This is a genomic window from Luteimonas sp. TWI382, from assembly GCF_039674545.1.
Classification (GTDB): domain Bacteria; phylum Pseudomonadota; class Gammaproteobacteria; order Xanthomonadales; family Xanthomonadaceae; genus Luteimonas.
Map to the genome: position 1 here is coordinate 1 of NZ_JBDJNS010000001.1, position 55,128 is coordinate 55,128.

The following is a 55,128-nucleotide window of genomic DNA, read 5'->3' on the forward strand; positions in this document are numbered from 1 at the left end:
GATGCCGACCCAAGCTCCCCCACGATCTGATCGATCAAAGGTCGGACGGTCTGGCACGGGGCGATCCGAAAAATGCCAACTCCCGGACCGCAAAAGCAACTTACAAGGTCGGCGCCGCAGGCGCCGGGTGGGGGCATCCCGCGATCCCCACCGCGTATCCTGCACCGATGACCGACATCCGGAAGTCCTTGATGCGCCCCATGCTGCTCGCCGTCCTGATCGCGACGTGCGCGGCCCCCGCCGCCCAGGCGCAGGCGCCGTACACCCGCTTCGACGAGGCGCCGCAGGTCGAGGCCCCCTCGCAGGCCGAACAGCGCGCCTGGACCGATTGGCTGCAGCGCAGCGCCGCCGCCCTCGCCGAGCGCGGCCAGCCGCGCGATCTCGCCCTGGCGGCGATGCTGCGCTCGGCGACCACGATGGCGGGCGATGCCCTGCGCGATGACGACGACGCGCCGTCGGCGGCGGCGCCCGTCGACGCGCAGGCCGACGCCTGGCGCCGCAGCGCGGCGGACACGGCCGGTGGCGACGCGCTCGCCAACGCACTGCTGATGGCCGGCGGCGACGCTCCGCTTCGACTGCGCGCGGCGCAGCGCTGGCTCGGCAGCGACCCGGAGAATCTCGCGCCGCTGCTGTATCGCGGCGGGCGTGTCGACACCCTGCTGACCGATGCACGCGGCGCCCGTCGCTTCGACCTGGGCATGCTCGAGCAGGTCCGATGGATCCAGGCCGCACTGCTGCGCCACCCGCCGACTGCGGCCGAACGCGCCGCATTGGCCGATGCCGGCGACGACATCGCCGACGAGCACGCGGCGACGATCGCGATGTCCCTGTGGGCCGCGTTCCCGCCGCCGGGCCTGGCGCCGATGCGGCAGGCCTGTACGCCGGACGCGCTGCGCGGCGACGCCGCCCGCCTGCGCGATTGCCGCCATATCGGCACGCTGATGGCCGACACCGCCGACACGCAGCTTGGTCGCATGCTCGGTCTCGACCTGCTGGCGCGCACCGCGGCCACCGCGGCCGAGCGGCGCGATGCGCAGTCGCGTCAGCGCACGCTCGACTGGCAGATGCTCGAATGGGGACGCATCGCCGGGTCGCAGCCGCGCGACGGCGCCGCGCAACTCGTGCGCCTGCTCGCCGACCCGTCGATCCGCAGCGAGGTCGCGCTGGTGGAGCGTTTGCTGCAGGAGGCAGGCGCGTCGCCGACGCCGCCCGCGGACTGGCAACCGATGCGCTGATCCATCGCGTCGCGTGCGCGTGGTCAGTCGCGTCTGATCGCACGCCCGCGCACGGTGTGCGCGTCGAACACGAACGCGTAGGTCAGACGCACGGGCACGGTGACGGCGACTGCGTCGTCGCCGCGACAGTCCGGATCGGCATCGGCGGCCGCCACGTCGGGAAACGTACAGGCCGCCGCACAAGGCCCTCCCTCGCTTGCGGGGGAGGGTTGGGTGGGGGCGATGGCGTCGAGAGGACGCTGGCCTGCCGCGAGCTGGCGGTGTCTCTCTCGTCCGGGACGAATTGTTACAACCGCTGCGCCTTGCCGGCGGCCAGCGCGTCATCGAGCAGGCGCGGCAGCGCCGCTTCGATCTGGCGGCTGGCTTCAGCCTGGCGTTCCCCGAGCGCACCCTGGCGACGACCCAGTTCGGCTTGCTGCTGCCCCAGTGCGCGCTGACGTTCGGCGAGGTCGCGCTGGCGGGCGGCGATCTCGTCCAGGTCGCGCTGATCGCTGGCGGGCACGTCACCGTCGCCGGCCAGCGCGCGTTGCGTGGCGGCGGTGGCCAGGCGGGCCTGCCGTTGGCCGAGCACACCCTGTTCGGCGCCGAGCCGGCCTTGCTCCCCACCCAGGCGGCCTTGCTGCGTGCCCAGCTCGCTCTGTTCGCGGCCGAGGCGGGTGACGGGCTCGAGCAGCGTGTCGAAGCGACGCAGGGTGGCGGGATCGCGGATCAGATAGCGGTCGTTGCCGCGTCGCAGCCACAGCGCATCGCCGCCGCCGGTCTGGCGCCTGGCCGCCTCGAAATCGTCCGTCGAGCCGCTCATGACGAAATCGGCGCCGCCGCGGGTGCGCACATAGGCCTGGGGCGTCCGGCCGGAGATCTGGACCTGACGGGTGCCGGACGTCGTCGCCGAGGCGACCGACGACGCGATCGCCGGCGCGGCGGCGGCCAGGGCCTCGGACGTCGCGGCGGCCGTGATTTCGGCGATCTCGGCCGAACTGAGTGCGGCTTCGGCCGCCTGCGCCGCCGAGGTGGCGATCTCGGCGATCTCCGCAGGGCTGAGCGCGGCGGCCGCTGCTGCGCTGATCGCCGGGCGCGCAGGCGTTGCAGGCGCTGACGGTGCCACCGGCAACACGGGGCGCGTGGGGGTTGCGGCCGCGGCCGGCACCGGGGGGACCGCGGAGGCGGCCGGCGCGGCGACCAGCCGCAATGGCAGCACGCCAGCGACGGCGACGCCGAGCAGCAGCAGTGATGCGCCCAGGCGCGAGGAGGAATGCGTGGTCTGGAGCATGGTCAATCTCCGCTTGAGGCTCAGGAAGGTGGGCGATGCGCTGGCCAGGCACGCAGGCCGGCCAGGTGTGACGCCCAGGCGCACCAGCAGGCGGCCGTAGCCGTGTCGGCAGCGATGGTCGCCGGCGACCACCGCAGCGTCGCAGGCGGCCTCGCGGGCGATGCCGTACTCGCGCACGGCCAGATGCACCAAGGGATGGAAGAACAGCAGGTGGCGCGCCAGCGTCGGGACCCAGCCCAGCCACAGGTCGCCGCGGCGCAGATGCACCAGCTCATGCGTCAGCGCCATGTCCAGTTCGTCGCTGTCGAGCGCGGTCTGGTCGGGCAGCAGCAATGTCGGGCGCAGTGCACCGACCAGTTGAGGCGAGGCAATCTGTGCGGAGATCCGCAGCACCGGCGCGCGGCGCAGGCCGTGGGCCTCGCACGCCAGCGCCAGCGCCTGGGTCAGCGAGGCATCGGTGCAGGGACGCGCGCTGCGGACCAAGGCGCGGGCCTCGCGCCAGCCGCGCAGCGTGCCGACGGCCATCACCAGGACACCGGCGGCCCACAGCGCCGCGATTGCGATCGGCCACAGCGGCGCGGCGACCTGCGGTGCCTGTACGGCGACGATTGCGACGCCGCTGGCGGGCAGGTCCAGCGCCGGCATCGCCGGCGGGGCGGCGGCCGGCAGCCACGGCAGTTCCATCCTGCCGACGGCCAGGCCCAGCACGGCCTGCAGGCCCACCAGCCACCACAGCCAGCACTGGCTGGCGGCGGACAGCCGCGGCAGCCAGCGGCACAGCCCCCAGACCACGGCGGCGAGCACCAGTGTGTGCAGGCTGGTCGCGGCCAGGCGTTCGAGCAGTGTCGCGATCATGGTGTCCATGCTCAGTCCTCTCCGCGCTCCGATTGCAGGCGTGCGACCAGTGCCTCGAGTTCGGCCAGTTCGTCATCGCTGACCTTGCCGCGCTTGGACATGAAGGCCACGAACGGGCTGACCGAGCCCTGCAGGGTCTTCTCCACGAAGGCCGCGACCGCGCCCTGGACCACGTCGTCCTCGCCGCGCGTGGCGGCATAGCGATAGACGCCGTCAACGCGGTGGCGCCGCAGATAGCCCTTGGCGCGCAGCCGCTCCATCATCGTGAGAACGGTCGAGCGCGCCAGGCCGCGCGCCTCGCCGAAGTCGGCGGCGACCTCGCCGACCGTCGCGTCGCCTTGCTGTCCGATCGACTGGAGCAAGGCGAGCTCCTGGTCTCCGATCGTGGATCTGGCCATGGTGGTGTTCCCGGTTGACTACAGATGTCGTCAGGCTAGTCGTGACGACAGCTGTCGTCAAGCATGACCGATGGCATGGGCCGACATTGCGCGCCTGCGGATTGGCCGGGGCTCCACACACGCCCGTCCGCTTGCCGGTGTACGCTGGCCTCGACCGGACCTGCGGAAGACGTCGATGAAGACCGTGCTGGTGGCCAGTTCCAAGGGCGGCGTCGGCAAGACCACGATCGCCACCCATCTCGCCGCGCATGCGGCGCTGGCGGGCGAGTCGACCGTGCTGATCGACGCCGACCCGCAGCATTCGTCCACTCGCTGGGCCGAGCGCCGCGCCGGCCTCGACAGCGCGGTGCTGCCGATCGACGGCAGCGCACGGCACCGCAAGGTCCTGGCGGCAATCCCCGAGGGCACCACGCGGCTGATCGTCGATGCCGCCGCCGGTGCGATGGCCGACGATCTCGACGCCTATCTGGAAGCCGCCGACGCGATCGTGGTGCCGGTGCTGCCGTCGGCGCTCGACATCGATGCGACAGTGGGCTTTCTCAACTCGCTCGCCCGCCACCCGCGCGTGCGCCGCGGCAACACCCGCGTGGGCCTGGTCGCCAATCGGCTGCGGCCGTGGACCAACGCGTCGCAGCAGGCACTCGACCTGCTTGCGCAATGGCCATATCCGGTGGTCGCGCAACTGCGCGACAGCCAGGCCTACGTGATGCTCGTGGGGCTGGGCCGCAGCCTGTTCGACTACCATTCGGCGCAGGTGCGCGAGCATCAGGACGATTGGACACCGCTGCTGAAGTGGCTGAAGAAGTAATCGCGCACCCGATCCCGACCCGACGACGAGACCGCCACGCCCATGCGCGAACTGATCCTGCTCCGCCACGCCCACGCCGACCCTGCGCTGCCCGGACAGGCGGACATCGACCGTCCGCTGTCGGCCGAGGGTCTGGCCGAGGCCGAGGCGGCTGGGCGCTGGCTGCGCGACAAGGCGCTGGTCCCCGATTGCGTGCTCTGCTCGCCGGCCAGGCGCACGCGCGAGACGCTCGAAGCGGTGCTGGGCGTGGTCGGCTATGTCGATCAGCGTCTGGAACCGGCGATCTACGAAGCCACACCCGGCACGCTGGCCGGCCTGGTCGACGACCATCGCGAGGTCGGGCGGCTGCTGCTGGTTGGCCACAACCCGGGCTTCGAACGGCTTGCGGCGTTGCTGCACAGCGGCCAGTCGGGCGACTACCGCGGCATGCCGCCAGGCGGCATCGCGGTGTTGAGCCTGCGCGACGACGCCGCGGTCGAGCCGGGCGTCGCCGACCTGTCGGCGTTCTGGTGGCCCTGACCGTCACGTTCGGAACGATGTCAACGACACCGGCGTGCATTGCGTGTGCAGGTCACAGGCCTTCGCCGGTTGCACCGTGGCTGCTGTCGGCCGGTCTGTGGCTGTCGGCGATCGCGGCCGTGCCGGCGTTGGCCGGCGAGACCCGCGCGCTGGTGCTCGACACCGCGCGCTCGGACATCGGCTTCCAATTGCGCACGCGCTGGGGCCAGCAGCTCGAAGGCCGGTTCGACGATTGGCACGGCGAGATCGTGTTGCTGCCTGACGGCCACCATCAGGTGCGCTTGACGCTGCCCACCGGCGGCGTGGAGATCGTCGGCAGCCGCAGCTACACCCGCATTACCCGGGGTGCCGGTTTCTTCGATGTCGAACGCCATCCCGAAGTGAGGTTCGTCTCCGATCCCTATCCGCCGACGCTCGCCCGCGAGGGGGGCGCGATGACCGGTGTGCTGAGCATCCGCGGGATCGCCCAGCGCGAGACGTTCCGGATCGCGCCGGCCGAGTGCGCGCGGCCGGCCGTGGACTGCGACGTCGTCGGCGAGGGCGATGTCCGCCGGAGTCGTTACGCGATGGACCGCTGGGGCTACGCGCTGTCCGACCAGGTCCGCTTCACACTGCGGATCCGGGCGGTGGAGCCGCACTGATGCGCTGGATCGGACGTGCCTTGCTGCTGGCGGCGACGCTGGCCACCGGCGCCTGTACGACGCTCACGTCCGCGCAGCGCGAGCGCGCGGCGCAGATCGCGCTCGAGGCGCGCGACACCACGATCGTGTGCGAGCGCGCCGACGCCTGCGCAACCCCGTCGCCGTTGCGCGAACTGGGCGTGCGCGCATTCGCGCGCAGCGCGCCGGAGGCGCCGCATCATGCCGCGCTGCTGCTCGAGTACGGGCAGGATGCATTGATCGCGCGGCTGGACCTGATCCGCGGCGCGCAGCGCACGCTCGATGTGCAGACCTACATCTTCGACGAGGACGATTCGGGTCACCTGGTGCTCGAGGAGCTGTTGGCCGCCGCCCGTCGCGGTGTGCGCGTGCGGCTGCTGGTCGATCAGCTCTCGGCGCTGCGCACCGTCGAGACCCTCACCGCCCTGGCCGGTGCGCATGTCGGTTTCGAGCTGCGCATCTACAACCCGGTACTGGGCCGCGCGCGCATCAGTTATCCGCGCTACGCACTGGCTGCGGCGTGCTGCTGGCGCCGGCTCAACCAGCGCATGCACAGCAAAGCGCTGCTGGTCGACGGTTTGGTCGGCATCACCGGTGGCCGCAATTACCAGGACGACTATTTCGATTGGAACGACAGCTTCAACTTCCGCGATCGCGATGTCCTGGTCGCCGGCCCGGTGGTGGCCGACATGGCCGAGAACTTCGAGGCGTTCTGGCAGTCGTCGCTGAGCACGCCGGTCGAGCAGCTCACCGATGTCGGTCGCCAGCTGCTGCGCGGCGGCGTGCCCGATGTGTCGTTCCTGGACTATGCGCGGCCCGAGCGCGTGGCTTCGGTCTCGGCCGACGCCAGCGACGCGGTGCTGGTGCAGCAGCGCCTGGCCGCGGCCGCGCTCGAGGTGGGCGAGGTGGAATTCATCGGCGACCTGCCGGCCAAGCACAAGCGCGACCACGAGCGCGCGCAGGACGCGACCGCCGCCACGCCGCGGCTGCGCGAGCTGATCGAGTCGGCCGACCAAGACGTGCTGCTGCAAACCCCGTACCTGGTGCTGTCCAAGCCGGCCGAGCACATGTTCGCGGACCTGCGCGAGCGGCCCGATCCGCCGCAGGTGACCGTGTCGACCAACAGCCTGGCGGCGACCGACTCGTTCATCACCTACGCGCTGTCCTACAAGTACAAACGCCGGCACCTGCGCGATTTCGGCTTCCACATCTACGAGTACAAGCCGTTTCCCGAGGACGCGCCGATCGACCTGGAAGCGACCGGCGCGGTCGGGATCTCCTGGAACGCCGATGGCAGCGTCAACATCGAGCGGAGCGGAGCGGAGGGCGTGGCGACGACACGTGAGGCTGCGCTGGCGGCCAGGCCGGACAGTGCGCCACCGCTCACGCGCGAGTACTCGGCGCTGCGCTACGCCGGCATCGGCGTGAACCGGCGCGTGCCGCTCAACCGCGCGGGGGTGCGGGTCGGGCTGCATGCCAAATCGATGGTGATCGACGATCGGGTCGGCGTCGTCGGCACGCACAACTTCGACCCGCGCGGCGACACGCTCAATACCGAAAGTGCGATCGTCATCGCCGACCCCGCATTCGCGCGCCGGCTGGCGGCGAGCATCCATCGTGACATCGCGCCGGCGAACTCGTGGACCATCGCCCGGCGCGACAAGCCGGCGTTCTTCTCCGGCATCGACTACACGATGGCGAAGATCTCCGAGCGATTGCCGGTGTTCGACCTGTGGCCCACGCGCTATGCGACCAGCTACGAGTTCCAGCCCGGACCCGATTGCCCGGCGCCACTGTCGCCCGACGATCCGGGCTTTCGCGCCTGCTATGCGCCTGTCGGCGATTTCCCCGAGGTCAACCTCGGCTGGCGCAGCCTGCTGACCCGGATCTCGACGGCCTTCGGGGCGGGTCTGGTGCCGATCCTGTAGCGAACGCAGGCCACGGCGCGCCCGCCGTGGAGACGTCTTGCGCGGGCCGCGGGCGTGACGTGCGTGCTCTGATCCCGTTGGGATGCCCCGTGCGTCCGCAACGTGCGCCGCGCCCGGCTTGGAGGGCGCCTTGCTCGTGGCGCGGACGTGCCGGATGGCCGTCTTGAATAAACGAAAGCTGAACAATCGCTGCGGTCGGGCCGAGTATGACGTCCGGCACATGGTGTTCTCGAACGGTGGTGTTGTAGTCTACCAACACACCGAATCACAACCACACCGGAGCACGACCATGCAGACCCAGACCGCCCCCGCCCGCACCGCCCCCAACGCTGCCTATGTCCGTCCGTTCGGCATCGGCTACGGCCGCAGCAGCGGTTACGGCACGCCGCGCAGCTACAGCCAGTCGTCGGTGCCCAGCCGCTTCCGCGTGGCTTGACCGGCTCTTCCGCCTTCGTCTCCTGGACCTTCGCCATGACCCGCATGCTCGCCATCGTTGACGCTGCCGCCCGCCTTGCCCCGATGTCTTCATTGCCGCGCCAGATCGGCCGCGCGCAGGCCGCCCGCCGCTGGCGCGGCACCGGGGCCCGCGGTCGCGATGCCGGGTCGCTGCCGCAGCGGTTCCGTTTCGCCTGATCCGCCGGACCGACCGCGACGTCCAGGCCGCGCGACGCCGACCCGTCGCTGCCGCCCGGCCGCACCGCAACGCAGCGGTGCATGCGCCACGTCGAGGAACGGCCTAAGCTGGCGCGTTCCCGCCCGGAGTTCCGCGCCGCATGTTCCGCAGCGACACCACGGTCGAGCAGCTCAACGCGCTGTCGGCCAATACCGCGATCGTCGCGCTCGGCATCGTCTTCACCGAGATCGGCCCCGATTACCTGCGTGCGACCATGCCGGTCGATGCGCGGACCCACCAGCCCTACGGGCTGCTGCACGGCGGCGCATCTGCGCTGCTGGCCGAGACGATCGGCAGCACCGCCGGCGGCCTGGCCGCGCCCGAGGGCTGCGGCGTCGTCGGCATCGAGATCAACGCCAACCATCTGCGCGGTGTGCGCAGCGGCACCGTCACCGGGACCGCGCGCGCGCTGCACGTGGGTCGCAGCACGCAGGTCTGGGACATCCGCATCGAGGACGCCGGCGGTCGGTTGGTCTGCGCCTCGCGGCTGACGCTGGCGGTGATCCCCAAGCCGTGAGCGCGTCCCTGCCCGGCAGTGGCGCGTCCAGGACCGGTTTGGGTATGGTGCGCGCATGACGTCCTTCCCCATTCATGCCGGCACCGGCGGCCCGTCGGTGCGCGCTTTGCGCTATGCGTATCGCGTGCCGATGCTGCTGTGGCACGTCTTCGTGCATTTGCCGCTGGTGCTGTTGTCGATGGTGCCGCCGATCGGCGCGCGCACGCTGCGCAGCGGTGAGCGGATCGATCACCGGATGATCCGCTGGTGGCAGGGCGGGCTGATGCGGGTGTTCGGTTTCCGGATGCGTCGGATCGGCACCCCGTTGCCGGGTGCGACGCTGTTCGTCGCCAACCACGTGAGCTGGGTCGACATCGTCGCGCTGCACAGCCAGCGGATGATGGGCTTCGTCGCCAAGCGCGAGATCGCCGGCTGGCCGGTGGTGGGCTGGCTGGCCGCGCGCGGGGAGACCATCTTCCACCAGCGCGGCAACCAGGAGTCGCTGGGCGGGGTGCTGCAGGAAATGCTCGCGCGGCTGCGCGCCGGACGCCCGGTCGCGGTGTTTCCCGAAGGGCGCACGCGTGGCGGCACGCATGTCGGCCCGTTCCACGCGCGCATCTTCCTGGCCGCGGTCGAGGCCAATGTCGCGGTGCAGCCAGTCGCGTTGCGCTACGGCGTCGGCGGCGCGGCGCAGACGATCGTGGCGTTCCGTGAGCGCGAGTCGTTCTTCGCCAACTTCCTGCGCTTGCTGGGCGAGGCGCCGCGGCAGGCCGACGTGATCTTCCTCGAGCCGATCCTGCCGGGCGAAGGCGAGGGCCGGCGCCGGATCGCCGATGTCTCGCGCGAGCGCATCGTCGCCGCGCTGGAGGCGGCGGGATGAGCGCGGCGCATCCGTCGGCGACGGCGGATGCGGACCGGCTGCCGGGCGCCGATGGCGGCCTGCGCGGCAGCGACTACGCGCCGCCGGCCTGGCTGCGCAGCCCGCATGTGCAGACCGTGCTGGGCAGCAGCCCCTGGCGCCGCCGACGCGGCGCCCGGCTGCTCGCGGCGACCGGCGCGGTGACCACCGAGCATCTGGTCGACGGCGGCGAGGGCGTGCGCCTGCACGGTCTGCATTCGGTGGTGCCCGGCACCGCGTCGCGCGGGCTGGCCCTGCTGCTGCACGGCTGGGAAGGCAGCACCGAATCGAGCTACATGCGCCTGACCGCGGCGCGGATGCTCGAGCGCGGTTACGAGGTGTTCCGGCTGAACTTCCGCGATCACGGCGGCAGCCATCACCTCAACGAGGCGATCTTCCATTCCAACCGGATCGACGAGGTCGTCCATGCCGCGCTCGACGTGGCGCGGCGCTTTCCTGCCCGGCCGATGGTTGCGGCCGGCTACTCGCTCGGTGGCAACTTCGTGCTGCGCCTGGCGTTGCGCGCGCCGGCGGTCGGCCTGCAGCTGGCCGGCGTGGCCTCGGTGTGTCCGGTGGTCGATCCGGCGCGCACGATGGTGTACATGGAGCGCGGTCATCGGCTGTACCTGCGGCATTTCGAACGCACCTGGCGTGCGTCGCTGCGGCGCAAGCGCGCGCTGTTCCCCGACCGCCATGCATTCGACGATGCCACCTTGCGCCTGGGCATGCGCGAGCTGACCGAGTGGCTGGTCCAGACCCACACCGATTTCGGCACGCTCGACAACTACTTCGATGGCTACTCGGTCGCCGGCGACCGCCTGGCCGGCCTGCAGGTGCCGACGGACATCCTGATGGCGGCCGACGATCCGGTGATTCCGCTCGACGCGTTCCACACTCTGGCATTGCCGGCGCATGCCCGCATCGAACTCAGCCGCTGGGGCGGGCACTGCGGCTTCCTGCTCGACGCCCACCTCGACGGGTTCGCCGAACGCTGGGTCGCCGCGCGACTCGACGCACATGCCGACGCGGCACGCGAGGCGGGCACCCGCACCCGCCTGGCGAGCGCGATCGGCAGCGACCTGGCGCCCGGCGCCGGTTGAGCGGCGCCGCGTAGATCACTTCCCCGCATCGCGGACGTCGGCGCGCGCAGCGCGACGGACGGAGGCACGCGCTCCGGCCGTCAGCAGATGGCCCGCTACAATGGCCGGCCCAGCCAGACGGACGGCGCCACGCCGGCACCAGCATGCAGCAACAGATCCTCGATGCCCTGCGCCGCGGCGCCCACGATGACGCCGCCGCGCTCGCGCGCCAGGCCCTGGCCGATGCGCCCCGCGATGTCGGCCTGTTGCGCGCCGCCGCGCTTGCGTTACGCACGGCTGGCGACCGCGATGGCGCGCTGGCGGCGATCGACGCCGCGCTCGCCGATGCGCCCGACGAGGCCGAGCTGCACTTCCAGCGTGCGGGCATGCTGCTCGACGCACGCGACATCGAGGCCGCGCAGGCGGCGTTGTCGCAGACGGTGTCGCTCGATCCCAACCAGTTCGGCGCCTATGTGATGCGCGCGCAGCTGGCGATCGGGCGCGGCGATCTCGACGAAGCCGAGCAGCAGCAGAAGCTGGCCGAGCGCGTGGCGCCCGAGCATCCGTGGACGACGATGCTCGCCGGCGCGATCGCCTCGCGCCGCGGCGACCACGACCGCGCGCTGGGCCTGCTGTCGCATGCCTCCGGTCAGGCGCCGGACGACCTGCAGGTGCTGCACGCGCTGGCCTTCGGCTATCTCGCGGCCGGGCACCTGGCGTTCGCCGAGCAGGCGTTCCGCCGCGTGATCGAGAAGACCGGCCAGGCGCCGCTGCGCGGGCTGCTGGCGCAGATCGTGCTGCAGCAGGGCCGTCCGGCCGACGCCGCCGACGTGATCGCCGAACTGCTGGCCGATCCGGCGCAGGTCACCCCGGCGTGGCAGACGCTGGGCGGCGAGCTCGAACTGGAGGCCGGGCGCCCCGAGCGCGCCGCGCCGCTGCTCCACGCCGCGTTCGCCGCGCATCCCGAGTCGCGCCGTGCAACCAATGCGCTGGTCCAGCTTTGGAGCAGGACCGACGCTGCGGACGATGCCCGCAGCACGCTCGATGCCGCGCTCGCCGCCGCGCCCGAGCACGATCACCTGTGGCTTGCGCGGCTGGCGTTCGAGCCGTTCGCCGGTGAGGCCGCGCGCAGCACCGTCGAGCGCTGGAACGCGCGACGTCCCGATCATCTGCCGGCGTTGCAGGCGCGCCTGTCGCTGGAGACCGGCGCCGGCGACATGGAGGCGGCCGAAGCGGTCGCGCGTGCGGTCACCGCACTGCAGCCCGGCCATGGCGCAGCCAATGAGTTCCTGTTCAACCAGCTGCTCGCACGCGACCCGGATGCGGCGGTGACCTTTGCCGAAGGCCTGCAGGCGACCGCGCACGACGGCGCCCGCCTGATGCTGCGCCGCTGGGTCGGCCTGGCCCAGGACGCGGCCGGCCGCTACGCCGATGCGGTCGCGACCTGGACCGCGGTCAGCGTCGAGACCAGCGCCGCGGCGAGCGCACCGCCCGAGCCGACGGCTGCGCCGGCGCAGTGGCCGGCGGTCGCCGAGACTTTGGCGGCGCAGCCTGCGGCGGTGTTCCTCTATGGCCCGCCCGGCGCCCAGGTCGACCGCGTCGCCGGCCTTCTGCGGCACGCGGTGCGCCAGTTCCGCGCCGACCGGTTCGCCGGTCCTGTCGCCGACGCATTCCAGGACACGGGCGTGCCGGCCCGGCTCGCTGCGGGCGAATTCACCGCACGACAGATCGTCGACAGCTGGCGCACCCAGTTGCCGGCACGCGACGCCGGCGAGGGCGCGATCGTCGACTGGCTGCCGTGGTGGGACAACGCCTGGCTGCTGGCGCTGCGGTCCGAGTTGCCGCAGGCGCGCTTGCTGCTGGCGCTGCGCGATCCGCGCGACATGCTGCTCGAATGGCTGGCGTTCGGTACCGCGCTGACCATGCGGGTGGACGACGCCCAGGGCGCGGCCGACTGGTTGGCCCGCCACCTGGCGCAGTTCGCCGACCTCATCGAGCAGCAACTGATGCCGGTCACGGTCGTGCGCACCGATGCGCCGACTGCCGATCCGATGGCGGTCGCGGCCGCGCTGGGCGAGGCCCTGGCGCTCGACGGCTTCCCGGTGCCGCCGCCGCAGGCGCTGGGTGCCGATCGCCTGCCCGCCGGACGCTGGCGCGCGTATACCGACGCGCTGGCCGGCCCGATCGCCGCATTGACCCCGGTCGCGGTGCGCTTGGGCTATCCACAGGCCTGACCGCCGCCCCGACTTCCGCCACGCAGGAGACGACACCATGCGCATCCACAGCGACAGTTTCGCGCCCGGCCAGCCGATCCCGGCGGCGTTCGCGGCAGGCACGCCCGACGGCTTGGGCGGCAACCGCAACCCGCACTTGGCCTGGGACGAGGTCCCGGCGGGCACGCGTTCGTTCGCGCTGCTGTGCCTGGACCCCGATGCCCCGACCGACCCGTCGCTGGCCGGTCGCGACGATATCGAGATTCCGGTCGAACATCCGCGCGGCACGTTCGTGCACTGGGCGGTGGTCGACCTGCCGGCCGAGCTGCGCGCGATCGAGGCAGGCAGCGCCAGCGACGGCGTGACGCCGGGCGGCAAGCGCCGACCGCCTGGGCCGGCGGGCGCGCGCCAGGGCCTGAACGACTACACCGGCTGGTTTGCTGGCAATGCCGACATGGCCGGCGACTGGTTCGGCTACGACGGCCCGTACCCGCCGCCCAACGACCTGCGCACGCATCGCTACTTCTTCCGCCTGTTCGCCCTCGATGTCGAACGTCTCGACGTGACCGAGCGCTTCACCGCAGGCGACGTGCAGCGTGCGATCCAGGGCCATGTGCTGGCCGAAGCGACCGTGTGGGGCAGCTATGCGCTGCATCCGCGCGCCACGCCGGCCTGAAGCCCACGCCGCGCGCGGACCGGGATCGGGGTCTGCCGGTCGGGGCGCGCGTCGCGGCGCACGCCCCCATCGATGTCGCGCTCAGCGCGCGACGGTCTCCGACTCGACCACCATGTCGAGCACATACGCCTGCGCCGGCGCATCGGCCGGCGGGTTGGCCACATCGAAGCGTTGCACGCGCACGACGTTGCGCGTGCCGTCTTCGTGGGTGAAGCCCTCGATCTCCTGGTACAGCGGCGCCCACGGCGCGTCGCCGGCCTCGCGCACGCCGTTGGCGTCGTAGCGCACTTCGCGCACCTGCAGGCAGCGGTGGTCGGGGATCAGCGGATGGCTGCAGGCCACGCGCTCGGGCGCGACCTCCAGGAACACCTGCTCGCCCGCGCCGCCGTAGCGCGTGGCGGGCGTGGGCGTGCCCTCGAACGTCAGCACGTCGCCGCCTTCGGTCTGCAGTGTCAACCGCGGGGCTTCGCCCTCGGCGATGGTGATGTGATGGGTGCCGGGCAGGCGCTGGCCGATCTCGCGCTCGAGCGTCTGCAGCCGCGGGTCTTGGCAGGCCATCATCGTCGAGATCACCTGGTCGACGGTCATGCGGTCGTCGTCGAGCGCGACGTTCGCGCTCATGTTGTTGCAGGCGTTGCGGACCTGGACGCCGCCATCGCGGAAATCGAGCTGCAACGGCGCACCGCCCTCGGCCAGCAGGCCGTCGATCCGTGCCCCGGTGCCCGAGCGGGCATCCACCAGGCGCCAGTGATAGGCCCCGAGCGTGGCCGTGTGGTCGGCCGGCGCAGCGTCGGGCAGGTCGGCGGCCGCCGCCTGCGCATCCGGCGTCGCGGCGGCATCGGGCGGGGAGGTGGCCGGCGAGCAGGCGATCAAGGCGAACGGCAGCAGCAGGGGCAGCGCACGACGCATCGGGGGTCTCCTTGGCGGACGGACGGATGCGCGCAAGCTTAACCGGCCCGCCTGTACGCACTGCGTGGACGCCGGAGCGGGCAGGGCCCGCGGTTCAAACATCGCGCGGGCCATCGGGTGACCGATATCACTGTCCCCACTTGGGGGTCGGGGCGCATCACACGCCTGGGGAGGCGCGGGCGTCGCCGAGGCCTCAGACCCCCGACGGCATCAATAGCAGCAGGCCCAGCCCGAGCGCGATGCGGTAGAGCGCAAAGCCGGTGAAGCGATGGCGCTTGATGTAGCCGAGCAACCACTTGACCACGATGAAACCCGTCACCATCGCGGCGACGAAGGCGATCGCGACATCGCCCCAGGCCTCTTCGCCCAGGCCCTGGTCGAGCCACAGTTCCATGAACGCGTAGCCACTGGCCGCGAACATCGTCGGAATGCCGACCAGGAACACGAATTCGGTCGCCGCCGACCGGCGGCTCAAACCGGCCAGCATTGCGATGAAGATCGCCGCCGCCGAGCGCGACGTGCCCGGGAACACGCCAGCCACGACCTGCGCCAGACCCACCAGCACCGCGACCGTCCAGGTCACGTCGCTGCGGTCGGGCCTGCGCTCGGCCAGGCGTTCGGCGACGATCATCCACAGCCCGCCGATCACCAGCGCCCAGGCCACCGGTGTGACGGTCTCGGGCAGCTCCCAGCCGGCCATGCGCACGGGCAGGCCGACCAGCGCGGTGACCAGGAACGCCAGCGCCAGCTTCATCGCGTAGTCGCGGTTGGCGCGTTCGCCAAGGCCAGTGGTCAGGCTCCAGATCCGCTGGCGGAACACCAGCGTGATCGCGACGATCGCGCCGGCCTGGATGATGATGTTGAAGAAATCGGAGCGGGCGCCGAGCCAGTGCTGGGCGATCAGCAGGTGACCGGTGCTGGAGACGGGCAGGAACTCGGTGAGCCCCTCGATGATGCCGAGCAACAGGGCGGAAATCGGGTCGGACACGGGGACTCACGGTGCAGCGGTGGGGGCGGGCAAGCATACGCGCCCGGTCCGGGCGGGGCCAAACCCGGGCCGCGCGCCGGATGCGGGAACGGCCCTGCGCGGTTCAGTCCCGCACGCCCGCCGCCGGCTGCTTGAGTTCGCGATAGCGTGCTATCGCCGCCCGCAGATCGCCGCCGAGCGCGGCCTGGTCGGCCAATTGCTGTTCCAGCACCGCAGTCTGGCGCTCCAGATCCGCGCGCTGGGCGCGGATGCCCGCGACCAGTGTCGCGTCGACGGGCGCGTCGCGCAGCTCCAGATCGGCGGCCTGGCGCAGCAGCGACAGCAGGCTCGCGCGCAGGTTGGCGATGCCCAGGTGCGAGGTCTTGATCGCTTCTTCGACCAGCACGATGCGCTCGCCGTAGGCGCGCCGCAGGTCGGCTTCGGTCGCGTAGGCCTCGACCATCGCCAGCTCCCGCCGCTGCAGCACGCCGCGCGCTTCGGCCTCGCGCTGCGCCTGCGCCTGCGCGGCCTCGGCCGCGCTGCGTTCCTCGTCGGTGAGCGCGCGGCCGATCTCAGCGGTGCGCACGCCGCTGCGGGCGTCGATCTCGGTGCGCGCCGCGTTCACCGCCGAGGCGGGCAGGGCATCGCCGCAGACCCGCCGGCCGCCTTCGTCCCAGCAGTACACCTTGCGGTCGGGCGCCGCGGTCTGCGCCGCTGCGGTGGTAGCGGCGAGCAGCAGCGTGGCTGCCAAAAGTCCCTGCAACGTCATCGTGTGCCTCCCCCGGCGGCGCTGGCGGGCCCTCAGCGCGCCGGGCCGCTTCCGTACTGCGACCGGTAGGCCAGCAGGCGATCGCGTTCGGCATCCAGTGTCGCGTTTTCGCCCGCGAACGCAAGCAGGTCCGACAGCCCGGCGATCGACACGACCGGCACGCCCTGCGCATCGGCCACGCGCTGGGCGGCCGAGCGCGGATCGTCGTCGGTCAGGCGCTCCTGGCGGTCGAGCGCGATCGCGATGCCTGCGACCTGCCCGCCGGCCGCGTCGATCAGTCCCAGCGCCTCGCCGATCGCGGTGCCCGCGGTGATCACGTCGTCGACGATCAGCACCCGGCGGCCATCGAGCGGTGCGCCGATCAAGGTGCCGCCCTCGCCGTGGGTCTTGGCCTCCTTGCGGTTGAACGCGATCGGCAGGTCGCGCCCGCGGCGCGCGTACTCCACGCCCAGCGCGCTCGCCAGCGGAATGCCCTTGTAGGCCGGTCCGAACAGCAGGTCGAAGTCGAGCCCGGCCGCCTCGAGCGCATCGGCGTAGCAGCGCGCCAGCGTCGCCAAGGCTGCGCCCGAGTCGAAGCGCCCGGCATTGAAGAAGTACGGGCTGACGCGGCCGGACTTGAGCGTGAACTCGCCAAAGCGCAGCGCCTGCACGTCGAAGGCGAGCTGCAGGAAACGGGTGCGGTGGTCGGACATCGGCGGCCTGGCGGGGAGGGCGGAAAGCCGAAATGGTAAGGCAACACGCGGGTCCGGCCGCATCGGGGCGCCGTTGCGTGCGATCAATGCCGGCCACGGCCCTGGACGCGCATCCTCGCAGGCGTCATGGAGATGGAGCAGGGCGATGCGGACAGGATGGGTGGTGGGCGTGGCGGCTGCGGTCGCCCTCGCACTGGGCGCGGGCAGTGTCGCACTGGCGCAGCGCGACGACGACGACGGCTTGCGCGCTACCGCGGCGGCGCTGTTCGGCACGGTGGGCGCGGTGCCGACCCAGGTGCGCGGTGTCACGATCACCGAGGAACGGCTCGAGCTGGGGCGGATGCTGTTCTTCGAGCCGCGGCTTTCGCGCAGCCACATCATCAGCTGCAACACCTGTCACAACATCGGGACCGGCGGTGCCGACAACGTGCCCGTCTCGATCGGTCACGGCTGGCAGCGCGGGCCGCGCAACTCGCCGACGGTCTTCAATGCGGTGTTCAATGCCGCGCAGTTCTGGGACGGTCGCGCGGCCGACCTCGCCGAGCAGGCGAAGGGCCCGGTGCAGGCGAGCGTGGAGATGAACAACACGCCCGAGCGCGTGGTCGAGACGCTGCTGAGCATGCCGCGCTACGTCGCGCTGTTCACCGCCGCATTTCCCGGCGACGCCGCACCGGTGAGCTTCGACCACATGGCCCTCGCGCTGGAAGCCTTCGAGGCCACGCTGGTGACCCCGCACGCGCGCTTCGATCGCTGGCTCGGCGGCGAGGCCGATGCGCTCGATGCCACCGAGCGCCGCGGCCTGCGGTTGTTCGTCGACAGTGGCTGCGCGGCCTGCCACAACGGCGCGAACTTCGGCGGCCAGGCGTACTTCCCGTTCGGCGTCATCGCCCGCCCCGGCGCGGAGATCCTGCCCGACGGCGACAAGGGCCGCTTCGCGGTCACCCAGACGGCCAGCGATGCGTACGTGTTCCGTGCCGCGCCGCTGCGCAATGTCGAACTGACCGCGCCCTACTTCCACAGCGGACAGGTCTGGGACCTGGAGCAGGCGGTCGCGATCATGGGCACCAGCCAGCTCGGCCGCGAACTCGGAACGGCCGAAGTGGCAGCCATCGCCGCATTCCTGCGCACCCTGACCGGCCAGCAGCCCGACATCGCCTATCCGCTGCTGCCGCCGAGCACGGCGACGACGCCGCGGCCGGAGTAGGTGCGCTCTTGGGAGCCGCGGCGATTGGGCGGTGCGGCGGCGATCGGGCGGACTGCCGGTCGTGCGTCGGTTACCCTTCGCGCCATGAGAATCATCAGTTTCAACGCCAATGGGCTGCGCTCGGCCGCCCGCAAGGGGTTCTTCGACTGGTTCGTCGCGCAGGACGCCGACGTGCTGTGCGTGCAGGAGACCAAGGCCCAGGAGCACCAACTCGCCGGCCCCGAGTTCCTGCCGGCCGGCTACAAGGCCTGGTTCCGCGATGCGACCACCAAGAAGGGCTACAGCGGGGTCGCGATCTATGCCCGGCGCGAGCCCGACGAGGTGTGCACCGCGCTGGGCTGGGCGCCGTTCGACGATGAAGGCCGCTACATCGAGGCGCGCTTCGGCAACCTGAGCGTGGTCTCGTTCTACATCCCGTCCGGCTCGTCGGGCGATCTGCGCCAGGGCTTCAAGTTCGAGGTCATGGACTGGTTGCGGCCGATCCTCGACGAATGGCTCGCCAGCGGCCGCGACTACGTGCTGTGCGGCGACTGGAACATCGTGCGCAGCCGCAACGACATCCGCAACTGGACAAGCAACCAGAAGAACTCAGGCTGCACCCCACCCGAGCGCGCCTGGCTCAACGGCATGATCGCCGATGCCTGCGGCGACGGCCTGTGCGATCCGCCGGCAACCGGCTGGCTCGACGCGCTGCGCGTGCTGCGGCCCGAGGCCGCCGAGTACACGTGGTGGAGCAACCGCGGCGCGGCCCGTGCCAACAACGTGGGGTGGCGCATCGACTACCAGTTCGTCACGCCCTCGCTGCGCGAGCGCATCCAGGCCGCCGCCGTCCATGCCGAACCGCGCTTCTCCGACCACGCGCCACTCGTCGTGGACTACCGCGCGTGAGCGCTGCTGCGCCGGCAAGCGCCGGCAAACCGTCGATCTGGCGGGCCTTCACCCAGCCCGCGGCGTGGACGATGTTCCTGTTCGGCTTCGCATCCGGCCTGCCGTTCCTGCTCGTCGCCGGCACGCTCGCCTATTGGCTGCGCGAGGGCGGCATGGAGCTGCGCGACATCACGATGATCGCCAGCGCCGGCATGGCGTACTCGTTCAAGTTCCTGTGGGCGCCGCTGGTCGACCGCTGGCGGCTGCCGCTGCTCGGGCGCCTGGGCCAGCGCCGCGGCTGGCTGCTGCTGGCGATGGCGGCGGTGATGGCGGGGTTGCTGGGCATGGCCGCCGTCGGCACCGGACCGCTGGCGCTGTTCGTCGCGCTGACGCTGCTGGTCGCGTTCTCCGGCGCCACCCTCGACATCGCAGTCGACGCCTATCGCGTCGAGATCGCACCGGCCAACGCGCAGGGCGCGCTCGTGGCGACCTATTCGCTGGGCTACCGCATCGCACTGATCGTCACCGGCGCGCTGGCGCTGGTGTTGGCCGACCACGTCGCCTGGCCGATGGTCTACCGGGCGATGGCCGCCTGCATGCTGCTGCCGATCGTTGCCTGCCTGCTGGCGCGCGAGCCCGACGTGGTGCGCGTGCGCGCGCAGAACTGGGCGCAGGGGCTGCGCGAAGGCGTGGTCGAGCCATTTGCGGATTTCTTCCGCCGCTTCGGCGGGAAGGTCGCGCTGGCGATCCTGTTGTTCATCCTGGCGATGAAGATCTCCGACCAGGCGCTGATCGGGGGCATCATCGGCCCGTTCTATCTCGATCAGGGCTTCAGCAAGACCGAGATTGCCGCGGTCACCAAGGTGTATGGCATCTGGATCGGCATCGCCGGTGCGTTTCTGGGTGGCGTGGCGGTTGCGCGCTGGGGGGTGCAGTGGCCGCTGTTCGTGGCCATCGTGCTGGGCGCGGCGAGCAACCTGCTGTATCTGGCACTGATCGGCGCCGACGGCGACCTGACCCGGCTCACGATCGTGATCTCCGGCGAGAACCTGGCGCAGGGCTTCCTCGGCACGGTGGCGGTGGCGTACATGTCGGCGCTGGTCAACCAGCGCTACACCGCCACGCAGTACGCGCTGTTCTCGTCGCTGATCATGTTGCCCGGCAAGCTGCTGGGGTTCTTCTCGGGCTGGATCGTCGAAGTCACCGAAGGCTATGCGGTCTACTTCGTGATCACTGCGGTCGTCGCGGCGCCGGCGTTGCTGCTGTTCTTCTGGCTCAAGCCGCGTGTGCGACTCGGCGAGGACGCCGCGGCCGGTACCCAGGGCGACGCCAGCGCATAGGTCTGGCGCCGCCGTATCGCGGTGTCAGCCTTGCGCGTCGGCGAGCGCACGCTCGGTCGCCGGGGGCGTATGCAGGCAGGCGTCGGGGTCGCCATCGAGGCCGGCCGGCATCTGGCAGGTGCGCGGCGCGAAATCGAGCGTGCTCTGCCAGCCGATCCGGCGGTCCGGACGCAAGCCCACCTGCACGTCCACGTCGCGGATCACCACGCGCGCGGTCTGCGGCGCGCCGCCTGCGACTGCCCAGCCGTCGAGTTCGTGGGCGAGCGTCGGGTCGAGCAGGCGATTGTCCTCGAGCAGGCCACGCACCTGGTCCAGGGCCGCGGTGTGCTCGCCGCCGGCGCCGCTGGGCTCGATGTTGACGCTGGCGAGCATGCCGTCCTGCTGGCGGAACGCGACCCGTTCGGCCGGCACCGTCAACAGTCGGCCGTCGGGCAGCCGCAACGTGACCTGGCGCGCCTGCGCGATCGTGTGCTCGCTGGCGAGCGCGCCGTCGCGCTGCGGCCAGGCCAGGTCCACCTGCTCGGCGACGGGCGCCGACAGGTCGATGTGCAACGGCTTGACCAGTGCCGGCGGCGTGTCGATCTTCGCGCAGCCGGCGGCCAGCAGGCTGGCAAGAAGCAGGGCGGTTGCGCCGTGGCGCAGGCGGGGGCGGCTCGTGAAACGCATGGCAGACATCCTGTGGAGGGAGACAGCGGGGACCTGGCCGGGCCCGTCTGTGCGGACTTCGGCCGTCGTTGTGGCAAGGCAGGGCCGACGACAGGCGCGTTGCGCCCGCGATGGCGTTGCCGGTGATCCCCCGCGGCGGATGAGACCAGCGCCGGAGTTAAGGGCGCGTCGATAATGCGTTGGCATCGCCGGACGGCCGCGCGTTCCTTGCCGGGGCTACAGCATCGGCCGCCATTGCAGCGACAGGCACGTCCAGGTTGCAGGATCGTAGATCGCGTCGTAGCTCGGCATGGCCGGCCTGCGGTGAATCGGATGCATCCAGATCGCGAACACCTGCAGGACGACGTGTCCGCCGTCGCAGCGGATGTCCTGGAACCAAAAATCGGCCTGCGGGTGAGCGTCGGGCAGCTGCGGATAGGGGGTCTCGATCCTGCGCAACGGCGTGCCGCATGGTGACAGCACGAGGACGTTGTCGGGTCCGTGGGCACGGTAATCCTGCAACACCACCAGCGACGCCCCATCCGGTGCGCGGATGATCGCCTGTGTCTGCGCCCACAGGCGCGTGTGTGGCGGTGGCCCTGCGCATACCACTCGAACGCGACGACGGCGTAGTCGGACGATGGCGCCTGCGCCATCAGCGGCACGTCGGACAGAGGGCGCTGCGGCGAGCGGCGCCGCCCGTTGTGCAGCACCACCTGCAGGTCCTCGATCATGCCGTGCTCGGACGCGCGTGCCATGTCGGATGGATCATCCCGCACGCTGGCTCAGCAGTTCGCGCAGGGTCTGTTTGCCGGCGGCGTCGAGCGCGCCCTCGCGCTGGCGGGCCAAGAGGTCGTCGATGCGCTGCTGCAACACCTGCCGGTCGAGCTGGGCAACGACGTCGCGCAACTCGATCTCCCAGGTCGCCTCGTCGCCCGGCAGCGACTGGCTGGCAAGTTTCTGCAGCGCCGTCGCCTCGTCGCGGCCGTCGAAGTGGGCAAGCAGCGAGCCGGTGCTGATGTCGGGGCGCACGCTGGCGACCGCGATCAACTCGGTCAGCAGGTCGATGCCTGGCTGCTGCAGCGCGACGAACGGATACGGCGGTGGCAGCGTCGCGGCCATCGCGGGCTTCTGCAACAGCAGCGCGATCGCGTGGCGCACCAGACTGCGCCGTGGCGCCGGCACCGCGCGTCCACCGCGCGGCATGCGCGCGGGCAGCGCGGGCGCCGACGCCGCAGGCCGGCCCAGTCCGGTGAGCTCGGTCAATCGCTGACGCATCAGATCGGCGAAGGCGCCGTCGGGAATCTGCGCCAGCATCGGTTTGGCGCGCTCGGCCAGTCGGGCCTTGCCGTCGAGCGTCGACAGCGCGATGCCATCGCCGATGGTGTCGAAGAAGAACGTCGACAACGGTGTGGCCTGCGCCAGTCGCGCCTCGAAGCCCTGCACGCCCTCCTGGCGCACGATGGTGTCCGGGTCCTCGCCGTCGGGCAGGAACAGGAAGAACGCCTGGCGGCCGTCGCGCATGCGCGGCAGCACCGATTCCATCGCGCGCGTCGCTGCGCGCCGACCGGCGGCGTCGCCGTCGAAGCAGAAGTACACATCGGCCGCATTGCGGAACAGCAGCTCGGCGTGGTCGGGCGTGGTCGCCGTGCCCAAGGTGGCGACCGCCTGCGGCAGGCCGTGCTGGAACAGCGCGACCACGTCCATGTAGCCCTCCACGACCACCAGCCGCTCGATCTTCTGGTTGGCCTGGCGCACCTGCCACAGGCCGTAGAGCTCGCGGCCCTTGTGGAACAGCGGCGTCTCGGGCGAGTTGAGGTATTTGGGCGAATCCTCGGCCGCCAGCACCCGGCCGCCGAACGCGATCGGCCGGCCGCGGCGATCATGGATCGGAAAGATCACCCGGTCGCGGAATTTGTCGTAGCTGTGCCCGCGTTCGTTCTTCGACAGCAGGCCGACCTTCTCCAGCACCGAGATGCGGCGCGTGTCGTCCTTGCCCAGCGCATCCTTGAGCGCCGAAAAACCGTCTGGCGCGTAGCCGATCGCGAACTGCTCGCGTATCGCCTCGTCGACGCCGCGACGGTCGAGGTAGGCGCGCACCTTGTCGCTGCCGGCCAACTGCCGCCGGAAGAACCGGGTCGCGGCCTCGAGCGCCTCGTACATCGGCGCGCTGTCGGGCCGCGCCTCGCGTTGCGTCGTCTCGCGCGGGATCTCCATGCCGGCGCGCTTGGCCAGTTCGTCCACCGCATCGAGGAACTCGAGACGGTCGTAGTTCATCAGGAACGAGATCGCAGTGCCATGCGCCCCGCAGCCGAAGCAGTGGTAGAACTGCTTGGTCGGCGAGACGGTGAAGCTGGCCGAGCGTTCGTCGTGGAACGGGCAGCGCGCCGCGTACTCCTTGCCCTGCCGCTTGAGCGGCACGCGCGCATTGATCACCTCGACGATGTCCGTCCGGGCGAGCAGGTCGTCGATGAAGGCGTCGGGGATGCGGGCCATATCAGGAGCGCATCAAGCGTTCGAGCAGCAGCGTCTGCAGGTCGCGGCGGCTGTCCAGGACCGCGACGATATGCACCGTGTCAGTGCCCGGCAGATAGAGGATCCGCCACGGCTTGACGACCAGTTCCCGGTACTGCGAGAGACCGGCGTCGCCGAGCTCAGGCACGATGCGCCCCCGCTCGCTGTGGCGTTCCAGGGTCGCGGCACGCTGCTGCAGCGTGTCCAGCATCGCCAGCGCCGCATGCGGATTTTCGGCGGCGATATAGTCGACGATGGCGGACAGATCCTGTTGGGCGGTCTGCGTCCAGTGGACTGCACGTTCAGCCATGCCCGGCGTCCAGCCGGGCGCGCAGCTCGGCGAAGACCTCGTCTTGCGGCTGGGTGCGACCTGTGCGGATGTCGGCCTCGCCCTGGGCGACCAGCTTCATCATCAACAGGCTCTGCTGCTGGCGCTGGTAGCTCTCGTAGCTCTGCACCACGGCGGCGCCGCGCCCGTTCTGCGTCAGGATCACGGCCTGCCGGTCTTCTTGCAGCTGTTTGAGCCACTGGCTGGCCTCGGACTTGAAGTCGCTCAGGCTGATGACGGATTCGGTCATGGCGATCGCCCTGCAAGGACTGAATTTGGTCCAAGTATAGTCCGATCGCGTCTCGCTGCGCGTGCGGCTGTCAGCCCGCGCTTGCGTTCGTTCCGGCGGCCTGCCGCTCGGCGCGTTTGCGCAGCGCGCGGTCGACCGATGCCCGGCGCAGGCGCTCGTCGACGACCGCGGTGATCAGCGCGCCGACGAAGAAGATCGTCGCCGCGTAGTACATCCAGATCAGCAGGATCACCAGGGTGCCGAACGAGCCATAGGCGCTGCCCGGCGCGGCGTGGGTGATGTACAGCCCGATCGCCCAGCGCCCGAACACGAACAGAACCGAGGTGATGAGGCCACCAAACAGCGCCTGGCGCCAGCGCACGCGTCGATCGGGCAGGTAGTGGTAGAGCAATGCGAACGCCAGCGAGTAGAGCACCAGCATCAGCGTGTTGCCGATCAAGGGCAGCACCGTCGGCACGTTGGCGAAGATCACCTCGACCGCGGTGGTCAGCAGGGTCGAGGCCAGCACCAGGAAGCCGAGTGCGAACACCACGCCCGCCGAGAACACGCGCTTGCGCAGGAACGCCTTCAGTCCGCCGGGAATGTGGCCGCTGTCGGTCTTGAAGATCAGGTTCAGCGTGCCCTGCAACTGCGCGAACACCACCGTCGCACCGACGAACAGCAGCAGCGTGCTCCACAGGCCCGCGAGCGAGCCGACATCGGGCTGTTCGTTGGCGTTCTGGATGACCGTGCCCGCCACCGTTCGCGCGCCTTCGCCGGCGAGCTCGCCGATCTGCTCGAGCAGGGCGTCCTGCGCCGGGGGATACAGTGACGCAGTGATCCACAGCACCAGCACCAGCAGCGGCGCCAGCGAAATCAGCGTGTAGAACGACAGCGACGCGGCCTGGGTCAGCAGGTCCGCGTCGACGAAGCGCTTGACCAGCGTCGCCGGCACGCTGTCCTCGACGCGTTCGACCGTCCTGTCCAGGCGCCGGCGCGCGCGCGACCAGCGCGTATGCGGCACGGGGGCGGTATCGGCGGTTTCGGGCGAGGACGGCGGGGGGCTGGGTACGTTCATGCGGTCGGTCGTGATCGGGGCCGGGCGTGCGGTCTGCGCGGAGCTGTCCGTTTCCGGCGTGGCCGTCACTCTAAGCGCGCGGCGGTATGGGCGCGTGATGAACACGCCGCATGCGCGCCGCCGCTCAGCCGATCACGCGTTCGAACGGCGGCAGCGCATCGAGGATGCGCTTGCCGTAGCGACGGGTCAGCAATCGCGAATCGAGGATCACCACGCGGCCGGTGTCGCTGGACGTGCGGATCAGCCGGCCGGCGAACTGGGTCAACGTGCGCAGAGCGTGCGGCACTGCGATCAGGTTGAACGGATTCAGGCCACGGGCCTCGAGCCATTCGCCGAGCGTCGCGGTCTGCGGGTCGGTCGGCACTGCGAACGGGACCTGGGTGATGACGACCGTCGTGCAGGCCTCGCCGGGCAGGTCGAGGCCCTCGCCGAACGAGTTGAGTCCGAACAGCACCGAGCCCTTGCCGGCGGCGACGCGCTCCAGGTGCGCGGCGACGACCTGCGACTTGTTGCCCGCGCTCTGGAGCTGGATCGCGCCGCGGCGCGAAGCGGGCATCAGTTCGGCGACCTTCTCCATCTTCCAGCGCGAGGTGAACAGCACCATGCTGCCTTTCTTCCAGTCCAGTTCGCGCGCCAACCAGTCGGCGACCGCCTTGGGATGCCCTTCGCGGTCGTCGGGCGGCACCGGGAACGGCGGCACCACCAGTTGCGCCTGGCGCGGCAGATCGAACGGGGAGGGCAGCGACGCGGTTTCGGCGTGATCGGGCAGGCCGGTGTCGATCGCGAACGACTGGAAGTCTCCGCCGCCGGTCAGCGTGGCCGAGGTCATGACCACCGAATCGACCTCCTTCCACAACAGCGTGCGCAGCACATGCGCGGCCGACACCGGCGAGCAGTGCAGCGCGAGGTCGCCTTCGCGCGTCGCGGTGACCCAGCGCGCCATCGGCGGTGCGCCGTCGCGGTCTTCGCGGCGCCAGCCGGCCCACAGATCGTGCTGCTGCTCGACCATCTCCAGTGCCATGCCCAGGCTGCGTTGCAGCTTCTCGCGCGCCGGGTCGTCCTGCTTGGCGCGCGCGACCGCCTGCTGCGCGGCGTGGACCCAGTTGAGCAGTGCGCGGGTGTCCTCGGCCAGCGTCTCGATCGCCGGTGCCCAGTCGGCCGGCAGCCGCCCCAGCGGCGCGCGCCACATCGGTTCACGCTCGCCCGGCTCGGGTTGCCAGACCCGGTCCACGTCCAGTTGGAACGCCTTGAGCGCCTTCGACACCCGCACCGCCAGGTCGATCGCCTCGTTGGGCAGCAGTGTGCCGATGCGCTCCTTGTCGACCAGGCGGTAACTGCCCGCGATCAGGATCTGCATGCGGCCCGTGCGCTTGGCCATGTCGGCCAGCGGCAGGCGCGCGGCGCCCTGGTCGATCGCGACGTTGGCCACGTGATGGCCCTCGTCGAGCACCAGCAGCATCTCGCCGGGCGGTGCCAGCAGCGGCTGGCCGTTCTCGACATCGCCCATCGCCAGCGACGACAGCAGCAGCGCGTGGTTGGTGACCACGATCTGCGCCTCGCGCACGGTGGTGCGCGCACGCAGCACCGGGCATTGCTGGGCGAAGCTGCAGCGCCGGCCTGCACAGCCCGACGCCGGCGTGGTGATACGCGAGCGCAGCGCCGGCGACACCGGCTCGGGCGCGGCATCGAGATCGCCGTCCCACAACCGGTCGGCATGCGCTTCGAGCAGGCGATGCGCAGCATCGACCTCGTGCGGCGCCAGCGGGCGATCAAAGAGCTGGCGCTCGAAGTCGCCGCCCTCGTCCGGCCCGGCGTCGCCCGGCAGCAACGTGCCCTGGCTGTGCTCGGCATGCAATTCGGCGGCGTTGCGGGTGCACAGATAGCGGGTGCGGCCCTTGGCCAGCGCGACCTTCGCCTCCAGCCCGGTCGCGGCGAGGAACGCGGGAATGTCGCGCTCGACCAACTGCGACTGCAACGCGACCGTGCCGGTGCTCACGACGAGCTTCTTCTTCGTCGCCAGCGCGATCGGCACGCCGGCCGTCAGGTAGGCGAGCGACTTGCCGACGCCAGTCGGTGCCTCGGCCACGCCGATGCCGCCCGAAGTCGCGAGCGCGCGCGAGACCAGCCCGATCATCGCGCTCTGCGAGCGACGCGTACTGAAGCCGGGCGTGTTGGCCTGGAGCTTCGCGTACGCGGCGCGGATGTCGGCCTTCAACGCCTCGGTGAGAACGCGCGGCGGCGCATCGGCCGCGGGCCGGGCCGGCGGCTGGAGTTCGGGTTCGCCCATGCGCGCATTGTCCCACGGCCGGTCGCACCGATTGAGCGCGCCGCCGCGCGGCCGGATATGAACGAGGGCGTCTGCGGCCTGCTAGAGTGCCGTCGGCAAAGGCGAACAAGGACCGCGATGGCATCGAACCCGGCATTGGACGCCTGCGTGCGCGACGCGTTGGCGCATGGCGCGACCCGTGCGCAGACCGCGGAGGCACTGGCGGCCGCCGGTTGGCCGCAGGCGCAGATCGACGGTGCGCTGCGCGCCTGGTCCACGGTGCCGTTCGTCGTGCCGGTGCCGCGACCGCAGCCATCGCTGTCGGCGCGCGATGCGTTCTGGTATTTGCTGCTGTTCGCCACGCTCTACGTCTGGGTCTGGCAACTGGGCAGCCTGACATTCGACCTGATCGCTTACGCGTTTCCCGATCCCACCGATCCCGAGTATCGGGTGCAGCGGATGGGCGCGTCGATGCGCAGCGCATCGGCCGCGCTGCTGATCGCCTTTCCTGCGTTCGCCTGGCTCGCGCATCAGCTCTCGCGCGAGTTGGCGCGTGATCCGCTCAAACGGCTGTCACCGGTGCGACGCTGGCTGACTTACATGACGCTGTTCCTGGCGGCGGCGGTGCTGATCGGCGATGCGATCGCGCTGGTCTACAACGTGCTGGGCGGCGAGTTGACCGTGCGCTTCGTGCTGAAGGTCGCGGTCGTCGGCGCGATCGCCGGCGCGGTATTCACGTTCTACTTGCTCGATCTGCGCAGCGACGAGGCGGTGTCGTGAGCGCGACGATGTTGGGCCGGGCGTTGATCGTCGCTGGCGGTGTGGCGAGCGTGGCCGCCGTTGCGACCGCGCTGTTGCTGATCGGCTCGCCGTCCGCGCAGCGGCAGGCACGCATGGATGCCGCGCGTGTGCACGACCTGCGGCGGATCGAGCAGGCCGCCGCGCACCAACTCGAACGCGACGGTGTTCTGCCCGACACTTTGGCGGCGATCGATGCGCCCGACCTGCGCCGCGCGGACCCGGGCACTGGCGCTCCTTACGGCTATCGCGTCCTCGCGCCCGGCCGTCTGCAGCTGTGCGCGCATTTTGCGACCGACAACCGCGATCCGTTGCGCCAGGTCGAACCCGGGCTGCGCGCCGAGTGGCCGCACGGAACTGGCGAGGGCTGCTTCGAGCGGCGGGTCGAGCTGCCGGCAGCGCAGGCCGTGCCTGCCGACTAGCGCTGTTGTGCTGAGCGGCCGGCGACCGCCGGACGCGTGCGACTGCGCTCAGTCGGTCTCGAACAGCGGCTGCCCGTTCGAGGCCGACACGCCGCCGTCCACCGGCAGGTTCACGCCGGTAACGAAACCGGCGTCGTTGCTGGCCAGAAACAGCACCGCACGCGCGATATCGACCGGCTCGCCGAGTCGGCCGAGCGGCATACAGTCCAGGAACGCCCGCACGGTGGGCGGATGCTGTTCATCGTGCCGACGCTGGCGCTGACCGTCCTGATGACTTCCGACGAACGCATGCCTGCAGGGTCCGGACACCTGGCCGACCTGCAGGCGCTGCCTGAGGGGATCGTCGCCGAGCGGGCGGCTTGACGGCGAGCGTTGCATGGCTGCGACGATGCATCGTGGCGGTGCCGCTTCCGTGCATCGGGGGCCGCGCCCATCGTGAGGCGTGATCCCGCTCCCAGGTGCATCCCATGTCCCCGCTGCCCGCACTGTACGTCTCCCACGGCTCGCCGATGACCGCGCTCTCGCCCGGTCGTGTCGGCGTGCGGCTGGCCGAACTGGCGCGCGACCTGCCGCGACCACGCGCGATCGTCGTGGCGTCGGCGCACTGGCTGGCGGTGCGGCCGCTGGTCGGCGGCGCCGCGCAGCCGGAGACGGTCCACGACTTCGGCGGCTTTCCGGAGGCGCTCTATGCGCTGCGCTATCCGGCGCCGGGCGCCCCGGCGCTCGCGAAGGACATCGCCGCGCGCCTGGCGGGGGCCGGGCTACCTGCCCAGGTCGATCCACAGCGCGGTCTCGATCATGGCGTCTGGGTGCCGCTGCGCTTGCTCCATCCCGAGGCCGACATCCCGGTGGTGCCGCTGTCGATCCAGCCCGCACTCGGGCCGGCGCATGCCCTCGCGCTCGGTCGCGCGCTGGCGCCGTTGCGCGCGCAGGGCGTGCTGGTGGTCGGCTCGGGCAGCATCACCCACAACCTGCACGATTGGCGCGGCAGTGACGGTAGCGAGGCGCCGTATGTGCGGCCGTTCACCGACTGGATCGAAGCGCGGCTGCGCGCCGACGATCTGCCGGCGTTGCTCGATTATCGTCGGCAGGCGCCGTTCGCGGCCCAGGCGCATCCGACCGACGAGCATCTGCTGCCGCTGTTCGTGGCGATGGGCGCGGCCGGCGGCGACCGGCTCGGCGCACAGCGCATCGAGGCTGGCATCGACATGGGGTTCCTGGCGATGGACCTCTACCGCTTCGATGGCGCCAGCGGGGCCTGAGGCGCGGCCCACCGCCAGGCGCGCCAGGCAGCGCGGTCGTCGAAGTGCGCCGCGTAGTGCGACTGCACGTGCCGGCTGATCCAGGTCGACAACCCACGGCCGGCGTGCGCTGCCGCGCACAGCGCCGCGATGTGCCGCGCGCCGATGTCCCGGCGCCTGTACACGTAGACCGGGCCGTGCCCGAACTCGACCGCGATCGCGTCGTCGTCGATCGCGTAGGCGGTGACGCCGCTGTCACCGTGGCGGTTCGCGTACCGTTGCAGGGCCGGCCCTGTCATCGTGCGGCCGCAATGCGCCGGGCGTCGGATGCGCGCCGGCGGTTGTGGCTCAGGCCACCGCCGACTGCAGCGCGGCGGTCGCGGCCTCGACGCTGGCGATGAGTTCCTGCTGGCGGAACGGCTTGCCCAGGATCGTCAGGCCCGCGTCGAACTCGGCCATGCTGGTGTACCCCGAGACGATGACCACCGCCGTTCCCGGCAGCCGGTCGCGCACGGTCCGAGCCAGCTCGGCGCCGGTCATGCCGGGCATCAGGTGGTCGGTGACCAGTACGTCCGGCGCCAGGCCGCTCTCGAGCGCGGCCAGCGCCTCCTCGGCCGAGCCGGCCTCGATCACGCGGTATCCCATGTCGTCGAGCGCATCGGCGGTGCACATGCGCACGGCGTCCTCGTCATCGACCACGAGCGCGGTCCCGCGGTGTTCGTCTGTCGTATCCACGTCATCGTCCTCGTTGCTGTCTGCGTTCGCGGCCGCGCGGCGGGTGCCCACCGGTAGCCAGAGTTCCATGGTCGTGCCCTGCTGGGGGGCGCTGGCGATCGCCAGTTGGCCGCCGAGCTGCGAGGCCAGGCCGTGCGCCATCGACAGGCCCAGGCCGGTCCCGCGGCCGATGCCCTTGGTCGAGAAGAACGGCTCGATCGCGCGTGCGCGCGTCGCCTCGTCCATCCCATGGCCGGTGTCGGCCACCCAGACGACGACATAGTCGCCCGGGGCCAGCCCTTCGGCATGTGTCTCGTGATCGATCTGCGCATTGCGCGCGCCCAGCGTCAACACGCCGCCGTCGGGCATCGCATCGCAGGCATTGACGCTCAGGTTCAGCAGCGCCATCTCGAGCTGGTTGGGGTCGGCGATTGCGGGGGGCAGGTCGTCTGCGATGTCGAGCGTCAACCGGATGCGCGGGCTGCTGGAGCTGCCGATCAGTTCGGCCATGCCCGCGACCAGCGGGCCGACCTCGACGTCGATCGGCTGCAGCGGTTGCCGCCGCGCGAACGCGAGCAGGCGCTGCACCAGCGTCGCGGCGCGTTCGGCCGAGCGCTGGGCGACGGCGACCATGCGCTCGCGGCGCTCCGGACGCGCATCGGGGTCTGCGGCGAGTTCGAGCGCGCTGAAGATCGGCGTGAGCAGGTTGTTGAAGTCGTGCGCGACGCCGCCGGTGAGCTGGCCCATCGCCTCGAGCTTCTGCGACTGGCGCAACGCCTCCTCGGCTCGCCGCCGCTCGGTGGTGTCGATCGCTTCGGGGACGACCGAGATGATCCGCCCGTTGGCGTCGCGAATCGGCCGGATCGACAGATCATGGGTCCGCCGTCCCGACGCCAGTTCGACTTCGATCTCGGCGCGCGCGGTGCCGCCGGCGGTCGCCTCGTTGAACAGGTCGCGTACGCGCTCGGGCACGCCCGGCGTGTTGCAGAACCAGGGCGTTTCCCACAGCGGCCGGCCGACAATGTCGTCGAAGTGCGCGCCGATCGCGTCGAGCACGGTGCGGTTGGCGTCGGTCAGCGTGCCGTCGGGCGTGCACATCGCTTGCAGCTGGTAGCTCGTCTCGAACAGGGTACGCAGCTGCGCCTGCGAGCGTGTCAGCGCGTCGGCGGCGGCCTTGATGTCGGTGACGTCGCGGGCGCTGCAATAGGCGCGCCCGCCCTCGGGCGTGGCCACCCATGACAACGTACGTAGGCCGCCGCCGCGCGTCCGCCACCGGTTCTCGAAGCGCAGGACCGGCTTGCCGGCGCGCAGGGTGTCGAGCACGCTGCGGGTGACGTCGTGGTCGTCCGCGTCGACGAACGCCCACCACGGCCGGCCGGCCAACTCCTCGGCGCGCCACCCCAGCACCTGTTCCCACGCTGGATTGGTCGTTTCCATGCAGCCGTCGGTATCGATGACCGCCAGCAGGTCGGGCGTGACCTGCCAGGTCAGCGAGCGCTCGCGTGCGCGGGCGACGACCTGGCGTTCCAGGTCGCTGTTGAGTGTGCGCAGCTCGGCCTCGCGTTCGCGCAGGGCGTCGTCGGCGAGCGCGCGCGCGGTCACGTCCACGCCCTGCACGAAGATCCCGATCACGCCGCGCTCGTCGGTGATCGGCTGATAGACGAAATCGAGATAGCGCTCGACCGATGGTCCGCCCAGGGTGGCTTGCACGACGAAGCGGGCGCCGCTGGCCGAGAACGTGCGGCCGGTCGTGTAGACATCGTCGAGCAGCGCCTTGAATCCCTGCTCGACGGCGTCGGGCAGCGCCTCGGCGACGGTGCGGCCGATCAGTTCACGGTCGCCGACCAGTCGCCGGTAGCCGGGGTTGGCCAGCTCGAAGCGATGTTCGGGACCGCGCAGCAGCGCCATGAAGCTCGGTGCCTGGTCGAACAGCCGGCCCAGGCGTTCGGCCTCGGCGGCGAGTTGCCGCTGGGCGAGGACCTTGTGCGTGGTTTCGGTGGTGATGTTGAGAAAGCCCGGGATCCGTCCCTGCTCGTCGCGCACCGGGGTGTAGGAGAACGTCCAATACGTTTCCTCGGGATAACCGTGGCGCAGCATCGTCAGCGGCATGTCCTCGTGCGAGGTGGCCGTGCCGCCCAGCGCCTGCTCGATCAGCGGCAGGATGTCGTCCCAGACGTCCGGCCAGATCCGCGCGATCGGCCGGCCCAACGCGTCGGCCTCCTTGGCGCCGAGCATCGGGGCATAGGCGTCGTTGTAGAGGAACGTCAGCTCCGGGCCCCAGGTCAGACACATCGCGAACCGGGAGTCGAGCATCAGCGCCACTGTCGTGCGCAGCGACTGCGGCCAGTGCTCCAGCGGTCCCAGCGGCGTCGTCGACCAGTCGAACGCAGCGATGCGTCCCGCCATCTCGCCATGCGAGGGCAGGAAATCGACGGTGGCAGCACAGGCGGCAGGCGGGTTCAACAGCGGGGCGCGCAACTCGGGACGGGCCGCATCCTGCCACAGGCACCGGTCGTGAGGGGATGACGACCGCGACACGGCGCAGCCCCCGGGCCGGTGTCGTCACCTGTGTCGGCGCGCCGAAGGCGCGTCACCGGCGACCGGTTCCGCCAGCAGGCGGTCCTGCAGCGCGACCGCATTGCCGGTGGCATGACCGGCGGCGGTGTTGTCGAACACGACCCAGTGGCGGCTCGCCGGGCGCTCGCCGATGGCCGCGGCCAGCACATCGATGGCCGCGGCGTCGTAGGCGCTGCGGTAGATCTGCGGCGCGCCGTGCCAGCGCCAGTAGGCCAGGGCCGGGTCGCCGCCGGGCCGGGCATCGGCGCCATGCCGTGCCGGGTCGGCGGCCACGCGCGCCACGCGGTGGCGTTGCAGCAGCGCTTCGGCCCGCGGCGTCAGCCAACTGGCATGCCGGACCTCGCAGGCCAGCCCGCCTGCCCAGCGCCGACGCAGCATCGCCAGGAACGTCGTGGCGCTGCGCGCATCGAACGCCAGGCTGGGGGGCAGTTGCACCAGCAGGCAGCCGAGCCGCTCGCCCAACCCGGTCGCCGCTTCGAGGAAAGCGTCGAGCAGCGGGCCGCAGCCGCGCAGCCGGTGCGTGTGGGTGATCGTGCGCGGCAACTTCGCGCTGAAGCGAAACCCTGCCGGAACGCTCGCCGCCCAGCGTTCGTAGGTCGCCCGTCGGTGCGGTCGATAGAACGAGGAATTGATCTCGACCAGGTCGAAGCGCGTGGCGTAGCGCGCCAGCATGCTGGCGCCGTCGTCGAACAGTGCGGCATCGCGCGAGGCGATCGACCAGCCGGCGCAGCCGATCCGCGGTGCGGCCCGGGGCGGATGGACGCAGACCTGGGCCATGCCGATGTCCTCGCAGGCGCCTGACCGGACGCTACGCGCGGCGACCGCGTCAGCGCTTGGGCTTGGGATAGGGACGCTCTGCCAGCAGGCGCGCCAGGTGCGCGGCGTTGCTGGCAACCGTGCGGATGGTCTCGTCGACCTTGTCGGGAATCGGGTCGAGATCCTTGAAGTCGGTGCTGCCCATCGCCTCGCCGACCCAGTACGGCGGCGCGCCGCCGGGCAGCGTGAAGCCCACGTCGGCCAGGCCCTGATAAAGCTGGGAATGGACGAAGTGGGCGCCATCCTCGTTGCCGACGACGGCGGCGATGGCGACCTTGCCGAACGTCGGATAGACGCCGTCGTCGTCGATCTCGCCGAGCACTGCGTCCAGCCGTTCGAGCACGCGCTGGGCCAGGCTCGAGGGATGCCCCATCCAGATCGGCGTGGCCAGGACCAGGATCTGCGCGTCCATGATGCGGCGGCGCAGTTGCGGCCATTGGTCGCCTGCGCCCTCGTCGGCGGTCACGCCGGGGCGCACATCGAAGTCGGCCACGCGCGCGCTGTCGGTGCGCACGTCGTGCCGCGCGAGCGTGGCCAAAACAGCGTCGAGCATTCTTTGCGTCGAGGAGGGGGCGTCGCCTGACTTGAGCGTGCAGTTGAGGCCGAAGGCGGATAGCGTCATGGGGCGACTCGCAGAGCGGGCGGTCGCGCCACTCTAGACGTCCGGCCGTACAGGCGGCGTCGTCGGTGCCGACCTGCATGAACGCGCATGCACCGTCGCCCGATGCCAGGCTTCGGTTCATGCTGCGATGCAACATAATGCTCGGTCGTCCTTGCCGGAGACCTGCAATGGCCAGCGCCTCGCCCGCGCCGCTGCCCAGCCACGCCGCCACGCCGATCCTGTTCGCGCTCGCCCTGGGCGGGTTCGCGATCGGCACCAGCGAATTCGCAATGATGGGGCTGATGCCCAATCTGGTGCGCGCATTCGGCGTCAGCGAACCGGAGGTCGGCCATCTGATCAGCAGCTATGCGCTCGGCGTGGTCGTCGGCGCGCCGTTGTTGGCGATCCTCGGCGCGCGCCTGCCGCGGCGCACGTTGCTGCTGGCGCTGATGGGCTTCTATGCCGTGGGCAACCTGGCCACTGCGCTGGCGCCCAACTACCTGGCCATGCTGGTGGCGCGGTTCGTCGCCGGCATGCCGCACGGCGCCTACTTCGGCACCGCGGTGCTGGTCGCCGCGTCGATCAGCCGGCCCGACCAGCGCGGCACGGCGGTCAGCCGCGTGCTGCTGGGACTGTCGATCGCGATCCTGGTCGGCAATCCGCTGGCGACCTGGCTCGGGCAGTTGTCGAGCTGGCGCTGGACGTTCGCGCTGGTGGCGGCGATCGCGCTGCTCACTGTCGTTTTGGTGGCGCGTTTCCTCGCGCCCGATCCCGTGGCACCCGGGCAATCGCCGATGCGCGAATTGCGCGCGTTCAACCGCTCCCAGGTCTGGCTGGCGCTGGCGATCGGCGCGATCGGTTTTGCGGGCATGTTCTGCGTCTTCAGCTACCTGGCGCCGACGCTGATCGAGGTGACCGGCGTCGCCGAGACCTGGATTCCGGTGGCGCTGGCGGCGTTCGGCGTCGGGGCGATCATCGGCAACGTGGCCGGCGGCTGGCTGTTCGACCGGCTGCAGTTCCGCGCCGCGGCGGTGATCCTGGGCTGGTCGCTGTTGGTGCTGCTGCTGTTTCCGCTGGCGGCGCAGGCGACGTGGTCGATCCTGCCGGCCGTGGTCGCGCTCGGCACGATGGGGGCACTGGCGCCGGTCCTGCAGACCCGGCTGATGGATGTGGCCGGCGATGCGCAGACACTGGCGGCGGCGTCCAACCACGCCGCGTTCAACACCGCCAATGCGCTCGGTCCATGGTTGGGCGGACTGGCGATCAGTGCAGGCCTGGGCTGGACCTCGACCGGATGGGTGGGCGCGGCGACGGCCACGGCCGGTCTGCTGATCTACGCCTGGGCGCGGCGCGACGAGCGGCGGCAGCCGGTGGCGACCGCGGGCTAGCGGATCGCGCGCTGCGTGCGGCCTTCACGTTCGCGGCGCTGGCCGACGTCGACACTCGACCCGACCCCCGACATGCGGAGTACCCGATGGCATCGCCCAGCAAGGCCGACGAGGACGCGAAGACGATCGCGTCGCTGATCGACGATATCGACATCACGATGTTCACCACCGTCGCCCGCAGCGGTGCGCTGGTCAGCCGTCCGCTATCGACGCAGAAGGCGCAGTTCGACGGCGAGCGGATCTGGTTCTTCGTCGCTGCCGACAGTCCGAAGATCGACGAGATCGCGCGCAATCCCAACGTCAACCTGGCCTATGCCTCGCAGCGCCGCAACACCTATGTGTCGGTCTCGGGCCAGGCGCGGATCAGCGACGATCGCGCCAAGGTGGTGGCGTTCTGGAACGATGCGCTCAAGGCGTATTTTCCGGGCGGTATCGACGATCCGAATCTCGCCCTGGTCGAGGTCGAAGCCCACACCGCCGAGTACTGGGACGCGCCCGGCACGCTGATCGGCAAGGCGATCGCGTTCGCCACCGCGCGGGTGACCAAGCGCAAGGACGCGATGGGCGAGAACCGCATCGTCGACCTGCGCGGCGAGCGCAAGACTTCGCGTCCGCCGCCGTCGCGCAAGGCGCGCGGCAATCAGGCCCGGACGACATCGAAGGCGTCGTCCACGAAGCGGGCAGCCGCCAGCGAGTCCGCGACGCACACGAGCACGGCGAAAAAGGCGGCGCCGCAGCAAGCCACGACCAAGCAGGCCGCCAGGACGGCGAACGCAGCCAAGACGAGTGCGAAGAAGACGGCCGCCGTCAGGACCACCGGCCGGACGGCCGCGACCAAGGCGCCGGCCAGGAAGACGGCCGGCACGTCCAAGCGTCCGATGCGCTGAACCGGCTTCGGCGCGGGGGCTGCAGCGCGGCCGCAGCAGCGGCACACTGCACGCCCCCAACCCCGATCCGTCCGCCCATGTCCCTGCCCGAGACCGAGTTCGATCCCGACGACAATTTCGCGTTCCTCGCCGATGGCCGCACCGATGCCGAGGACGACCCGGAGGCCGACCTCGAGGCGATCGCCTGGCAGTGGCTGCTGCTGATCAATCCGGGCGACGAGGAGGCGGCGCGCCAGCAATTCCTTGCCTGGCAGGACGCGCTGCCGACCGACCCGGACGCCGATGCAGTGCGCGAGGCGCTGGGAGCGGTCACTGACTGGCGGGCCAGCTTTCGGATTGCCGAGGACGACCGTGTCGCGCTGATCGAGGCGCTGGTGGAACTGGCCGCGCGGTTCCGCGTGGAGATCGATTGGGACCTGGAAGACCCCACCGATGCCGACGCACTGGTCGATGTCCCGCCGTCGGCACTGCTTGGTGCCGCCTACGATCAACTGCGAGTGGCCGGCTATACGCTGTGGACCTGGGAGACCGGCGACGACACCTTCGCCGGGGCGATGGCCCTGCGCGACGACGACGATGGCGTGCGCACCCTCGGCCATGCACTGGGACTGGACCTGCGCCCCGGCGCCTGAACACGCGGCCCGCACCCTGTGCACACCACCGTCCCCGATTCGGTGCTAGCGTCTGCATCATCGCCAGCGCGTGGAGGGTGCGATGGACGAGATCGTCGGTGGACGTGCGCAGCGCTGGGCCGTGCCCACTGCGTTGCTCGCGCTGGCCTGTGGGTCGCCGGCCTGGGCCGGCGACGGTGCCGCAGCGGTCCAGGCCGATGCGGTCGCCACGGTGGCCATCGAGCCGCAACCGTGGGCGCAGCCGATCGGGGAGTCGTGGCCGATCCGGCGCGCCTCATCGCTGAAAGCCGAGTACCGGCGCATCCGCGCATTGCGGATCGAGCAGATGCAGCCCGAGTACGCGCGCCGTAGCGCGCAGGCTGGCCCGGATGCGGCGCAGGCCTGGCGTGACGCCACGCTGCGCGACATCGCCCGCCAGGATCTGCGCGACCTGCGCGCACGGCTGGATCGCTGACGCGGCCGCCTACGCTGCGATCAGCGTGGCGCTGCGGTGTCGTTGGGATCGGCGCCGTCGACCGCGGCCTGCGCATCGGTACGCGCCTGTGCATCCGGTGACAGGCCGGCGTCGCGTCGATTGCGGCCGGGCGCGAGAGCCAGTTCGACGAGGATCGGGAAATGGTCCGAGCCGATCGCCGGCAACCGGCGCATGCCCACCAGGGTGAAGTGCCGGCTGTGGAACAGATGGTCGAGCGGCCAGCGCAGGCCCGGCAGGCGTGCGTGGAAGGTGTTGTACATGCCGCGCCCGATACGGGGGTCGAGCAGACCGCTGACCTTGCGGAACAGGCGCGTGGTCCGCGACCACGCCACGTCGTTGAGGTCGCCGGCGACGATCACCGGGTGTTCGGCTTCACGTGCTGCGCGCCCGACCAGCACCAGTTCGGCGTCGCGGTCCTGCGAACTGTCGGCTTCGGTCGGGCTCGGCGGGCGCGGGTGCAGGGCATGCAACACGACCCGCTGGCCGTTATCGAGCTCGAGCGTGGCATGCATCGACGGGATGTCGTCCTCGACCAGATAGCGCACCTTGGCATCGTGCAGCGGCAGGCGCGTGTACAGATGCATGCCGTACAGGTTGTCGAGCGGGCAGCGCAGCGCATGCGGCAGCAGGTCCTCCAGGCCGTCGAGCGCGCGCTCCCAGTGCCGGTCGGTCTCCACCGCAATCAACACGTCGGGGCGGTGTTCGCGCACCAGCGCCACCAACGGCGCGGTGTCGCGGTTGTGCATCAGCACGTTGCTGGCGAGTAGACGGATGCGCGGGCGCGCATCGGCGGGCGCATCACTGACCTCCGGCCGCCGCAACCGGGTGTAGGGCACGATCCACCAGGCCTGCCAAAGCACGCAGCCGGCATTGACGACCACGATCGCGGTGGTCCACGCATCGTCGATCGGCTGCAACACCATCTGGGCCACCAGCACGGCGATCGAAAGCACCAGCAGTTGCAGACGCGGGAAATCGAGACCGCGGATCCACCACGCGCCGCTGCGGATGGTGGGCATCAGGGTGGCGATCGCCAGCACCATCGTGGCGGTCGCGAACACGGGAGTCAGCATGGACGGGCCGGCGGGAGGGAGGCCGGACTATCCGCGATGCCGGCCCGCGCCGATGTGAATGCGGCGCGGGCCGATGGCACTGGCAGGCATCGGCGCCCGGCAGACGGCCGTCAGCGCGTGCCCGCGTCGTCTTGCGTCGGCGTACCGGCACCGCGCTGCGTGCCGGACGCCGGCTCGCCATGGCTGTGGCCGGTGTCATGCTGGCGCGCCGCGGTCGACAGCGGACCTGCCGCGCCGGGGCCGGCTGCGGGCGGCACGTAGGTCGAGGCCCCGGTCGAGGAAGCACTGCCCGATGCATCGCGGCCCGAAGTGGCCGGGGCCGTGTCGCCCCCGGGCTGCCAGCGTCCTGCGTCGCGCACGCGAAGGCGATTCTCGACATCCTTCACACCCGCGCAGCCTTCGGCGATGTCCTCGATGCGGTGCTTGGTCCAGCGCTGCTCGACGTGACCTTCGAGCGTCACGATGCCGTCGTGCACCCGCACCGACACCTCGCGGGCATCGATTTCGTCGCTGTGGGTGAGCCGTTCGCAGATGTCCTCGGTGATCCGCGCATCGGAGCGGACGTAGCCTTTCGGGCCGACGCCACGCCAGCCGCGTCCCGGCGCTCGCCCGGCATCGCCGCGCGCTGTCGCCCGGCCGACACGGCCCTCGCGGTCGTAGGCGCCGAAATGCGCGAAATCGGGCGCGCCGCCCAGGTGGTCGACCTCGTTGAACCAGTGCGGGGCGCGATGCCCCCAGTCCGATAGGTGGTCGTCGCCGTCGCGCAGGTCGCCACCGCCACCCCCAGCACCGTAGGCGCGGCCGCTGCCGCCCCGCGCGTCGTCGGGATGCCGGTCGCGTGAAAACTGGGTGTAGGGCGCACCTGCGCCGTAGCCCTCGCCAGGGTGATCACGGGCGTCGTGGCCGCCGTGCGGACCCTGCTGGCGGCGCCAGGCGTGCTGCTGGGCTCCTGCCGGATCGCCGTAACCGGCGTCGCCGCTGGCTTCGCCGCGATAGGGCGCGTCGCGGTAGGCGCGGCGTCCACTGCCGGGGCCGGGGCCATGGCGACCTTCGTCGCCGTCTCGGGAAGCCATCTGGTCTCTCCTCTCGCTCAGCCAGCGCCTGCCGGCGTCGATGTAGCGCGCACCCGTGGCCAGCAGCTCTTCGCCGAAGGCCTTCATTTCCGAGGTGCCGGGGATGTCGTCTTTGCGGTCGTGCATCGCAGTCTCCTCGCCGACGGGCGGCGATGGCAGCGGCGCACCGGAAGCGGTGCCCGTGGAACGGCCGAAAGACACCCGTGTGCGGGATGCGCCGCCCACCTGGGCGGCCGGCCGTGCGGCATTTCCTTAAGATCAGGAGCGCCCGACGCCGCGGTGGCACGGGCGTCGGGGCGATGCCGTCACGCGACGGTGCGCGCGGGCGCGTTCGCGAGGCGTCAAATTCCCGCGGCAATTCCGTGGCGCGGCGGCGATCGGAACGCTCGTCCTCAACGGCCGAGTGCGGCCATACCGGCTTGCGGGTAGCGCGTGCCGGCGGCGGCATCGGGCGGGAAAATCGCATCGATGCGGGCCAGGTCGTCATCGGTCAGCCCGATGGCGAGCGCGGCGATGTTCTCGTCGAGAAAGCCCACGCGCTTGGTGCCTGGGATCGGCACAATGTCCTCGCCCTGGGCCAGCACCCAGGCCAGCGCGAGTTGGCCGGGCGTGACGCCGTAGTCCTGCGCGATCGCCTGCACCTGTTCGACCAGCACCAGATTGCGGTCGAAGTTCTCGCCCTGGAAGCGCGGCGAATGGCGGCGGTAGTCGTCGGCCTCGAAGTCCTCGGGGGTGCGGATCGTGCCGGTCAGAAAGCCCCGGCCCAGCGGGGAATAGGCGACGAGGCCCACGCCCAGTTCGCGGCAGGCGGCCAGCGTGCCGGTGGTCTCGGGGTCGCGCGACCACAGCGAGTACTCGCTCTGCAATGCGGTGATCGGATGCACCGCACAGGCGCGGCGCAAGGTCTGCGCAGACGCCTCCGACAGGCCGAGATGACGGACCTTGCCCTGCTCGACCAAGCGCGCCATCGCGCCGACGGTGTCCTCGATCGGCACCTGGGGATCGACACGGTGCTGGTAGTACAGGTCGATCGTCTCGATGCCCAGCCGCGACAGGCTCGCCTCGCAGGCGGCGATCACGTACTCCGGACGCCCGTCGACGCTGCGCGCCTGCGGGTCGTCGGGATTGAGCCGGATGCCGAACTTGGTTGCCACGAACGCGTCGTCGCGGCGGCCCTGCAACGCACGGCCGACCAGCGATTCGTTGGTGTGCGGGCCGTACATGTCGGCGGTGTCGAGCAGGGTGATGCCCTGATCGAGGGCACGGTGGATGACGCGGATGGCATCGGCGTCGCTTTCGCGTCCGCCGTAGAACGCGCTCATGCCCATGCAGCCCAGGCCGATGGCCGAAACGGCGGGGCCGCCGAGGCCGAGTTGACGGGTCTTCATGCTGTGGCTCCAGGGTCGGGGGAAAGGGGAGGCGAGGGGGCGGCCGCGGCGTCGCGTGCCGCCTCGGCTTCGCGGTCGGCGGCGGTCACGGTCTCGGCGCCGGGCGAGCGGGTATCGGCATGGTCGGGCGCCGGCTGCGCAGGCCGCGGCCGTTGCGCGCCGACCTCCTCGACGTCGTTGCGCAGTCGCGGCAGCGCTTCGGGATGATGGGCGGCCAAGAACGCCAGCATGCCTTCGCGTACCGCGCAGCGCAGATCGAACAGCTCGCCCGAGTTGCGCGCGCTCACCAGCAGGCGGACCTCGATCGTGTGCTTGTCGGTCTCGGTGACCTGAGTCACGCACACGCGGCGGTCCCAGCGCGGATCGGCCTCGCACAGCCGCTGCAGTTCCGCGCGGATCGCCGCGATCGGCGCGCGGTGGTCGAGCCACAGGAACGCGGTGCCGAGCAACTGCGCGCTGGTACGCGTCCAGTTCTGGAACGGATTGGAGATGAACCACTGCAGCGGCACCACCAGGCGACGCTCGTCCCAGATCCGCACGACCACGTAGGTCGAGGTGATCTCTTCGATGCGCCCCCATTCGCCTTCGACGATGACCACGTCGTCGAGCCGGATCGGCTGGGCCAGTGCGATCTGCAGGCCGGCGATCAGGTTGCCGAACACCGGCTGGGCGGCGATGCCTGCGACCAGGCCGATGATGCCGGCAGAGGCCAGCAGCGCGGCGCCGACCTGGCGCACCTGCGGAAACGTCATCAGCGCCAGCGCCACGCCGACCAGGATCACCGTGCCCTGCACGACGCGGCTGATCACGCGGGTCTGGGTCTGGATGCGTCGCGCTGCGAGGTTGTCCTCGATGTCGACCGGATGCTCGCGCAGGATGCGCGCTTCGATTGCGCCGACCACGCGGGCCAGCAGCCACGTCAGGCACAGCATGCCGCCGATCCCGAGCCCATGACGCAGCGACCGCACCAGGTCGGGGTCGAGCGGCGTGTAGTTCAGTGCGATCGCCAGGAACAGTAGCGGCAAGGCGATCGCGGCTGGGGTCGCGACCACCTGGGCGATGCGCGCGCGCAAGTAGTCCTGCGCATGGCGGCGCGCGGTGCGGCGCAGCGCGCGCAGCGCCCAGTGCACGATCAGGCCCAGCAGCAACGCCGCCGCCAGCGGCCAGGCCACGGCGGACAGGTAGTTCCAGTCCAGCGTCATCTCGCCTCCGCGTCGGAACATGAAGCGGCGATCCTGCCCGAGCGTGGGTCGATGGCATGTGGAGTGGGCGGCGCGTGCACGCTGCGCTTCAGCCGCGTTGTCGCATCCGGCGCAGCAGGGCAACGACCAGCCAGAGGCCGACCACGATGTACGGCACACAACTGGGCACCCACATCAACAGCCCGGCCAGTTGCTGGTCGCGCAGTGGATCGAGCCCCACCCGCAGCGCGCGATCGGTGTAGACCGGATACAGCAGCCGCGGTGCGAAGGTCAGCAGCGCGCCGAGGAAGCCCATCTGCATCATCACCGCCACCAAGGCGACGAGCCCGCCGACGGCGCCGGCATCGGGGGCGCGCAGCCGCCGCCACACCGCCGCCCAGAACCACACGCCCGCGACCAGGAAGCTGGCGTGCATAGCGCGGTGCAGGGCGGTATCGGCAAGGGCGGCCGCGGTCGCCCCCGGCAGATGCCACAGCCACATCGTCGCGCCGTGCATCACCGCCGCCGGCGCGAGCGCTGTGGCCAGCGACGACAGCGTCCGATGCAGACGGCGGTGCAGACGCGCGGCCCAGCGCCCCGGCAACGCGGCGGCGGCGATCGCGAACGGGCGGCCGGCCAGCAACAGCGGCGGCGCCAATGCGAGCAGGGTCATGTGCTGGGCCACGTGCGCCGAAAGCGCATAGGCGGCGAACGCGTCCAGCGGCCAGACCATCGCCGCCCCCAGCGCGAGCATGCCGGCTGCGAACGCGCCGACTTCGCCACGCGACACGCCGCGTCCGATGCCGGCGCGGTGCCACAGCCGCGTCAGCCCGCGTGCATACAACACGGCGAGTGCAAGCAGCGGGAGCAGCGTCCAAGGCGACAGCGTCCATGCGCTGGCGAGTGTGGGCGGCGGCCCCTCGGGCACGGTGGCGATCGCCGCCGTGGCGGCGCAGGCCGGAATGAGGACCCAACAGCGGCGGATGAAGCGCGACATCGCCGGCAAGCCTAGCAGCGGCCAGGTCGCGACGATGGGGGCCGTCGGTGCCTATCGATGCGGCGCGGACCGTCGCCCACGTCGGCTTGACCGACGACGCCCTAGTCTGCTTGGATCCCCGCCCCGGAGTCGCCGGTGTACTTCTGGCTCAAGGTGCTGCACATCCTCGCGATGACGGTCTGGTTTTCCGGGCTGTTCTTCCTGCCGCGATTGTTCGTGGCGCGGCATCGCCGCGAGATCGATGCCGATCCCGCGTTCTGGAATCCGGTCACCAATACGCTGTTCTTCCGCGTCATGACGCCGGCCGCGCTGGTGACCATCGTCGTCGGCGGTGTGTTGATCGCGTTCGGCCCCAGCGGCGCTTGGCTGGTGCTCAAGCTGGTCGTCGTTGCCGCGGCGGTGTTGCTGCATCTGTACTTCGGCCTGCTGCTCTACGAACTGGGCCAGGACCGCGACCACCATGGGCCGATGTTCTACCGCGCGATCGGCTGGGTACCGCTGGTGCTGCTGCTGTCGATCGCCGCGCTGACCGGCGCCAAGCCGCGCACGGTCGGCGATCTGCCGCCACCGCCGCAGGCGCCGGCCTCTTCCAATTGATCGCCGAATACAGGCGTCACGGCGGGCGGGCAATCTGTCCGCCGGTGCGCCCCGATGCAGGGCGCACCGGGGCCCGTCACGGGCTGGTGTCGACCTGCAGCAGGCGACCGATCTGGGTATGCGACGGCGAACTGGCCAGATCGAGCGGCATCACCAGCTTCGGATTGGGATGCGGGATCGCCCGGGCAGGCGTCTGGGGCGTCGCTTCTTCGAGCAAGGCGCCGGCATCGTCGACGCTGGTGGTGATCGGCAGGTCCGAAAGACCGAGCCGGTCGCGCACAGTGTTGGCTCGCTCGCGCAGCGCCGCGTCGGCCGGCGCGCCCTGCAGCGGCGGGGTCGCGGCCTGCGGATCGGTCTGCAGGTGTGCGCGGATCGCCGCCAGTGCCTGCTGGCGTTGCGGATGCAGCAACCCCCAGACCTCCTCGAGCAGCGCCTTGGCATCGATCTTGGGGAACGGCAGGTGCGTCGGCCCGGTCATCACGATGCGCGGTGCGAGCCGTCCGACCGGCTGTACATCGCATTCGGCCAGGGCACGATAGACGACCTCGCTGCAGATCATGTGGCTCGGGTTGTCGTGGATCAGGTGGTCGAGCGCTTCGCGCACGACGATGCGTGCCAGCCAGTTCTGCGGCCACTTGCCGCGGACCGCGACGACCACGCCGAGAAACGCCAGCGCATCGACCGGATAGGGAATGCCGAGCATCGACTCGGCCTTGGCCAGCACGCTGGCCCGGTCGGCGTCGTCGAGCGGACTGCCGTCGTGCGCGAGCGGACGGTAGGCGTCGAGCAGCACGATCTCGGCGGTGTCGACCAGCCGCTGCGCCAGCGGATACCGGCGCACGCCCGAGGCGGCGGCCTCGATCAGGTCGCCCTGGTCGGCGACGATCGCCGCATGGCTGTAGATGCTGTCGCCGCACCAGGCGATCAGCGTGGACAACTGGCCACTGCTGAGCATCAGCAGGATGTCGCCTGGCAGCAGGTCCTGTTCAGTGGCGGGGGGCGGTGTCGGGGCGGCGTTCGTCTGGGTCATGCGCGGGCGTCCGTGTAGGCGGCAGGAAGGGCAACGGGGGCTGGGGCGGACGTGACGCGATCGCGGCCGCCGCTCTTGCTGGCATACAGCGCGGCGTCGGCACGCGCGAGCAGCGCCGCCATCGACTCGCCGGCCGCGAACTGCGCCACGCCGATACTCAGCGACAGCGGCAGGGTCTGCTCCCCGGCCGAGAGCGGATGGGTGCGGACGGCCGTGCAGATCGCCTGCGCCGTCGCCTCGGCCTGCACCAGGTCGGCGCCGGGCAGGACGGCCAGCAGTTCGTCGCCGCCGTAGCGACCGAGCGCGTCGCGCTCGCGCAGGCGGTTGCGGGCCCGGGCGGCGACGATGCGCAGGCATTCGTCGCCCAACGCATGGCCATGGCGATCGTTGATGGCCTTGAAGCGGTCGAGGTCGATGAACGCGACCGACAGCGGCGTCGCGCGCGCGTCCGCCAGTGCGATCTCCTGGGCCAGGCGCTGCTCGATCGCGCTGCGACTTGCCATGCCGGTCAGCCCGTCGACCATCGCCAGCTGGCTGGCGCGGTCGCGATCTCGGCGCAGCTCGACCATCGCATCGGCCAAGCCCAGTGTCAGCAGCAGGCCGGACGTCGCCAGGCCCAGGTCCATGCCGCTGCCCACCCACGCCGGCGCATTCCAGGCGCCCATCAGTTCGAGCGTGCGCAGGATGCAGAACCCCAGCAGTGGCAACCAGGCGATCGACAGGATCCGCGCCTCGCGCTGGCCGCGCCAGGCCTGGACCCAGGCGATCAGCAGCAGGATCACCGACGACACCATCAGCCCGAGATTGCCCAGGAGGGACAGCAGCCGGCTGTCGAACAGCGCGTGCCCGCACGCGATCGCCGCCATCGCGCCGGCGCACACGCGCAGCACGATCGCGATCCTGGGCAGATGGCGGTCCACGTCGAGATAGCGCGCCTGGAACAGGATCGCGAACAGGCCGCCGAGCGAGGCCAGGACCCGCTGCGGCTGCAGCGAGCGGCCGAACGCCGCGTCCAGCAGTGGGATGTCGCGGGCTTCGCCGCCCAGGACCAGCAGGTAGATCAGCACGCAGGTCAGGTTGGCGGCGAAGTACAGGTGCGCACGTTCGCGCAGGCGCAACCAGAAGGCCGCCGCCAGCAACAGCAGCACCGTCGTCGCGCCCAGGCTGAAGGCCCGCCGGTAGGCATAACGCAGATCATCGCGCTGCACTTGGGCCAGCGGCGCGATGTCGACCGGCATCGGGATCGAGCCTTTGGCGATCACCCGCAGCCAGACCGCATCGCCCGCGCGCAGGCCGTCGGGCAGGTCGATCACCAGCGCGCGCGGCGAATAGCGGTCGTCGGCATACGCACCGTAGACCCCGTACCGCGAGGGCGCGGTCGCGCCTGGCGGCCAGGCCTCGATCTCGTTGAGGAATGGCGTGGACAGCAGCAGCTTGGGCGCCTCGTCGGCAGGGAAGTCGATCCGGCTGGTCAGCTTCCACCAGACGCCGCCGCGCTCGCGCTCGAACAGCACGTCCGGCCGGTTGGGCCGCAGCGCATCGGCCGTGTCCACAGGCGGCGCATCAATGTCGGCCGTCGTCTCCAGACGCTGCAGCGTCCATGCCTGCGCGCATGCGGCGGTCGCGCACGCCCACAGCAGGACCGCCGCTGCCCAACGAGCCACCATCCCCATGCGCCTGTGCCGCGTGCTCCCCGTGAGTCGGGAGAATATCGCAGGCTCCGCGCTCGCGCAGGGCCTTCAGGGGGGCGTGCGCGTCGATCCGCATTCAGTCTGTTGCGGCAGGGCTGCACGATCGGCGTGCCGGCGCCACGACGATCGGTCGTCGTCACGCCGTCGGTGGTTTCTTCTCCATATCGCGGCCTTTCGGCGTCTCCGGCTCCTCATCGCCATACACGCCGACGCCATGGCGGAAGCTCAGCGTGCCGCCGAGCCAGCCGGCGACGGCCACCAGCAGCGCCATCACTGCCGACGACAGCAGGCCCCAGGGCCAGACCGCGGCCACCGGGTCGGGCAGGCGCAGCCACACGCCAAGCGCCGCCATCGCCAGCACCATCACCGCGACGATGAAATGGTTCCAGGCCGAGACGTGTCGGCGCACCACACGGATCGACATCATGTCCATCGTGCCGACGATCCCGGCGAGCACGCCAAATCCCAGCCCGCCGACGTTGAGCCAGAACGCCAGCTCCGCCCAGAACGGCGTGCGCAGCCACAGATACAGGCCGTCGGCGACGACGACCATCGACAGGAATGCGATCGGGAACGTCACCAGCATCGGGTGGATCGGGTGCTTGGCGATCGCCAGCACGCTTTCGACCGTGTGGCTCTGGGTCCGTGGGACGGGCTGTTTCAGGTCCTTGCGCATCGGGTCCTCGTTGGGCGCGTCAGGCGCAGGTGGGCAGCAGCGCGACCGGCAGCGCGGTGAACCCCACCCCGATCGCGGCGACCAGCGCGACGAGCGCGGTCAGCAGAGGCAGGAAGTGCCGTCGGTCGCCGGCGGGGCGGGTCGGCGCGGCCATGCGTCGCGCGCGCCAGGCCGCACGGCCGGACCACGCGATGCCCAGCAGCGCGAGCAGCGTCAGCCCCCACAGCGCCCAGGTCATGGCCTCGAGTCCGGCGACGGGCGTGCGGCCCAGTCCGCGTGCGCAGGCCAAGCCCTGCAGGCTGTAGACGACGACGAAATGCAGTGCCCAGACCGCCAGCGGCGCGGCCATGCGGGTCAGGCCCAGGCGACCGTCGGGCCGGTTCATAGCCACCTCGGGAACAGATGCAGCACGCCCCAGACGACCACGCCCTGGCCGACCGCATACCGCCAGAAGCCGGCGGCCACGCGCGACTCCAGGCTGCGCACGGCGTCGACATGGCCGCGATGGATGCGCAGCGCGACGAAGCCGCCGATCAGCATCGCCACGACCACGTGCACCGCGTGGAAGCCGGTCAGCGTCCAGACCACCGACGCATAGGCGTGGACCTGCGGCGCGCCGGTCGACTGCCAGATCGCCGGCAGATGCAGCGCAAGAAACCCGGCGCCGGCGACGAGCGCGGCCGCGTGCCAGGCGATCGCGCTGCCGCGGTGTCCGGCGCGCAGCGCGCGCGGCGCGGCCCATGCCGACAGCAACGGCACCGCCAATGCCGCCAGCGCGGCGAGCGTCGGCGTCCAGGCCGCGAGCTGCGCCCCGCCAGCCGGCCACGCCGGAGCGTTGAGCCACAGATAGAAGTACGCAAAGACCAGCGAGGCGAACAGCGAGCCATCGATCAGCAGCGTCGCCACCAGCGCCCACCAGCCCGGCGCGTTGCGCGCCGCGGCCTGGGTCGGCAGCGTCAGCCCCGGCGCGACCTCGATCGACGTCGGCGCATGGCGGTCGCCGGTGGTCCAGGCCCAGACCAGAAACAGCCCGATCAGCGGCATCAGCATCAGCACCGACAGCCAGTATTGCGAGGTGATGAAGCCGGTCAGCACCGCCCCGATGGACAGCGCTGCGAGCAGCGGCAGCCAGGTCGAGGTCGAGACCCGGATCACCTGCTCGGGGCGTGCCGACTGGATGCCTGTGCCCAGGAGCTCGCGTCGCCCGTCGTGCGCCTCGCCGAGCAGGCCGTCGGTGCGCGCGATCTCATCGGCGATCGCCGGACGGTGCCATAGCGGGTAGCGATCGCCGACCTCGGGTACCGAGGCAACGTTGTACGCCGGCACCGGCCGCGGCAGCGCCCATTCCAGCGTGCCGGCCTGCCAGGGGTTGGCCTCGGCGCGGCGCCCCAGCACGAAGCACAGCGCGACGTCGATCAGGATCGCGATCACGCCGACCGCGAGGACGAAACCGGCCGCGGTGGAGACCAGGTTGAGCCAGTGCACGCCCAGCTCCATCGCATAGCTGTCGACGCGCCGCGGCAGCCCGACCAGACCGGTCAGGTGCATCGGCAGGAACGTCAGGTTCATGCCGATGAACACCAGCCAGAAGCCGCTGCGGCTCAGCGATTCGGAGGGCATGCGTCCGCTCGCCAGCGGCAGCCAGTAGTAGAGCCCGGCGAACATCGGGAACATCAGCCCGCCGATCAGCACATAGTGCAGATGCGCGACGACGAAATGGGTGTCGTGCGCCTGCCAGTCGAACGGCACGAAGGCCAGCATCACCCCGGTCAGCCCGCCGCAGACGAACACCACGAAGAAGCCGACGATGTGCAGCATCGGCACGCGCAGCCATGGCTTGCCCGACCACAGCGTGGCGATCCACGCGAACACCTGGATGCCGGTCGGGATGGCCACCATCATGCTCGCCGCACTGAAGAACGCCAGCGCCAGCAATGGGATGCCGACCGCGAACATGTGGTGCACCCACAGTCCGAAGCTCAGAAAGCCCGTCGCCACCAGCGCCAGCACGATCCAGGTGTAGCCCACGATCGGGCGGCGGGCGAACGTCGGCACCACCATCGACACCACGCCGGCGGCCGGTAGGAAGATGATGTAGACCTCCGGATGGCCGAACAGCCAGAACAGGTGCTGCCACAGCAGCGGATCGCCGCCGCGCGCGACCTCGAAGAACGCGAAGTCGAACGCGCGCTGGATCTCCAGCAGCAGGCTGGCCAGGATCAGTGGCGGAAAGCCGAACGCGATCATGAAGGCGGTCACCAGCACCGCCCAGGCGAACACCGGCATGCGCGTGAGATCCATGCCCGGCGCGCGCGTGATCAGGATCGCCACGATCAGCTCCACCGCCGCGGTGACCGCCGCGATCTCGGCGAACGTCACGCCGATCAACCAGAAATCCGCGCCCTTGCCCGGCGAGTAGGTCGCATCGGTCAGCGGCGTGTACATGAACCAGCCGCCGTCGGGCACGCTGCCGAACAGGAAGCTCGAGTACAGGAACAAGCCGCCGAACAGATAGCACCACCAGCCGAACGCCGAGAGCCGCGGGAACGGGAGGTCGCGCGAGCCGAGCATCTTCGGGATCAGGTACATCGCGAAGCCTTCCATGATCGGCACCGCGAACAGGAACATCATCGTCGTGCCGTGCATGGTCACGAACTGCGCATAGCGCGCCGGGTCGAGCACCTGCAGGCCCGGCCAGGCCAACTGCAGCCGGATGAACATCGACAGCATCCCGCCGATCAGCAGGAACGCAAAGCCGGTGACGATGAAGCGCATCGCGATCGTCGAATGGTTGACCGCGGTCAGCTGGCCGACCAGGCCGCGTCCGTTCGACCACACACGCTCGAGCAGCGCCAGGCGCTCTGCGTGGCGCAGGTGGTCGCCGGGCGAGGGCAGCACCGGATCGGGCCCCAGGCCGCCGCTCACAGCACGTTCTCCGAGGCGCGGTGACGTGGCGGCGCGCGCCCGGCCGGGGCCTGCGCCGACGGGGGCTCGTCGGCCCGCGCCGGCGGCTGGGCCGCCAGCCACGCGGGCATCGCCGCGGCCTCCATCACCCGCACCGGAAACAGCATGCGTGCGTGCTCCAGGCCGCAGAACTCCGCGCACTGGCCGCGCATCGGCACCGCGGCGTCGGCGCGCAAGCGCAAGACGTTGACGCGGCCGGGGATCGCATCGATCTTGCCGCCGAGCCGAGGTACCCAGAAGCTGTGGATCACGTCATCGCTGGTGATGCGGAACTCGACCATCCGGCCCAGCGGCATCGCCAGCGCGTCGACACTCTCGCCCAGCACCGCGTCGTCGGCATCGCGATAGCGGAAATGCCATTGCCATTGCCGCGCGGTGACCTCGACGACCATGTCCGGTTCCACGCCGACCCCGGTCACCCGCGCGCTGGTCAGGCTGCCGTAGACCAGCAGCGCGGTCAGCACCAGCGTCGGCAGCACCAGGCCGCCCCACACGACCAGGCGTTCGGGCTGCCGTAGCGCCTGGCCGGCCTCGCGGCGGCGCAGCGCACGCCACAACAGCACGAGCACGAGCGCCCAGACCAAGGTGAACGCGCCGGCCATCAGCCACCAGCCGAAGGCGATCTGCGCCGCGGCCGGGCCGGCGGGGTCGAGCGCCGATTGCGGACCGGCGCAGCCGGCCAGCGCAAGGCCGCTCAGTGCGACGCCGGCGGCGATGCGGGCGCGAAGGCGCCGTGGTTGTCGGTTCCGATGCTCGATGATGCCGCCCCTGGGAGATACGCGCCGCGGTCGTGTCGATCGACAGACCCGCGCTGCACGCTATCGATCGCAGCGGCCACGCGATGTGAATGCGCTTCTGCGGTGGCCGGGATGTCGGAAGGCGCCGGGCTGCGCGGCGTCGAAGACGCCGCATCGATCTGCGTTCAGCGCGGTGACGATGCCGTCTCACGGATTGAGACATGGACCTGTCACGGTCCGCCGGTGAACCTGACCGACAAGCTCGCTGTGCTCGCCGACGCCGCCAAGTACGACGCCTCCTGTGCGTCGAGCGGCGCGAACCGGCGCGACTCGTCGAAGACCGGCGGCATCGGCAGCACCGAGGGTATGGGCATCTGCCATTCGTACACGCCCGACGGCCGCTGCGTGTCGCTGCTCAAGATCCTGCTGACGAACTTCTGCGTGTTCGACTGCGCCTACTGCGTCAACCGGGTATCGAGCAACGTGCGCCGCGCACGCTTCACGACTCAGGAGGTCGTGGACCTGACCCTGGATTTCTACAAGCGCAACTACATCGAAGGGCTGTTCCTGTCGAGCGGCATCATCCGCAATGGCGACTACACGATGGAGCAACTGGTCGAGGTCGCGCGCAGTCTGCGGCAGGATCATCGCTTTGCCGGCTACATCCACCTCAAGACCATTCCCGACGCCGCGCCCGAACTGCTCGCCGCAGCCGGCCGCTACGCCGACCGGCTCAGCATCAACATCGAGCTACCGACCGAGGCCGGCATGTCGGCACTGGCGCCGGAGAAAACCCATGCCGGCATCCACGGCGCGATGGGCGAACTCAAGTGGCGCATCGATGAGGACAAGGAGGCGCGCCGCGCCAAGTGCCAGGCCGCAGGCGTGCGCCGCGCCAAGGCGCCGCGGTTCGCGCCTGCCGGACAGAGCACGCAGATGATCGTCGGCGCCGACGGTGCCAACGATCGGCGCATCCTCGAATCGAGCAGCCGCATGTACGGCACCTATCGCATGCGCCGCGTCTACTACTCGGCCTTCAGCCCGATTCCCGACGCCTCCAAGACGCTGCCGCTGCAGGCGCCGCCGCTGCTGCGCGAACACCGGCTCTACCAGGCCGACTGGCTGCTGCGCTTCTATGGCTTCGATGTCGACGAGATCGCGCCCGAACCTGCCGCCGAGGGCGCGCCGGCTGAAGACGGCACCGAAGCGGGCATGCTCGATCTCGACGTCGATCCCAAGCTCGCCTGGGCCCTGCGTAACCCGACGCGCTTCCCGGTCGACGTCAACCGCGCGCCGCGCGAGATGCTGCTGCGCGTGCCGGGGCTGGGCGCGCGCAACGTCGAGCGGATCATCGCCGCGCGCCCGCACGGCGCCTTGCGCCTGGACGACCTGGCGCGGCTGCGCGTGCCGTTGAAGAAAGTCATGCCGTTCGTGATCGTGCCTGGCCACCATCCCCGCCAGCGCCTCGACGATCCCGTCCGTCTGCGCAGCGAACTTGCCCCGCAACCGCGCCAGGCGAGCCTGTTCTGAGGGCCTGCGATCCAATGGACCTTCTGCGCCACGCAGGCCCTCGCGTTCCAATGGGCGCTTCAGAGCGTGCAAGACGCCACGTACAGGGGAGGGTTGGGTGGGGGCGCTCGGACCGATCGCAGCGTGTCGTGGGCGTGCCCCCGTCCCGGCCTTCCCCCGCCAGCGGGGGAAGGCGACAAGCGCATCGCGGCGGCGAACGCGCCTGTGCCGCCCTCCCCCGTGTACGGGGGAGGGTTGGGTGGGGGCGCTCGGACCGATCGCAGTGTGTCGTGGGTGTGCCGCCATCCCGGCCTTCCCCCGCCAGCGGTGGAAGGCAACAAGCGCATCGCTGCGTACGGGCGAGAACGCGATGACGACGACGTTGTTGTCCAGCCACACACGCGTGACCGCGACGGTCGATCCGCCCTGGGACGCCAGTGCCTGGCGAAGCGCAGCGCGTGCCGCGCTGCGCGCCGGTCTGCCGCCCGAGCAGCTCGACTGGAACGGGGGTGCGCAGGGATCGTTGCTGGGCGGCCTCGACCTCGCCGCGCTGCCGCCGCAACACAGCGCGCCGCGGGTGCCGTCCGAGTTCCTGAGTCTCGCCGATGCCGTGCTCTGCCATCGCGCCGATGACCGCCACGGCCTGCTCTATCGCATGCTCTGGCGCATCGCGCAGGGCGAGCGCGCGTTGCTGCTGCGCGCGGCCGACCCCGACGTGCACCGCGCACGCACGATGGCCCAGGCCGTGCGCCGTGATACCCACAAGATGAAGGCCTTCGTGCGCTTCCGCGCCGTCCCTGGCGCCGACGAGGAATACGTCGCCTGGTTCGAGCCCGACCACTGGATCGTCGATCGGGTCGCGCCGTTCTTCGCGCGCCGCTTCGCCGGCATGCGCTGGGCGATCGTGACGCCATACCGCAGCGCGCTGTGGGACGGCCGCACGTTGGCGTTCGCGCCGGGCGGCACGCGCGCCGATGCGCCGGCCGAGGACGCGCGCGAAGACCTGTGGCGGACCTACTACGCCAACATCTTCAATCCGGCCCGGCTCAACACCACGATGATGCGCGCCGAGATGCCGCAGAAGTACTGGAAGCACCTGCCCGAGACCGCATTGCTGCCGGGGCTGGTGCGCGAGGCGGGCGTGCGCGTGCGTGAGATGGCCGAGCGCGAACATCAGGCGCCGCGTCGGCGCATCCCGGCCGTGCCCGCGTCGCCCGCCCCCACGCCCGATGGCGTGGACGCGCTGCGCGAGGCCGCGCGCGACTGCCGGCGGTGTCCGTTGTGGCAACCGGCGACGCAGGTGGTGTTCGGCGAAGGGCCGAGCGATGCCCGCACGATGATCGTCGGCGAGCAGCCGGGCGACGAAGAGGATCTGTCGGGCCGGCCGTTCGTCGGGCCCGCGGGGCGGGTGTTTTCGCGCGCGCTCGATGAGCTGGGCATCGACCGCGGCTCGCTCTACCTGACCAATGCAGTCAAGCATTTCCGGTTCGAGCCGCGCGGCAAGCGGCGGCTGCATCGGCGTCCTGATGTCGCCCACATCGAGGCCTGCAACGGTTGGCTGCGCGCCGAGATCGCGCAGGTGCGGCCCGAGCGTATCGTCTGCCTGGGCGCGACGGCCGCGCGCGCGGTGTTCGGGCCGGGCGTGCGGCTGACCGAGGAGCGCGGGCTGTGGCGCACACGCGAGGACGGCGTGCGCGCCTTCGCCACCGTGCATCCGTCGTGGGTGCTGCGCCAGGGCGATCCTGTCGCGCAGGCCCAGGCCTATGCCGGATTCGTCGACGACCTGCGCCTGCTGACGGCGGCCTGATCTGGGCGCAGGCGCGTGCGGGCGGTCGCCTCAGCGGCCCTGGGCGTGCTCGCCGCGCAGCGTCATGACCTTGCTGGCCATGCGCGCGACGACCTTGCCGTCCTCGCGTTGGATGTCGCAGTGGTCGTGCGCGATCGTTCGGCCGCGATGTTCGGCCCAGGCATGTGCGCGCAGCCGCGCGCTGCGGCCTATGCCTGGCTTGCGGACCCGGCACCGGTCGCGCTGGCGACGTTGGCGCCCGAACGCACGTTCCACATCGCCAGCCTGTCCAAGAGCCTGGCCGGCGGTCTGCGCTTCGGCTACGTCGTCGTGCCGCAAGCCTGCGCGGTCCGGGTCAAG

The 55,128-nt window shown here is 71.0% G+C and carries 54 protein-coding genes and 3 pseudogenes (1 of these 57 only partly in view); 27 read left to right on the plus strand and 30 right to left on the minus strand.

The window, feature by feature from the left end:
* The first annotated feature begins 167 nt into the window (after window positions 1–167).
* Window positions 168–1,235 carry a hypothetical protein gene (locus ABE505_RS00005; protein WP_346444835.1) on the plus strand — a complete coding sequence of 356 codons (1,068 nt, stop codon included), beginning with the start codon at window positions 168–170 and terminating at the stop codon, window positions 1,233–1,235.
* Window positions 1,236–1,258: 23 nt separating this feature from the next.
* Here the strand turns inward: ABE505_RS00005 and ABE505_RS00010 are convergent, their stop codons facing one another.
* The 3 genes from ABE505_RS00010 to ABE505_RS00020 form a co-directional block, all read right to left on the minus strand.
* Window positions 1,259–1,390: a hypothetical protein gene (locus ABE505_RS00010; protein WP_346444833.1), complete on the minus strand. Its 132-nt coding sequence runs from the start codon at window positions 1,388–1,390 to the stop codon at window positions 1,259–1,261.
* A gap of 131 nt (window positions 1,391–1,521) precedes the next feature.
* Window positions 1,522–3,369, minus strand: coding sequence for a M56 family metallopeptidase (locus ABE505_RS00015; RefSeq protein ID WP_346444832.1), 1,848 nt, complete (start codon window positions 3,367–3,369; stop codon window positions 1,522–1,524).
* 2 nt (window positions 3,370–3,371) lie between these two features.
* Window positions 3,372–3,758, minus strand: a complete 387-nt coding sequence (locus ABE505_RS00020) for a BlaI/MecI/CopY family transcriptional regulator (protein ID WP_241944957.1) — start codon at window positions 3,756–3,758, stop codon at window positions 3,372–3,374.
* Window positions 3,759–3,933: 175 nt separating this feature from the next.
* Between ABE505_RS00020 and ABE505_RS00025 the strand changes: the two genes are divergently transcribed.
* The 11 genes and pseudogenes from ABE505_RS00025 (at window position 3,934) to ABE505_RS00075 (ending at window position 13,707) form a co-directional block, all read left to right on the plus strand.
* Complete coding sequence (locus ABE505_RS00025) at window positions 3,934–4,566, plus strand: ParA family protein (protein ID WP_346444830.1); 633 nt, start codon at window positions 3,934–3,936, stop codon at window positions 4,564–4,566.
* Between the two features lie 42 nt (window positions 4,567–4,608).
* Complete coding sequence (locus tag ABE505_RS00030) at window positions 4,609–5,085, plus strand: histidine phosphatase family protein (protein WP_346444828.1); 477 nt, start codon at window positions 4,609–4,611, stop codon at window positions 5,083–5,085.
* A 17-nt stretch (window positions 5,086–5,102) separates the two neighbouring features.
* Window positions 5,103–5,726, plus strand: coding sequence for a YceI family protein (locus ABE505_RS00035; RefSeq protein ID WP_346444826.1), 624 nt, complete (start codon window positions 5,103–5,105; stop codon window positions 5,724–5,726).
* Window positions 5,726–7,672 carry a phospholipase D family protein gene (locus ABE505_RS00040; RefSeq protein WP_346444824.1) on the plus strand — a complete coding sequence of 649 codons (1,947 nt, stop codon included), beginning with the start codon at window positions 5,726–5,728 and terminating at the stop codon, window positions 7,670–7,672. The genes ABE505_RS00035 and ABE505_RS00040 overlap by 1 nt, the downstream gene beginning before the upstream one ends.
* A 289-nt stretch (window positions 7,673–7,961) precedes the next feature.
* Window positions 7,962–8,108, plus strand: coding sequence for a hypothetical protein (locus ABE505_RS00045; protein ID WP_346444822.1), 147 nt, complete (start codon window positions 7,962–7,964; stop codon window positions 8,106–8,108).
* Window positions 8,109–8,143: 35 nt separating this feature from the next.
* Window positions 8,144–8,305 carry a hypothetical protein gene (locus ABE505_RS00050; protein WP_346444820.1) on the plus strand — a complete coding sequence of 54 codons (162 nt, stop codon included), beginning with the start codon at window positions 8,144–8,146 and terminating at the stop codon, window positions 8,303–8,305.
* 140 nt (window positions 8,306–8,445) lie between these two features.
* Window positions 8,446–8,862, plus strand: coding sequence for a hotdog fold thioesterase (locus ABE505_RS00055; protein WP_346444818.1), 417 nt, complete (start codon window positions 8,446–8,448; stop codon window positions 8,860–8,862).
* A 55-nt stretch (window positions 8,863–8,917) separates the two neighbouring features.
* Window positions 8,918–9,721 carry a lysophospholipid acyltransferase family protein gene (locus ABE505_RS00060; protein WP_346444816.1) on the plus strand — a complete coding sequence of 268 codons (804 nt, stop codon included), beginning with the start codon at window positions 8,918–8,920 and terminating at the stop codon, window positions 9,719–9,721.
* A 59-nt stretch (window positions 9,722–9,780) separates the two neighbouring features.
* Window positions 9,781–10,755: pseudogene (locus tag ABE505_RS00065) on the plus strand (alpha/beta fold hydrolase); the annotation flags it as partial.
* A gap of 227 nt (window positions 10,756–10,982) precedes the next feature.
* Complete coding sequence (locus ABE505_RS00070; RefSeq protein ID WP_346444814.1) at window positions 10,983–13,052, plus strand: tetratricopeptide repeat protein; 2,070 nt, start codon at window positions 10,983–10,985, stop codon at window positions 13,050–13,052.
* A gap of 37 nt (window positions 13,053–13,089) precedes the next feature.
* On the plus strand, window positions 13,090–13,707 hold the full coding sequence (locus tag ABE505_RS00075) for a YbhB/YbcL family Raf kinase inhibitor-like protein (RefSeq protein WP_346444812.1): 618 nt from the start codon (window positions 13,090–13,092) through the stop codon (window positions 13,705–13,707).
* Window positions 13,708–13,788: 81 nt separating this feature from the next.
* Here ABE505_RS00075 and ABE505_RS00080 read toward each other — a convergent pair whose 3' ends face one another.
* From ABE505_RS00080 to pyrE, 4 genes are all read right to left on the minus strand, one after another.
* A complete protein-coding gene (locus tag ABE505_RS00080) occupies window positions 13,789–14,616 on the minus strand; it encodes an META and DUF4377 domain-containing protein (protein ID WP_346444810.1) in 828 nt (275 codons plus the stop codon).
* 193 nt (window positions 14,617–14,809) lie between these two features.
* The gene (locus ABE505_RS00085) at window positions 14,810–15,604 is read right to left on the minus strand and encodes an undecaprenyl-diphosphate phosphatase (RefSeq protein ID WP_346444808.1); all 795 of its coding nucleotides are present in this window, start codon (window positions 15,602–15,604) and stop codon (window positions 14,810–14,812) included.
* 103 nt (window positions 15,605–15,707) lie between these two features.
* Complete coding sequence (locus ABE505_RS00090; RefSeq protein ID WP_346444806.1) at window positions 15,708–16,352, minus strand: hypothetical protein; 645 nt, start codon at window positions 16,350–16,352, stop codon at window positions 15,708–15,710.
* Between the two features lie 32 nt (window positions 16,353–16,384).
* Complete coding sequence (gene pyrE / locus ABE505_RS00095) at window positions 16,385–17,044, minus strand: orotate phosphoribosyltransferase (RefSeq protein WP_346444804.1); 660 nt, start codon at window positions 17,042–17,044, stop codon at window positions 16,385–16,387.
* Window positions 17,045–17,189: 145 nt separating this feature from the next.
* On the opposite strand from pyrE, the gene ABE505_RS00100 reads away from it, so the two are divergent.
* The 3 genes from ABE505_RS00100 (at window position 17,190) to ABE505_RS00110 (ending at window position 20,455) form a co-directional block, all read left to right on the plus strand.
* Window positions 17,190–18,248: a cytochrome-c peroxidase gene (locus ABE505_RS00100; protein ID WP_346444802.1), complete on the plus strand. Its 1,059-nt coding sequence runs from the start codon at window positions 17,190–17,192 to the stop codon at window positions 18,246–18,248.
* 84 nt (window positions 18,249–18,332) lie between these two features.
* Entirely contained in the window at window positions 18,333–19,136 is an 804-nt protein-coding gene (locus ABE505_RS00105; protein WP_346444800.1) for an exodeoxyribonuclease III, read from the plus strand.
* 71 nt (window positions 19,137–19,207) lie between these two features.
* Entirely contained in the window at window positions 19,208–20,455 is a 1,248-nt protein-coding gene (locus tag ABE505_RS00110; RefSeq protein ID WP_346444839.1) for an MFS transporter, read from the plus strand.
* A 24-nt stretch (window positions 20,456–20,479) separates the two neighbouring features.
* Here ABE505_RS00110 and ABE505_RS00115 read toward each other — a convergent pair whose 3' ends face one another.
* The 7 genes from ABE505_RS00115 to dinG all read right to left on the minus strand — a co-directional run bounded on the left by ABE505_RS00115 (window position 20,480) and on the right by dinG (window position 27,536).
* Window positions 20,480–21,121 carry a hypothetical protein gene (locus ABE505_RS00115; protein ID WP_346444798.1) on the minus strand — a complete coding sequence of 214 codons (642 nt, stop codon included), beginning with the start codon at window positions 21,119–21,121 and terminating at the stop codon, window positions 20,480–20,482.
* Between the two features lie 216 nt (window positions 21,122–21,337).
* Window positions 21,338–21,583 carry a hypothetical protein gene (locus ABE505_RS00120; RefSeq protein ID WP_346446269.1) on the minus strand — a complete coding sequence of 82 codons (246 nt, stop codon included), beginning with the start codon at window positions 21,581–21,583 and terminating at the stop codon, window positions 21,338–21,340.
* A gap of 285 nt (window positions 21,584–21,868) precedes the next feature.
* Window positions 21,869–23,596 carry a DNA primase gene (dnaG, locus tag ABE505_RS00125; RefSeq protein ID WP_346444794.1) on the minus strand — a complete coding sequence of 576 codons (1,728 nt, stop codon included), beginning with the start codon at window positions 23,594–23,596 and terminating at the stop codon, window positions 21,869–21,871.
* 1 nt (window position 23,597) lies between these two features.
* On the minus strand, window positions 23,598–23,924 hold the full coding sequence (locus ABE505_RS00130) for a type II toxin-antitoxin system RelE/ParE family toxin (RefSeq protein WP_346444792.1): 327 nt from the start codon (window positions 23,922–23,924) through the stop codon (window positions 23,598–23,600).
* Window positions 23,917–24,192, minus strand: a complete 276-nt coding sequence (locus tag ABE505_RS00135; RefSeq protein WP_346444790.1) for a type II toxin-antitoxin system Phd/YefM family antitoxin — start codon at window positions 24,190–24,192, stop codon at window positions 23,917–23,919. Before ABE505_RS00135 ends, ABE505_RS00130 begins: the two co-directional genes overlap by 8 nt.
* Window positions 24,193–24,262: 70 nt before the next feature.
* Window positions 24,263–25,249 (minus strand): YihY/virulence factor BrkB family protein, encoded by a 987-nt coding sequence (locus ABE505_RS00140; protein WP_346444788.1) that lies wholly within the window; start codon window positions 25,247–25,249, stop codon window positions 24,263–24,265.
* Between the two features lie 124 nt (window positions 25,250–25,373).
* On the minus strand, window positions 25,374–27,536 hold the full coding sequence (dinG, locus tag ABE505_RS00145; RefSeq protein WP_346444786.1) for an ATP-dependent DNA helicase DinG: 2,163 nt from the start codon (window positions 27,534–27,536) through the stop codon (window positions 25,374–25,376).
* A 117-nt stretch (window positions 27,537–27,653) separates the two neighbouring features.
* Between dinG and ABE505_RS00150 the strand changes: the two genes are divergently transcribed.
* Both ABE505_RS00150 and ABE505_RS00155 read left to right on the plus strand, forming a co-directional pair.
* Window positions 27,654–28,295: a DUF5671 domain-containing protein gene (locus ABE505_RS00150; protein WP_346444784.1), complete on the plus strand. Its 642-nt coding sequence runs from the start codon at window positions 27,654–27,656 to the stop codon at window positions 28,293–28,295.
* Entirely contained in the window at window positions 28,292–28,735 is a 444-nt protein-coding gene (locus tag ABE505_RS00155) for a hypothetical protein (RefSeq protein WP_346444782.1), read from the plus strand. Before ABE505_RS00150 ends, ABE505_RS00155 begins: the two co-directional genes overlap by 4 nt.
* Before the next feature lie 48 nt (window positions 28,736–28,783).
* Here ABE505_RS00155 and ABE505_RS00160 read toward each other — a convergent pair whose 3' ends face one another.
* Complete coding sequence (locus tag ABE505_RS00160) at window positions 28,784–28,957, minus strand: SDR family oxidoreductase (protein ID WP_346444780.1); 174 nt, start codon at window positions 28,955–28,957, stop codon at window positions 28,784–28,786.
* A 9-nt stretch (window positions 28,958–28,966) separates the two neighbouring features.
* On the opposite strand from ABE505_RS00160, the gene ABE505_RS00165 reads away from it, so the two are divergent.
* Window positions 28,967–29,098, plus strand: a complete 132-nt coding sequence (locus tag ABE505_RS00165; RefSeq protein ID WP_346444778.1) for a hypothetical protein — start codon at window positions 28,967–28,969, stop codon at window positions 29,096–29,098.
* Between the two features lie 104 nt (window positions 29,099–29,202).
* Window positions 29,203–29,997 (plus strand): class III extradiol ring-cleavage dioxygenase, encoded by a 795-nt coding sequence (locus ABE505_RS00170; RefSeq protein WP_346444776.1) that lies wholly within the window; start codon window positions 29,203–29,205, stop codon window positions 29,995–29,997.
* A 50-nt stretch (window positions 29,998–30,047) separates the two neighbouring features.
* Here ABE505_RS00170 and ABE505_RS00175 read toward each other — a convergent pair.
* The 4 genes and pseudogenes from ABE505_RS00175 to ABE505_RS00190 form a co-directional block, all read right to left on the minus strand.
* Window positions 30,048–30,260: pseudogene (locus tag ABE505_RS00175) on the minus strand (hypothetical protein); the annotation flags it as partial.
* A 64-nt stretch (window positions 30,261–30,324) separates the two neighbouring features.
* Window positions 30,325–33,153: a PAS domain-containing protein gene (locus tag ABE505_RS00180; protein ID WP_346444774.1), complete on the minus strand. Its 2,829-nt coding sequence runs from the start codon at window positions 33,151–33,153 to the stop codon at window positions 30,325–30,327.
* A 99-nt stretch (window positions 33,154–33,252) separates the two neighbouring features.
* Window positions 33,253–34,044, minus strand: coding sequence for a DUF72 domain-containing protein (locus ABE505_RS00185; RefSeq protein ID WP_346444772.1), 792 nt, complete (start codon window positions 34,042–34,044; stop codon window positions 33,253–33,255).
* Window positions 34,045–34,093: 49 nt separating this feature from the next.
* Complete coding sequence (locus ABE505_RS00190) at window positions 34,094–34,705, minus strand: NAD(P)H-dependent oxidoreductase (RefSeq protein ID WP_346444770.1); 612 nt, start codon at window positions 34,703–34,705, stop codon at window positions 34,094–34,096.
* Window positions 34,706–34,872: 167 nt separating this feature from the next.
* Between ABE505_RS00190 and ABE505_RS00195 the strand changes: the two genes are divergently transcribed.
* The 4 genes and pseudogenes from ABE505_RS00195 to ABE505_RS00210 all read left to right on the plus strand — a co-directional run bounded on the left by ABE505_RS00195 (window position 34,873) and on the right by ABE505_RS00210 (window position 38,045).
* Window positions 34,873–36,072, plus strand: a complete 1,200-nt coding sequence (locus ABE505_RS00195; RefSeq protein WP_346444768.1) for an MFS transporter — start codon at window positions 34,873–34,875, stop codon at window positions 36,070–36,072.
* 86 nt (window positions 36,073–36,158) lie between these two features.
* A pseudogene (locus tag ABE505_RS00200) lies at window positions 36,159–36,662 on the plus strand (pyridoxamine 5'-phosphate oxidase family protein); the annotation flags it as partial.
* A 374-nt stretch (window positions 36,663–37,036) separates the two neighbouring features.
* Window positions 37,037–37,591 carry a hypothetical protein gene (locus tag ABE505_RS00205; RefSeq protein ID WP_346444767.1) on the plus strand — a complete coding sequence of 185 codons (555 nt, stop codon included), beginning with the start codon at window positions 37,037–37,039 and terminating at the stop codon, window positions 37,589–37,591.
* Between the two features lie 82 nt (window positions 37,592–37,673).
* Window positions 37,674–38,045 carry a hypothetical protein gene (locus tag ABE505_RS00210; RefSeq protein ID WP_346444766.1) on the plus strand — a complete coding sequence of 124 codons (372 nt, stop codon included), beginning with the start codon at window positions 37,674–37,676 and terminating at the stop codon, window positions 38,043–38,045.
* Between the two features lie 20 nt (window positions 38,046–38,065).
* On the opposite strand, the gene ABE505_RS00215 is transcribed toward ABE505_RS00210, so the two are convergent.
* The 5 genes from ABE505_RS00215 to ABE505_RS00235 form a co-directional block, all read right to left on the minus strand.
* Window positions 38,066–39,139 (minus strand): endonuclease/exonuclease/phosphatase family protein, encoded by a 1,074-nt coding sequence (locus ABE505_RS00215; protein WP_346444765.1) that lies wholly within the window; start codon window positions 39,137–39,139, stop codon window positions 38,066–38,068.
* 110 nt (window positions 39,140–39,249) lie between these two features.
* A complete protein-coding gene (locus tag ABE505_RS00220) occupies window positions 39,250–40,338 on the minus strand; it encodes a BON domain-containing protein (RefSeq protein WP_346444764.1) in 1,089 nt (362 codons plus the stop codon).
* Window positions 40,339–40,604: 266 nt separating this feature from the next.
* Window positions 40,605–41,600, minus strand: a complete 996-nt coding sequence (locus tag ABE505_RS00225; protein ID WP_346444763.1) for an aldo/keto reductase — start codon at window positions 41,598–41,600, stop codon at window positions 40,605–40,607.
* A complete protein-coding gene (locus ABE505_RS00230) occupies window positions 41,597–42,802 on the minus strand; it encodes a mechanosensitive ion channel domain-containing protein (protein WP_346444837.1) in 1,206 nt (401 codons plus the stop codon). Before ABE505_RS00230 ends, ABE505_RS00225 begins: the two co-directional genes overlap by 4 nt.
* An 88-nt stretch (window positions 42,803–42,890) precedes the next feature.
* Complete coding sequence (locus tag ABE505_RS00235) at window positions 42,891–43,778, minus strand: cytochrome c oxidase assembly protein (RefSeq protein WP_346444762.1); 888 nt, start codon at window positions 43,776–43,778, stop codon at window positions 42,891–42,893.
* A gap of 135 nt (window positions 43,779–43,913) precedes the next feature.
* On the opposite strand from ABE505_RS00235, the gene ABE505_RS00240 reads away from it, so the two are divergent.
* Entirely contained in the window at window positions 43,914–44,375 is a 462-nt protein-coding gene (locus ABE505_RS00240; protein ID WP_346444761.1) for a CopD family protein, read from the plus strand.
* 76 nt (window positions 44,376–44,451) lie between these two features.
* On the opposite strand, the gene ABE505_RS00245 is transcribed toward ABE505_RS00240, so the two are convergent.
* The 6 genes from ABE505_RS00245 to ABE505_RS00270 all read right to left on the minus strand — a co-directional run bounded on the left by ABE505_RS00245 (window position 44,452) and on the right by ABE505_RS00270 (window position 51,338).
* Window positions 44,452–45,405 carry a hypothetical protein gene (locus tag ABE505_RS00245; protein ID WP_346444759.1) on the minus strand — a complete coding sequence of 318 codons (954 nt, stop codon included), beginning with the start codon at window positions 45,403–45,405 and terminating at the stop codon, window positions 44,452–44,454.
* The gene (locus tag ABE505_RS00250; protein ID WP_346444758.1) at window positions 45,402–47,072 is read right to left on the minus strand and encodes a diguanylate cyclase; all 1,671 of its coding nucleotides are present in this window, start codon (window positions 47,070–47,072) and stop codon (window positions 45,402–45,404) included. The genes ABE505_RS00245 and ABE505_RS00250 overlap by 4 nt, the downstream gene beginning before the upstream one ends.
* 160 nt (window positions 47,073–47,232) lie before the next feature.
* Entirely contained in the window at window positions 47,233–47,772 is a 540-nt protein-coding gene (locus tag ABE505_RS00255; RefSeq protein ID WP_346444757.1) for a DUF2231 domain-containing protein, read from the minus strand.
* Window positions 47,773–47,791: 19 nt separating this feature from the next.
* On the minus strand, window positions 47,792–48,157 hold the full coding sequence (locus tag ABE505_RS00260; RefSeq protein WP_346444755.1) for a hypothetical protein: 366 nt from the start codon (window positions 48,155–48,157) through the stop codon (window positions 47,792–47,794).
* Window positions 48,154–50,697, minus strand: coding sequence for a cytochrome c oxidase subunit I (gene ctaD / locus ABE505_RS00265; RefSeq protein WP_346444753.1), 2,544 nt, complete (start codon window positions 50,695–50,697; stop codon window positions 48,154–48,156). Before ctaD ends, ABE505_RS00260 begins: the two co-directional genes overlap by 4 nt.
* Window positions 50,694–51,338 carry a cytochrome C oxidase subunit II gene (locus ABE505_RS00270; RefSeq protein ID WP_346444751.1) on the minus strand — a complete coding sequence of 215 codons (645 nt, stop codon included), beginning with the start codon at window positions 51,336–51,338 and terminating at the stop codon, window positions 50,694–50,696. Before ABE505_RS00270 ends, ctaD begins: the two co-directional genes overlap by 4 nt.
* A 378-nt stretch (window positions 51,339–51,716) precedes the next feature.
* Between ABE505_RS00270 and ABE505_RS00275 the strand changes: the two genes are divergently transcribed.
* The 3 genes from ABE505_RS00275 to ABE505_RS00285 all read left to right on the plus strand — a co-directional run.
* Window positions 51,717–53,003 (plus strand): putative DNA modification/repair radical SAM protein, encoded by a 1,287-nt coding sequence (locus tag ABE505_RS00275; RefSeq protein WP_346444750.1) that lies wholly within the window; start codon window positions 51,717–51,719, stop codon window positions 53,001–53,003.
* A 349-nt stretch (window positions 53,004–53,352) separates the two neighbouring features.
* Window positions 53,353–54,789 (plus strand): UdgX family uracil-DNA binding protein, encoded by a 1,437-nt coding sequence (locus ABE505_RS00280; protein ID WP_346444749.1) that lies wholly within the window; start codon window positions 53,353–53,355, stop codon window positions 54,787–54,789.
* A 15-nt stretch (window positions 54,790–54,804) separates the two neighbouring features.
* Window positions 54,805–55,128 carry the start of an aminotransferase class I/II-fold pyridoxal phosphate-dependent enzyme gene (locus ABE505_RS00285; RefSeq protein ID WP_346444747.1) on the plus strand. The gene runs 387 nt beyond the window's last position, so the window shows 324 of its 711 coding nt (coding positions 1–324); the start codon lies at window positions 54,805–54,807; its stop codon lies off the right edge, out of view.

What these genes read in the sequence shown, in the direction of transcription:
- ABE505_RS00005 (WP_346444835.1), top strand. Translation starts at nt 168, where the DNA reads ATGACCGACATCCGGAAGTCCTTGATGCGCCCCATGCTGCTCGCCGTC.
- ABE505_RS00015 (WP_346444832.1), bottom strand. Translation starts at nt 3,369, where the DNA reads ATGGACACCATGATCGCGACACTGCTCGAACGCCTGGCCGCGACCAGC.
- ABE505_RS00020 (WP_241944957.1), bottom strand. Translation starts at nt 3,758, where the DNA reads ATGGCCAGATCCACGATCGGAGACCAGGAGCTCGCCTTGCTCCAGTCG.
- ABE505_RS00025 (WP_346444830.1), top strand. Translation starts at nt 3,934, where the DNA reads ATGAAGACCGTGCTGGTGGCCAGTTCCAAGGGCGGCGTCGGCAAGACC.
- ABE505_RS00030 (WP_346444828.1), top strand. Translation starts at nt 4,609, where the DNA reads ATGCGCGAACTGATCCTGCTCCGCCACGCCCACGCCGACCCTGCGCTG.
- ABE505_RS00035 (WP_346444826.1), top strand. Translation starts at nt 5,103, where the DNA reads ATGTCAACGACACCGGCGTGCATTGCGTGTGCAGGTCACAGGCCTTCG.
- ABE505_RS00040 (WP_346444824.1), top strand. Translation starts at nt 5,726, where the DNA reads ATGCGCTGGATCGGACGTGCCTTGCTGCTGGCGGCGACGCTGGCCACC.
- ABE505_RS00045 (WP_346444822.1), top strand. Translation starts at nt 7,962, where the DNA reads ATGCAGACCCAGACCGCCCCCGCCCGCACCGCCCCCAACGCTGCCTAT.
- ABE505_RS00050 (WP_346444820.1), top strand. Translation starts at nt 8,144, where the DNA reads ATGACCCGCATGCTCGCCATCGTTGACGCTGCCGCCCGCCTTGCCCCG.
- ABE505_RS00055 (WP_346444818.1), top strand. Translation starts at nt 8,446, where the DNA reads ATGTTCCGCAGCGACACCACGGTCGAGCAGCTCAACGCGCTGTCGGCC.
- ABE505_RS00060 (WP_346444816.1), top strand. Translation starts at nt 8,918, where the DNA reads ATGACGTCCTTCCCCATTCATGCCGGCACCGGCGGCCCGTCGGTGCGC.
- ABE505_RS00070 (WP_346444814.1), top strand. Translation starts at nt 10,983, where the DNA reads ATGCAGCAACAGATCCTCGATGCCCTGCGCCGCGGCGCCCACGATGAC.
- ABE505_RS00075 (WP_346444812.1), top strand. Translation starts at nt 13,090, where the DNA reads ATGCGCATCCACAGCGACAGTTTCGCGCCCGGCCAGCCGATCCCGGCG.
- ABE505_RS00080 (WP_346444810.1), bottom strand. Translation starts at nt 14,616, where the DNA reads ATGCGTCGTGCGCTGCCCCTGCTGCTGCCGTTCGCCTTGATCGCCTGC.
- ABE505_RS00090 (WP_346444806.1), bottom strand. Translation starts at nt 16,352, where the DNA reads ATGACGTTGCAGGGACTTTTGGCAGCCACGCTGCTGCTCGCCGCTACC.
- pyrE (WP_346444804.1), bottom strand. Translation starts at nt 17,044, where the DNA reads ATGTCCGACCACCGCACCCGTTTCCTGCAGCTCGCCTTCGACGTGCAG.
- ABE505_RS00100 (WP_346444802.1), top strand. Translation starts at nt 17,190, where the DNA reads ATGCGGACAGGATGGGTGGTGGGCGTGGCGGCTGCGGTCGCCCTCGCA.
- ABE505_RS00105 (WP_346444800.1), top strand. Translation starts at nt 18,333, where the DNA reads ATGAGAATCATCAGTTTCAACGCCAATGGGCTGCGCTCGGCCGCCCGC.
- ABE505_RS00110 (WP_346444839.1), top strand. Translation starts at nt 19,208, where the DNA reads ATGTTCCTGTTCGGCTTCGCATCCGGCCTGCCGTTCCTGCTCGTCGCC.
- ABE505_RS00115 (WP_346444798.1), bottom strand. Translation starts at nt 21,121, where the DNA reads ATGCGTTTCACGAGCCGCCCCCGCCTGCGCCACGGCGCAACCGCCCTG.
- dnaG (WP_346444794.1), bottom strand. Translation starts at nt 23,596, where the DNA reads ATGGCCCGCATCCCCGACGCCTTCATCGACGACCTGCTCGCCCGGACG.
- ABE505_RS00130 (WP_346444792.1), bottom strand. Translation starts at nt 23,924, where the DNA reads ATGGCTGAACGTGCAGTCCACTGGACGCAGACCGCCCAACAGGATCTG.
- ABE505_RS00135 (WP_346444790.1), bottom strand. Translation starts at nt 24,192, where the DNA reads ATGACCGAATCCGTCATCAGCCTGAGCGACTTCAAGTCCGAGGCCAGC.
- ABE505_RS00140 (WP_346444788.1), bottom strand. Translation starts at nt 25,249, where the DNA reads ATGAACGTACCCAGCCCCCCGCCGTCCTCGCCCGAAACCGCCGATACC.
- dinG (WP_346444786.1), bottom strand. Translation starts at nt 27,536, where the DNA reads ATGGGCGAACCCGAACTCCAGCCGCCGGCCCGGCCCGCGGCCGATGCG.
- ABE505_RS00150 (WP_346444784.1), top strand. Translation starts at nt 27,654, where the DNA reads ATGGCATCGAACCCGGCATTGGACGCCTGCGTGCGCGACGCGTTGGCG.
- ABE505_RS00165 (WP_346444778.1), top strand. Translation starts at nt 28,967, where the DNA reads ATGCTGTTCATCGTGCCGACGCTGGCGCTGACCGTCCTGATGACTTCC.
- ABE505_RS00170 (WP_346444776.1), top strand. Translation starts at nt 29,203, where the DNA reads ATGTCCCCGCTGCCCGCACTGTACGTCTCCCACGGCTCGCCGATGACC.
- ABE505_RS00185 (WP_346444772.1), bottom strand. Translation starts at nt 34,044, where the DNA reads ATGGCCCAGGTCTGCGTCCATCCGCCCCGGGCCGCACCGCGGATCGGC.
- ABE505_RS00190 (WP_346444770.1), bottom strand. Translation starts at nt 34,705, where the DNA reads ATGACGCTATCCGCCTTCGGCCTCAACTGCACGCTCAAGTCAGGCGAC.
- ABE505_RS00195 (WP_346444768.1), top strand. Translation starts at nt 34,873, where the DNA reads ATGGCCAGCGCCTCGCCCGCGCCGCTGCCCAGCCACGCCGCCACGCCG.
- ABE505_RS00205 (WP_346444767.1), top strand. Translation starts at nt 37,037, where the DNA reads ATGTCCCTGCCCGAGACCGAGTTCGATCCCGACGACAATTTCGCGTTC.
- ABE505_RS00210 (WP_346444766.1), top strand. Translation starts at nt 37,674, where the DNA reads ATGGACGAGATCGTCGGTGGACGTGCGCAGCGCTGGGCCGTGCCCACT.
- ABE505_RS00215 (WP_346444765.1), bottom strand. Translation starts at nt 39,139, where the DNA reads ATGCTGACTCCCGTGTTCGCGACCGCCACGATGGTGCTGGCGATCGCC.
- ABE505_RS00220 (WP_346444764.1), bottom strand. Translation starts at nt 40,338, where the DNA reads ATGCACGACCGCAAAGACGACATCCCCGGCACCTCGGAAATGAAGGCC.
- ABE505_RS00225 (WP_346444763.1), bottom strand. Translation starts at nt 41,600, where the DNA reads ATGAAGACCCGTCAACTCGGCCTCGGCGGCCCCGCCGTTTCGGCCATC.
- ABE505_RS00230 (WP_346444837.1), bottom strand. Translation starts at nt 42,802, where the DNA reads ATGACGCTGGACTGGAACTACCTGTCCGCCGTGGCCTGGCCGCTGGCG.
- ABE505_RS00235 (WP_346444762.1), bottom strand. Translation starts at nt 43,778, where the DNA reads ATGTCGCGCTTCATCCGCCGCTGTTGGGTCCTCATTCCGGCCTGCGCC.
- ABE505_RS00245 (WP_346444759.1), bottom strand. Translation starts at nt 45,405, where the DNA reads ATGACCCAGACGAACGCCGCCCCGACACCGCCCCCCGCCACTGAACAG.
- ABE505_RS00250 (WP_346444758.1), bottom strand. Translation starts at nt 47,072, where the DNA reads ATGGTGGCTCGTTGGGCAGCGGCGGTCCTGCTGTGGGCGTGCGCGACC.
- ABE505_RS00255 (WP_346444757.1), bottom strand. Translation starts at nt 47,772, where the DNA reads ATGCGCAAGGACCTGAAACAGCCCGTCCCACGGACCCAGAGCCACACG.
- ABE505_RS00260 (WP_346444755.1), bottom strand. Translation starts at nt 48,157, where the DNA reads ATGAACCGGCCCGACGGTCGCCTGGGCCTGACCCGCATGGCCGCGCCG.
- ABE505_RS00270 (WP_346444751.1), bottom strand. Translation starts at nt 51,338, where the DNA reads ATGGCCGGCGCGTTCACCTTGGTCTGGGCGCTCGTGCTCGTGCTGTTG.
- ABE505_RS00280 (WP_346444749.1), top strand. Translation starts at nt 53,353, where the DNA reads ATGACGACGACGTTGTTGTCCAGCCACACACGCGTGACCGCGACGGTC.